The following is a 54457-nucleotide window of genomic DNA, read 5'->3' as shown; positions in this document are numbered from 1 at the left end:
ACGATCGTATCCGTATCAGCGCCCTGCCCGTCCACCAGCTTGCCGTCTTCCTCGATGCGGACGGTGACCCGGGCCTGGGCATCGGTGCCGCCGGTCACGCTCTGCACGGCATACAGCTTTAAATTACCGCCATGCGGGAAAGCCTGGCGGATGGCGTTGAAGGTGGCGTCCACGGCGCCGTCGCCGCCGGACATGCCCTCGACCCGGTCGCCATCCACTTCCAGCACGACCGTGGACATCGGCCGCGTGCCCATGCCGGTCGCGACCGTCATGCCGGCCAGTCGGATGCGCTCATTGGCGCGGCCCACCTCGTCATCGACCAGGGCGGCGATGTCCTCGTCGTAGACGACCTTCTTGCGGTCGGCCAAATCCTTGAAGCGCTTGAAGGCGTCGTTGAGCTGGTTGTCGCCCACCTCGTAGCCCAGGGTCTTCAGGCGGTCGCGGAAGGCGGCGCGGCCGGAATGCTTGCCCAGGATGATGCTGTTGGTCGTCCAGCCCACGCTTTCGGGCGTCATGATCTCGTAGGTCGAGGCATCCTTCAGGACGCCGTCCTGGTGGATGCCCGATTCATGCGCGAAGGCGTTCCGGCCGACGATGGCCTTGTTGGGCTGCACGTCGAAGCCGGTGATGGTGGCCAGCAGCTTCGAGGTCCGCAGGATCTTCTTGGTCTCGATGCCCGTGCGCACGCCCAGCGCGTCATGGCGCGTGCGGATCGCCATCGCGACTTCCTCGAGGCTCGCATTGCCCGCGCGCTCGCCGATGCCGTTGATGGTGCACTCGATCTGCCGGACGCCGGCCTGCACGGCCGCCAGGGTATTCGCGACCGCGAGGCCCAGGTCGTTGTGATTGTGCGCCGAGAAGATGACCTTGTCCGCGTCCGGCACCTTGTTCATCAGCGTCGAGAAGATCAGCGCCATGTCCGCCGGCAGCGAGTAGCCGACCGTGTCCGGGATGTTGATCGTGGTCGCGCCCGCCTTGATGGCGGTGTCCACGCAGCGGCACAGGAAGTCGAGATCCGAGCGCGAGCCGTCCTCGGCCGACCACTCGACATCGGCGGCGTGGTTGCGGGCCAGGCTCACGCTTTCCGTGATGCGCTCCAGCACCTCCTCGCGCGTCATGCGCAGCTTCACGCGCATATGCAGGTCAGAGGTCGCGAGCACGATGTGGATGCGCGGCCGCGCGGCGGGCTTGGTCGCCTCGGCGGAGGAGAGGATGTCGGCGGCATTGGCGCGCGACAGGCTCGCGATGACCGGGCCGTCCTTGGAGAAGCGCTTGGCGATGGACTGCACGCTCTCGAAATCGCCGGGGCTCGCGATGGCGAAGCCGGCCTCGAGCACGTCGGCGCCCAGGTCGTGCAGGGCCTCGGCCATGCGGACCTTCTCGTCGAGGTTCATGGAGAAGCCGGGCGACTGCTCTCCGTCACGCAGCGTCGTGTCGAAGATGATGATCCGGCCGGAATCCAGCTTGCCGAAGGAGGGGTGATTGATGGTCATGGCGATCTCGTTGGTTCGTGTTTCCCGTGTCACTTCCCCGTTGCCGGGGTCCCCTGAGCGTCGCCGGCCGTCATCGGCCCAGGCGTCACACCCAGGGGCGGGAAAGTCGAAGCGGAAGGAGGGCGAGCGAGAGCGCCCGGGCCCGAAGCAGCCCGGCAGACTTCGCAAAAATTGCGGTCCGCATCGCCATGGCGAAAGCTTTAGCCGCGGAAATGGTCCGGATCAAGGGCGAAGCAAAGATGGACGGCGGGTCATCATCGCGGCCAAACTTCCGGAAAACACGGAGGAAACCATGCGCCGCGTTATCCTTGCGCTTTGCGCTCTGCTGCCATGCCTGCCCGCCGCCGCACAGGAATGGCAGCCCGACCGGCCTGTCCGTATCATCCTGCCCTTCCCGCCCGGAGGTGCGACCGACCTCATCGCCCGCGTCCTGGCGGAGCGCGCGAGCCGCGACCTTCCCCATCGCTGGGTGGTCGAGAACCGCTCCGGCGCCAACGGCAATATCGGGATGGCAGCGGCGGCCCAGGCCACGCCGGACGGCTATACGCTAGGCGCCTGCACCATCGGCAACTGCGCCATCAACGGCGCGATCTACGCCCGCATGCCCTACGACATCGAGCGCGACCTCCTGCCCGTCTTCTGGAGCGGGAGCGTGATGAACGCGATGGTCGTGCGTCCCGACCACCCGGCCCGGACCTTCCAGGAATTCGTGGAGTGGGCGAAGCGGCCGGGTAACCAGGTCAGCTACTCTTCCTCGGGCTTCGGCAGCTCCAACCACCTGCTGCCGGAATTCATCAACGGGCGCCTCGGCCTGCACATGGTCCATGTCCCGTTCCGCGGCGGCGCGCCCGGCATGCAGGCCGTGATCGCCGGCAACACGCAGATGATGTTCGAGAACACGCCCACCCTGATCGGCGCCATCCGCGGCGGGCAGCTCCGCGCGCTGGCCGTGAGCGGCTCGACGCGCGATCCGGCGCTGCCGGATGTGCCGACGCTGGGCGAAGCCGGCATGCCGGACGCCGTCATCGAGCCCTGGTTCGGATACATGGCCCCGCGCGGCACGCCGCCGCAGGTGGTGGCCCGCCTCAATGCGCTCTTCAACGCGGCGCTGGCCGACGAGGTGGTTCAGGGACGCCTGCGCGATCTCGGCGCCAGGCCGGAGGGCGGCCCGGCGGAGCGGTTCGCCGCGCACGTCCGCAGCGAGGTCGCGCGCTGGCGTCAGGTGGTGGAGGTCAACCGCATCGAGCGCATCACGGACTGACGCAGGCGACGTCGGAGCGGCGGGCAGGCGCAGCCTCGCCCTCCTCTACCTCCTGGCAGCGCCAGGGGCGGTAGGCATCCCCCTCGTAGCGCCAGCTCGCCTCCAGATGGCTGGCCGCGCCGGTGCGGGCGGTGACGCGGACATTCCGCACGCCCTGCCAGTTCGCGTTCTCCAGCCTCAGATCGTGGCCCGCGCTGCGGAGGATGAGCCGGTAGCGCGGGCCCTCGCGCAGGATCAGGAACTGATCGCAGTTCGGGAGCGCGCAGCCGGCGACGAGATGCCAGGCCAGCAAACCGCGCCCGAGGCGAAGCAGGCGCGGGGGGACCGAGCCGGGGCCCGGCCCCTCCTCGCCCACCATCGCGGCCAGGCGGCGGTGGCGCCAATGGAAGGCGCGCTCCGGGCTCAGGCGGGACGGGCGCGCGCCGCGTTCGGCCAGCATCGCCACGATATCCTCACGGTCCATCTGGGCGGCGATGGCGACGGGCGCGTCGCCTTCAACCGGCGCATCGGGCGACGCGCCCCGGCCGAGCAGGAGGCGCAGGGTTTCGGCCTCCCCTGGCCGGGAGGCCTCCAGTCCTCCGAGGCAGGTGACGAAGGCCGGCATCAGCGCGCCGGGGTTCTCCTCGCCCCCGAGGTCGAGGAGCGCGCTCAAGGCTCCAGGCCGCGCATCGCAGGCGAGGCTCGCGGCCAGCGCGTCAGGCCCCGCGGGCCGCAGGCCGGCGGCGAGGAAGGCGCGGAAGCTCTCGTCCTCCCCCAGCCCGGCCAGGCGATGCCAAAGCCCATCGCCGGCCGCGACACCAAGTGCGGGCTCGAAGGCCGCCGCAGGGCAGCGCCGCAGCAATGCGGCCGTGGTCTCCCGCAGGAGGCCGAGCCAGGGCTGCGCGTCGGGCGGGATGGAGAGCCAGCCGCGCACCACCTGTCCCGGAAGGGCGGCGCAGAGCGGGAGATCCCGCGTCGTTTCCACGATCCGGCGCCAGCGATCGCCGCTCGCGAGCGAGGCGGAGCGCGGCTCGCGATCCTCCAGGACATCCTGCCCCAGCTGGTCGAGAGCGGGCCGGGGCGGCGCAGCGAGATCCAACGCCAGCAGCCGGCCGAACAGAGCCTCATCCCCCTCCGGCGCGCGGCGGATGAGGTCGGGCAGCGCCTCGGGCGCGGGCACCATGCCCGCATCGAGCATCGCCATCGCGAGGGCGGGCGCAACGGCATGGGCAAAGGCCGCGCCACAGGCCGAAGACCCGGCCTCCGCACGCCCGATCAGCGGCAGCATCGCCTCCGCCGCCTCGCGCGCCGGCCCCTCGCCCGCGGCCAGGACCTGGCCGAGCAGGGCGCAGCGTGCCTCCGCCGGCAAGGCCGCGGCCACGCGCAGAAACAGGGAACGCTCCCCTTCAACGGCCGCGAGGCGCGAGGCGAGCGAGCCGCCCTGCCCCGCCGGCGCCTCCGGCCGGTGACCCGCCGCGCGCATGGCACCCACGAAGGCCCAGAGCGTGGCGCGCGCGGGCCCACGGTCGCCGCTGGCGGGGATCGCGGCCAGCGCATCGACGACGGCGAGAACGGCCGGGCTGGCCTCCGGAAGGCTGGGCTGCGCCCCGGCGCGCAGCGCAGCGCTGACCGCGGCAGCGTCATGCCGCGCAATGGCGGCGAGCAGCTCATCGGCCTGCTGCGCCCGTGCGGAACCGAAGAGAAGGAGGGCCAGTGCGACACCCCGGCAGATTGCGGCGACCATCCTTGACCCTTTACCGCGGGACAGGGTTCCCTGGCGCGCCCCGAAGGGTCAAGCGTGACAGGGCTGCTGCCAACCGGCACAAAGGTTGTGACGCCGAATCGAAGGAAGACGCCGTGATAGCCCACCCGTTCAAGTATCTTCTCGGAGCCGGCCTGCTGGCGCTGGCGGCCTGCGCCGATCAGCCCGCCCCGGTCACGGCCCCTCCAGCCCCGCCGCCGGCGGCGGCGCCCGCGCCCGCTGCCCCGGCCATCTCGCGCGGCCAGGCGCTGCCCATTTTCTTCGAACCGTGGTCGGCCAATCTGGACGAGCCCGCTCAGGGCGCCCTGTCCGCTGCCGCCGATCTCGCCAAGCAGCATCCGAACGTGCCGATCCTCGTGACGGGCTATGCGGACCCCGAAGGCCCGCGGGGCGCGAACTATGCGCTCTCGCGGCTGCGCGCCCGCCGCGTCGCCGACTTCCTGATCGAGAAGGGCGTGCCCGCCCGCCGGATCCGCACCATGTATCGCGGCCCGCAGCTGGACGCGGGCGTCGAGAGCCGCCGCGTCATGCTGACGGTGGACCAGCCGCAGCGGCATTCGCGCTGAGCCTGGCCGCTTCGTAACCTTTACCTCCTCCGGGTGTTGGGCGTCTGCTGACGACCCCACCCGGAGGAACCCATGTCCATCAAACCCCTACTCGGCGCCGTTGCCGTCGCGGCCCTGCTGGGCGCGTGCTCTAGCCCGCCGCCGCCGCGGCCCGTGACGCAGGCGCCCGCCGCCCCCATCGTCCCGCCGCCCACCGCGCCCACCGGCGACGGCCGTGTCGCCTCCATCCGCTTCGAGCCGGCCTCCAGCGTACTGACGCCGGCCGCGCGTTCCGAGCTGGGCCCCGTGCTCGACCGGCTGATGGCCAACCCGTCCGAGCCGGTCCGCATCACCAGCTATTCCGACGTCGCGGACATGCCGCTGGCCCGCGAGCGCACCCAGGCCGTGCGCCTGGCATTGACCGAACGCGGCGTCGCCCGCACCCGCATCCGGGTGATGAACGCCCGGATGATGCCGAACGCCGACCCGAACGCGGTCCAGGTGCAGGTGCGCGGCCGCGCGAGCCCGGGATCGGAGGTCCGAGCCTCCACGGCGGCCGCGCCGCGGGGCTGAACGGAAAAGGGCCGTCGGAGCGATCCGGCGGCCCTTTCCTTTTCGCCTGGCGGCGGAGCTCAGTTCTTCGCCTTGTCGACCAGAGCGCCCTTGGTGATCCAGGGCATCATGGCGCGCAGCTTGGCGCCCACTTCCTCGATCGGGTGCTCGGCCAGCCGGCGGCGGGTGGCCTTGAAGCTCGCCTGGTTCACCTTGTTCTCCAGCATCCAGTCGCGGGCGAACTTGCCGCTCTGGATGTCGTCCAGCACGCGCTTCATCTCGGCCTTGGTCTCCGAGGTGATGATGCGCGGGCCCGTGACGTACTCGCCATACTCGGCCGTGTTGGAGATCGAGTAGTTCATGTTGGCGATGCCGCCCTCATAGATGAGGTCGACGATCAGCTTCACCTCGTGCAGGCACTCGAAATACGCCATCTCGGGGGCATAGCCCGCCTCGCACAGCGTCTCGAAGCCGGCCTTGATCAGCTCGACCAAGCCGCCGCAGAGCACGGCCTGCTCGCCGAACAGGTCGGTCTCGCACTCTTCCTTGAAGGTCGTCTCGATGACGCCCGAGCGGCCGCCGCCGATGGCCGAGGCATAGGAGAGCGCGATCTCGAGCGCGTTGCCCGAGGGATTCTGGTGCACGGCCACGAGGCAAGGCACGCCGCCGCCCTTCTGGTACTCGCCGCGCACGGTGTGGCCGGGGCCCTTCGGCGCGATCATGAACACGTCGAGGTCGGCGCGCGGGTCGAGCAGGTTGAAGTGCACGTTCAGGCCGTGCGCGAAGGCGATGGCGGTGCCAGGGCGCAGGTTCGCGTCCAGCTGCTCGCGGTAGAGGTCGCCCTGCAGCTCGTCCGGCGTGAGGACCATGACGAGGTCGGCCCACTTGGCCGCGTCGGCCGGGGTCATGACCTTGAAGCCGGCCGCCTCGGCCTTCTTCCAGGAGCCGCCCGGACGGACGCCGATGACGACATCCTTCACGCCGCTGTCGCGCATGTTCATCGCATGGGCATGGCCCTGGGAGCCGAAGCCGATCACGGCGACCTTCTTCGCCTTGATCAGGTTCACATCGGCATCACGATCGTAATAGACGCGCATCTCTTGGGCGCTCCTCTTTCGCTGTCAGTCCAAAAGGTAGAAGTGGTTCAGGCGGCCATATGCGCGGTTCCCCGCGCGATGGCGACGGCGCCTGTCCGGCTCAGCTCGGCCAGGCCCAGCGGGCGCATGAGCGAGCAGAAGGCGTCGATCTTCTCGGCATTGCCGGTCATCTCGAAAACGAAGCTTTCGGTTGTGGCGTCCACCACGCGGGCCCGGAAGGCATCCGCCAGGCGCAGCGCCTCGACGCGCTTGTCCCCCGTGCCGATCACCTTGATGAGCGCCAGCTCCCGCGTCAGATGCGCGCCGCCGAGCGAAAGGTCGTTCACCCGGTGCACGGGCACCAGCCGGTCGAGCTGAGCCTTGATCTGCTCGATCACCATGTCCGTGCCCGTGGTGACGACGGTGATGCGGGAGAGGCGCTTCTCCTCGTCGACGGGAGCCACGGTCAGGCTCTCGATGTTATAGCCGCGGCCCGAGAAGAGCCCCACCACGCGGGCCAGGATGCCGGCCTCGTTCTCCACCAGCACGGCGATCGTCGCCGTGCGTGTCATCGTCAGATTGTCGGACATCGGCTTAGACCAGCACCTTGCCTTCGTCGGTGACGGACTTGGCGTTGCCTTCCTGGTCCGGCCCCATGATCATCTCGTTATGCGCCGCGCCCGAGGGGATCATCGGGAAGCAGTTCTCGTCCTGGGCCACGCAGATATCGGCGATGACCGGGCCGGGATGCGCGATCATCTCGCGGATCACGTCGTCGAGCTGGTCGGCGTTCTCGGCGCGCATGCCGCGCGCGTGGAAGGCATCGGCCAGCTTCACGAAATCGGGCAGCGCGTCGGAATAGCTCTCGGAGTAGCGGCCGCCGTGAAGCAGCTCCTGCCACTGGCGGACCATGCCCATGTACTGGTTGTTCAGGATGAAGACCTTCACCGGCAGGCGGTACTGCGCCAGCGTCCCCATCTCCTGGATGTTCATCAGGATGGAGGCTTCGCCCGCGATGTCGATGCACAGCGCGTCCGGGTGCGCGATCTGCACGCCCATCGCCGCCGGCAGCCCGTAGCCCATGGTGCCGAGGCCGCCCGATGTCATCCAGCGGTTCGGTTTCTCGAAGCCGAAATACTGGGCGGCCCACATCTGGTGCTGCCCCACCTCGGTCGAGATGAAGGTGTCGCGCCCCGTCTCGCGCGTCAGCTCGTAGAGGCGCCGCACCGCGTGCTGCGGCTTGATGATCGGCCCCTGCTGGACATAGGCGAGGCACTTCTTCGCGCGCCACTCGTCGATCTGGCGCCACCAGGCGAGCTGCGCCTCCTTGGCGACGGGCGCGGGGTCCTGCTTCCAGCACTCGATCAGCGCCGCGATCACCTGGCCGGCATCGCCCACGATCGGCACGTCCACCGCCACGTTCTTGTTGATCGAGGACGGGTCGATATCCGCATGGATCTTCTTCGAGCCGGGGCTGAAGGCGTCGAGCCGGCCCGTGATGCGGTCATCGAAGCGCGCGCCGATATTCAGCATGACGTCGCAGCCATGCATGGCGAGGTTCGCCTCGTAGGTCCCGTGCATGCCGAGCATGCCCAGGAACTGCGGGTCGCTCGCCGGGAAGGCGCCGAGGCCCATCAGCGTATTGGTGCAGGGCATGCCCGTGAGGTGCACGAACTCCGCCAGCAGGCGCGAAGCCTCGGGGCCGGCGTTGATGACGCCGCCGCCGGTGTAGATGATCGGCCGCTCGCTCTGCTTCAGCAGCCGCACCGCCTCGCGGATGCGCGCCGGATCGGGCGAGACCTGCGGGCGATAGCTGCGATGCTCGGCCTTCGGCGCCTCGGTATAGGGCGCGGGCTTGATCAGGATGTCCTTCGGCAGGTCGATCACGACCGGGCCCGGCCGGCCGCTGCGCGCCACGTAGAAGGCGTCGTGCATCACCTTCGCAAGGTCCTCGCTGCGCTTCACCAAGTAGTTGTGCTTGGTGGCAGGGCGCGTGATGCCGGTGGTGTCGGCCTCCTGGAAGGCGTCGTTGCCGATGAGGTGCGTGGGCACCTGGCCGGTGAGGCAGACGATGGGGATGCTGTCCATCAGCGCGTCCACCAGGCCGGTCACCGCATTGGTCGCACCGGGTCCCGAGGTCACGAGCACCACGCCCACCTTGCCGGTGGAGCGCGCATAGCCCTCGGCCGCATGCACCGCGGCCTGCTCGTGCCGGACGAGGATGTGGCGGATCGCGTTCTGCTGGAACAGCGCATCGTAGATCGGAAGGACGGCGCCCCCCGGATAGCCGAAGATAACGTCGACGCCCTGATCCTTCAGCGCGCGGAGGACGACTTCAGCGCCGGAGCGCTGATCGGTCGTGGCGGCGGAGGATGCGGTAGCGGACATGTCTCTTCGCGTCTTTCATGTGATTGGCGAGGGCCATGGCTTACGGGCGGTGCTGCGGCGCGTCAACCGCCTCATGCAGAAATGAGAATAATTCTGGCGCGTTTCTTTCCGAAACTTGCGTCAGCCCCGCGATTCGCGCATTGATCCTATGCAGATGCGCCGTGGGCACCAACTCCTGGTGCCGGAACCAGGTGGCCTGGCGCTTGGTGTAGGCACCGGTGTTCGCGATGGCGCGGCGGCTCGCCTCCTCTTCCGTGATCTCGCCGCGAAGCATGGCAGCCACCTCCGGCACGCCATGGGCGCGCATGGCCGGCAGCGTGGGATCGAGGCCCTGGCGCAGCAGTTCCGCGACCTCCGCCACCGCGCCGCCCGCCATCATCGCCTCCCAGCGCGTGGCGATGGCGGACTTCAGCTCCGCGCGCGGCGGGTCGAGCAGGATGGCGCGGAAGTCGTAGGGCGCAGGCGGCAGGACCGGTGCCTCGCGCTGCCAGGAGGCCAGGCTGCGACCGGTGCCGAGAAGCACCTCATAGGCGCGGGCGATGCGCTGGCTGTCGGAGGGGCGGATGGCGGAATCGTCGGGGTGGAGCGCCGCATGCAGCTTCGCCGGCCCCTCGGCGGCGAGGCGCGCGCGCGCCTCTTCCCGCGCGGCCTCCGGAATCTCGGGAAGCGCCGAGATGCCCTTGGTCAGCGCGCGGAGATACATGCCGGTGCCGCCGCAAAGGATGGGCAGGCGGGACGTCGTCATCGCCTCCAGCGCGGCCTCCCGCCACCAGCCCACATGGCCCGCCACTGCCGCCGGCAACACGCCGTAGAGCGCGTGCGGGGCGCGTGCCTCGTCCTCCGGCGTGGGGCGGGCGGTGATGACGCGGAGCTCGCGATAGCACTGCATGGCATCGGCATTGATGATCGTGCCGCCGAAGCGCTCGGCCAGTGCCAGGGCCAGCGCGGACTTGCCGGAGGTGGTCGGCCCGGCCACGATCAGGGCGGGTTGTGTCACCGCCCGCGCCCCGGCATTTTCCGCCCGCCATGCCGCAGACCCTGACCCTCATCGCCGCTCCCGGAACCCTCTCGGCCGCCGAGCTTTCCGCCGCGCGGGGCGCGCTCTCCGCGCTGGGCGCCGCCTGCGGCACGCCGGACTGGCTCGCCGAGGGCGAGGCCGTGGACCTGCCCTTCATGGACCTCGCGCCCGAGCAGGCGATCGCGGCCGCCCGAGCCGCGCTGGGCGGGACCGTCATCGACCTCATCGCCCAGCCCTCCGAAGGCCGGCGCAAGAAGCTGCTGCTGGCCGACATGGACAGCACCATCGTCACCACCGAGACGCTGGACGAGATGGCCGGCTTCGCCGGCCTCAAGGACCGCATCGCCGCCGTCACCGCCCGCGCGATGAATGGCGAGCTGGATTTCCGCCAGGCGCTGCTGGAGCGCGTGGGCCTGCTGAAGGGCCTGGGGGAAAGCGCGCTGCACGACACCTGGGCCGAGACGGTGCTGACCGAGGGCGCCGCGACGCTGATCGCGACCATGCGCGCGAATGGCGCCCACACCGCGCTGGTCTCGGGCGGCTTCACCTTCTTCACGGCCAAGGTGGCGGAACGCTGCGGCTTTCATGAGCACCACGCCAATACCCTGCTGCTGGAAGACGGCAAGCTCACCGGCGGCGTCGCGGAGCCCATCCTGGACAAGGACGCCAAGCTCGCGACCCTTAAACGCCTCGCGGCGCAGCTCGGCCTGCCGCTGGCGGAGACGGCGACGGTCGGCGATGGCGCCAACGATCTGCCGATGATCCAGGCCGCCGGCCTCGGCATCGCCTTCCACGCCAAGCCGAGCGTGGCGGCCGTGGCCCGCCACCGCATCGACCATGGCGACCTCCGCGCGTTGCTCTTCGCCCAGGGCTACCATGCCACGGAGTTCGTGGGGGTGTAGTGCCGGCGGGGGACTTGGTCCCCCGCACCCCCTACCAAACCCAAAGCAACCGTTCCAAGGGCTCAATGGCCCTTCGCGGGGAGCGCGAGGGGCGGGGCCCCTCGCAGCCGCTTCACCCCGGCGAGCCTCCGCGGGCCGGCGCCAGGCGCAGCGGGACGAAGCGCTGGCCCTGCTGGCTCTCGATCAGGAAGAGCGCGGTGGCCCGCCCCTGGCGGCGCAGGCGCTCGATGCGCTCCGTCACCTCCTGCGGGGTGCCGACGCGCTCCTGCTGGACTTCCAGGATGATGTCGCCGGGGCGGATCTCCCGCTCGGCGCCCGGGGTGTCGGGAGTCACCTCGGTGACCACGACGCCCCGCGCCTCGGCGCGCAGGCGGAACCGCTCCCGCAGCTCGGGCGTGATCGCCATGACCTTGAGGCCGAGACCCGACAGCTCCACCGGCCGGTCGCCCCGCGGCGCCTGGTTCGGCGTGGCGGCGGCCTGTTGCGGTTCGTTGGGCAGCTCGCCGAGGGTGACGGTCAGCGTCTCCTCGCGGCCATCGCGCCAGACGACGACGGGGACCTGCGAACCCACGGCCGTCTCGGCCACGATGCGCGGCAGGGTCCGCATCTCGCGCACTTCCTGGTTGTTGAAGCGCAGCACGACGTCGCCGTTGCGGATGCCGGCGGCGGCGGCGGGCGCGCCCTCCTGGGCCCGGGCCACGAGCGCGCCACGCGCGCCGCCCCGCATGCCCAGGGATTCCGCGATCTCGTCCGTCACCTGCTGGATGTTCACGCCCAGCCAGCCGCGGCGGACGCGGCCACCATCGGCCAGCTGCATCGCGATGCCCCGCGCCAGGCTGGAGGGAATCGAGAAGCCGATGCCGATGGAACCGCCGGTCGGCGAGTAGATGGCGGTGTTGATGCCCACCACCTCGCCCCGCATGTTGAAGAGCGGGCCACCGGAATTGCCGCGGTTGATGGCGGCATCGGTCTGGATGAAGTCGTCGAAGGGTCCCTGGCGGATGTCACGGCCACGCGCCGAGACGATGCCCGCCGTCACCGTTCCGCCGAGGCCGAAGGGATTGCCGATCGCCAGTACCCAGTCGCCCACCAGCAGGTTGTCCGAATCGCCCCAGGGGACGGCCGGCAGCGGTGCCGTGTGCTGGACCCGCAGCACCGCGAGATCTGTGCGCGGATCGGTGCCGAGCAGCGTGGCGCGCAGGGACGTGTTGTCCTGCAGGATGACGCTGATCTCGTCGGCGCCGTCGATCACGTGGTTGTTCGTGATGACGATCCCCGACGCATCGATGATGAAGCCCGAGCCGAGGGACTGCGCGCGGCGGGGGGCCGGGCGGTTCGGCTGTGCCTCGCCCTGGCCCGGGCCGGGCATCCCCGGCGCGCCCGGGGGACGATTACGATTGAAGAAATCGCGGAAGAATTCCTCGAAGGGCGAGCCCGGGGGCACCTGCGGGGTTTCGGGCGCGTCCGGACGGCCAGGGCGCGGCGCGACATTCTGCGTGGTCGAGATGTTCACCACGGCCGGCAGCAGGCGGCGGACCAGCGGCGCGAAGCTCTCGGGCGCGCCAGGCAGCGGCACCGGCAGGGGCGCGGCGGGGGCGGCGGCCGGAGGCGCCGGCGCGGCCGCGGGCGGGGCGGGCTGCTGCGCCATCGCGGGCAGCGCGAAGGCCATCAGAAGGGCAGTGGCGGCAAGGCGCATGTTCACCTCGAAGGAATGAATACGGGTGGCCGTGCGGCCAACCCGATCGCTTTTCATGAAGCTAGGGCCGGCATGCCATGCATGCCAGCCCAATCGCCCGCCTTATTGTGCCGGGGCGGGGCTCGGCGCCGGCGCGGCGGGAGCGGCCGGGGCCGCCTCCCGCGCCGGCATGTCCCGGAAATATCGGAAGAAATCGCTCTCCGGGGTTAGGACCATACGCGACTCGCCGGTCGAGAAAACCTCCCGATAGGCCTGCATGGTGCGCCAGAACTGGAAGAATTCCGGGTCGCGCTGGAAGGCCGCGGCGAAGATGCCGATGGCCTCCTGCTCACCCGTGCCGCGCAGGATGGCGGCATCCGCCTCGGCCTGCGCCAGCAGCACGGTGCGGTCGCGCTCGGCCTGGGCGCGGATGCGGGCCGCGACCTCGGCGCCCTCGGCGCGCGCCTCGCGGGCGACGCGCTCACGCTCGGACTGCATGCGCGAGAGGATGGCCTGCGTGTTCTCCTCCGGCAGGTCGGCGCGGCGGATGCGGACATCCTCGACCTCGATGCCGAAGCGGCGGGCTTCCTCGTTCACCTGGCGGTTGATCTCCCCCATGATCCGGCCGCGCTCGGCGCTCAGCACCGCGATCAGCGTCTCGCTCGCCAGCACGCGCCGCAGCGCCGAAGTGACGATGGAGTTGAGCCGGCCGCGGATGCCCTGCTCCGTGGCGCCCACCGTCTGGAAGAAGAGCAGCGGGTCGGTGATGCGGTAGCGCGTGAAGCTGTCCACGATCAGGCGGCGCTGGTCGCCCAGGATCACCTCCTCGCCCGCCGTGTCGAAATCGAGCAGGCGGCGGTCGAAGGCGATGACGTTCTGGATCAGCGGCACCTTCATGTTCAGGCCCGGGTCCTGGATGACGCGGATCGGCTGGCCGAACTGCGTGATCAGGACCTGCTGGGTCTGATGCACGGTGAAGAAGCTGGACGCGGCGAGGAAGAGGGCGACGACGACCACGGCGCCCAGAATGGCGAGGCGGTTCATCGCTGGCCTCCCGCGCGCGGCTGGGGTGTGGCAGGCGCCGTGGGCAACGGATTACGCGCCGGCGAGGGATTGGCGGCGGGGCGCTGCCCCTCGCCCAGCGGCAGGAAGGGCACGATGCCCTGCAGCCGGTCGTCCACCAGGGTCATGCCGTTGCGCTTCAGGATCTCTTCCATCGTTTCGAGATAGATGCGGCGCACGGTCACGTCGCGCGCCTGGCTGTAGGCGGCGAGCACCGCCGTGAAGCGGCCGGCCTCACCACGGGCGCGGGCGACTTGCGCATCACGGAAGCCGGTCGCCTCCTGCACCATGCGCTGCGCCTCGCCTCGGGCGCGCGGGATGATGTCGTTGCGGAAGCTCTCGGCCTCGTTACGGGCGCGCTCGCGGTCCGCATTGGCGCGCTGCACGTCGCGGAAGGATTCGATGACGGCCGCCGGCGGATCCGACTTCTGCATCTGCACCTGCGTGATCTCCACGCCCGCGCCGTACTGCTCCATGATCGCCTGCGTGCCGCGGCGCACATCCTGCTCGATCTGCGCGCGCGCCTCGGTCAGCGCCTGCTGGATGGGGGTACGGCCGATCACCTCCCGCATCACCGATTCGGCGGCGGACTTCACCGTCTCCTCGGGGTTGCGGGTGTTGAACAGGAAGTCGCCGGCATCGCGAATGCGCCAGAACACCGCGAAGTCGATGTCGATGATGTTCTCGTCGCCCGTCAGCATGAGCGATTCCGCCAGCACGTCGCGGTTGGCAACGACCCGGCCGCCCGGAGCCGTGTCGGCACCGCCCCGGAAGCCCACATCCACGCGGTTGATACGCGTGACGCGGGGCGTGGTCACGCTCTCGACCGGCCAGGGAATCCGATAGTTCAGGCCGGGCGGCGAGGTTCGCTCGAAGGCGCCGAAGCGCATCACGACGCCGAGCTCGTCCGGCTGCACGCGATAGAAGCCGGAGGCGCCCCAGACGCCCGCCAGCACCACCACCGCGAGCGCGAGCCCCTTGCCGCCGATCCCCCCGCCAGGGAGGTAGCGGCGCACGGCATCCTGCGCGTTGCGGATCATTTCCTCGACATCGGGGCCCTGGCCGCGATTGTTGCCGCCGCCGGGCGGGCCAGAAGGCGGGCCGCCCCAGGGTCCGCCCCCACCGGGGGGACGCGGATTGCCCCAGGGGCCGCCGCCATTATTCCAAGCCATGTTCGTCGAGTTCTCCCGTTTCCGGCACGTGCCGGCCAAAGATGAATTTCTGACAACATATGGTGCCGATCGCGATCCGGGGAGGGGTGCGCGACCGCGAGAGCATGTGCATATGTCTGCCCTGCCCGGTCAAGGAAAGGTCAATGTCAATGTCTTCACCCCTCGCGGAAGCCGTTCGCGCCGCCCTTTCGGCGGTCATCGACCCGGCGACGGGCCGTGACGTGGTGAGCGCTGGCATGGTGGATGCCATCTCGGCGCGCGACGGGATGGTGCAGTTCTCCCTGGCCGTCCCGCGCGAGAGCGCCCGCGCCATGGAGCCGGTGCGGGCCGCTTGCGAGAAGGCCGCCGCCGCAGTGCCAGGGGTGATTTCCGCAACGGTCGTCCTGACGGCGCACCGGGACGTTCCGGGCCCGCAACCCGCGGCCGCCCCGGCCCGCGCCAGCCGACCCCCGCCCGGCCAGGGCCAGATGCTGCTGCCGGATGTGCGCAAGATCGTGGCCGTCGCCTCGGGCAAGGGCGGCGTGGGCAAGTCCACGACGGCGGTGAACCTCGCCGTCGCCCTGGCGGAGCAGGGCCTGCGCGTCGGGCTGCTGGACGCAGACATCTACGGCCCGTCCCTGCCCCTCATGCTCGGCGCCCATGAAAAGCCGAGGACCGCCGGCCAGCGGCTGCTGCCCATCGAGAAATGGGGGCTGAAGGCCATGTCCATCGGCTTCCTGGTGGAGCAGGAGACGGCGATGATCTGGCGGGGCCCCATGGTGATGGGCGCGCTGGAGCAGATGATGGGCCAGGTGGAGTGGGGCGAGCTCGACATCCTGGTCGTGGACATGCCGCCCGGCACGGGCGACGCGCAGCTCACCATGTCCCAGCGCGTGGCTCTCGCCGGCGCCGTCATCGTCTCGACGCCGCAGGATGTGGCGCTGCTCGACGCGCGGCGCGGCATCCGCATGTTCGAGAAGGTGAACGTCCCCGTCCTCGGCCTGGTCGAGAACATGTCCTATTTCTGTTGCCCGCAATGCGGTCACCGCAGCGAGATCTTCGGCCATGGCGGCGCCAAGGCGGAGGCCGAGCGCATGGGCACCGAATTCCTGGGCGAGCTGCCGCTGAAGCTTTCAATCCGCGAGATGGCCGATGCGGGCACGCCCGTGGTGACCGCGGCCCCGGAGAGCCATGAGGCCGCTTCCTACCGCCGCATCGCCGCCCGCATCTGGGACAAGGTGAACGCGAGCGCGACGACAGGCCCGCGGATCGTCATCGAATGAGCGGCATCGCCCGGTTGCGGAAGATCTGCCTCGCGCTGCCGGAGGCGGAGGAGCGCGAGACCTGGGAGCGACCGACCTTTCGCGTTCGCGACAAGATCTTCTGCATGGGCTTCCCCGATGAGCCCGCCTGCTGGTTCAAGGCGCCGCGCGGCAGCCAGGAATTGCTGATCGAGGCCGATGGGGCGCGCTTCTTCCGGCCACCCTATCTGGGCCACAAGGGCTGGGTGGGCATGCGCCTGCACGGCAAGCCCGACTGGGCGGAGGTCGAGGCCTTCATTCGCCGCAGCTATTCGCTGATCGCGCCCCGGAAGCTGGCGAGCAGCGCGTCGATTTCAGAGGCGTGAGGCATGGCCGGGCCCGCGCCCGGCTTCGTGCAGGCCAGGGCCCCGGCCGCCGTGGCGCGGCGCATCGCGGCTTCCAGCGGCATGCCACGATCCAGCGATGCGGCCAGCACGCCGCACCAGGCGTCGCCCGCGCCGGTGGTGTCCACCGCCCGCACGCGATGCGCGGGAATATGCAGCGCGCCATCTTCGGTCACGGCCGTGACGCCGCGCTCGCCCTGGGTGACGACGATGCCGATGCCCAGCGCGGCTTGGAGGCTCCCGGCCTCCGGCGGATGACCGAGCCGGGCGCCGATCCAGGCAGCTTCGCTCTCGTTGAGGATGAGCAGGTCCAGCCCCCGCAGCGCCTCGGGCGGCAGAGCGCCGGCCGGGGCGAGGTTGAGCAGCACGCGCGCGCCCGCCGCCCGGCCGCGCGCGATCAGTGCCGCATTCTCATCCGGCCGAACCTCCATCTGCATCAGCAGCGTAGCGCCGGGCGGAATGGCCTCGATCTGCGCGGCGCGCGCCAGGAGGTTGGCGCCGATGGAGACGGCGATCTGGTTCCGCCCCTCCGCGTCCACGCAGACGCAGGCGAGGCCGGTCGCGGCCTCCATCTCTCGCAGGGCGGAGACATCCACGCCCGCCTCGATGGCGGCAGCCCGCAGCAGGGCGCCGTTCGGATCGCGTCCGACGCAGCCGACGAAGCGTACCTCCCCGCCATCGCGCGCGGCGGCGATGGCCTGGTTGAGACCCTTGCCGCCTTGCAGCGCGGGGCCTGCCTCGCCCAGCACGGTCTCGCCGGGGCGCGGCAGGTTCGGCATGCGGAAGACGAAATCCGCGATGGCGGAACCGAAGACGAAGAGAGTCACGGAACCAGCAAGCCCTCTGCCAACGCACGATCGTAGAGCGCGAGGATCATCGGCGCGAAGGGCGCGCCGAGATCGATGGCGGGCTGCATGCGGACCAAGCTGCGCGCCTTGGTCAGCCCGATCTCCTTCCAGGCCGGCGCGCCGCATTCGATCTGCTGCAGGAAGCCCTGCAGCCGGTCGCAGCCCATGGCGAAGCGCGCCTCCGGCGTCTCCTGGGCCTCGAACTCCTCCCAGGATTCGCGCAGGCGCGCACCGGTCTCGGGGGGCAGCAGGCCGAAGATGCGCGCGGCGGCCGCGCGCTCGCGCTCGAGCTGGGTGAGCAGGCCGGCATCGTCGAAGGCGAAGGTGTCGCCAGCCTCGATCTCCACGACGTCATGCACGGCGATCATCGCCAGCACGCGTCCGAGATCCGGGCGCGGCACCACCTCTTCCGCCAGCGTCGTGGCGATGAGCGCGACGTGCCAGGCGTGCTCGGCCGAGTTCTCGCGCCGCTCGCCGGTATGGGCGGCGCGCAGCGTGTGCTTCAGGCGATCCGCGAGGGCAAGAAAGGCGAGGAACGCCTCCTGCCGTTCAGGCGCTGCTTTGGCCTGCTGATTCAGACCTTCGCGCCTTTCGGCGCTTCGGTCATCAGACGGCACGGCCAAGCGTCTCCATCAGCTCCCGCCATTCGCGCTTGGAGAGGCCGCTCGTCTCCTGCGTCACGTTCTCGCCGGCCAGCATGCGCTTCACGATCGAGAGCATCTGCGCCGAGAAGGTCGCAGCACCCATGCGATAGTCGGAGAACGCCTCGAAGCAATGCGGCACCCAGGCCTGGACCGACTTGAGCATCGCCTCGGCATAGACGCGGATCTCGTACTGCGCGTGGCTGTCCGCACGCAGGCTGAGGAAGCCGAGCAGGTTGTGGAGGTCCGTCTTCCAGTACCACTGCGTATAGGTGTTGAGCGTGAGGTTCATCCGCGCGAGCTCCCGCGCCAGGCCCTGGCGGCCGCGCTCGACGGGCTCGCCCTCCTCGTCCTCGTTCAGCATCCAGGCGTAATGGTCGTAGTTGCGCGTCGCATCCTCGCGCAGCATGTCGAGCACGACGGCGGCATCCTCGCCCTGCAGCACGTCGCCGCGGCCCTGGCGGTTCACCGCGGACTGGGCGGCCAACTGCTCGGGCTCGGGGATGTAGAACTCCTTGTCGAGCACGGAATAACGGGCGGAATACTCGTTCACATTGGCCGTGCGATGCCGGATCCACTGGCGCGCCACGAAGATCGGCAGCTTCACGTGGTACTTGATCTCGCACATCTCGAAGGGGGTGGAGTGGCGGTGCCGCATCAGGTAGCGGATCAGCCCGCGATCCTCGCTGACCGCCTTGGTGCCGCGCCCGTAGGAGACACGAGCCGCCTGCACCACCGCGCCGTCGTCGCCCATATAGTCCACGACCCGGACGAAGCCATGGTCCAGCACCGGCAGGGGCTGGTAGAGCATCGCCTCCAGCGCCGGCACCGTGGCGCGCCGGGTCTCGGCGCGGGCGCCCTGGGCTTCCGCGATCTCGCTCTTCTGTGCGCCTGTGAGTGCCATATCTCGTCCCTTCTCGCGGGGATCACTTAGCCCAGCGCGCCGATTCCGTCCCCCTCCCCCCTCGCAAGCCGGCCCCGGCCTCGCTATATGACCCCTGCCGCTTGCGGCTATGGCGATAAACGTTGCGTGGAATAATCGTTACGGACCCGGGGGCAGTGCCCGGCGTCTCCACCACCATCCGGTCCTTTATCGGGGACAGGTTCTGGGGACGAAACAGGCTCGACGTGCGTGGTAAAGACGTAGCTTTTGCCCGGCATTGTACCGCCGTTATCGGGCTAAATCACAAGTGCCAACGATAACGTCCGCGAGGACGTGGCGCTCGCTGCCTAAATAGGTAAGCGCGGTACGGGGGGCACCGGGCAACAGAAGCCCCCCACTCTTCCAAGCCTCACGCCGGGCGCCGCCTCCGGATTGCCGAAGCAATTCGCCGCGCCCATTCGGCGCGGCTTCTCGGTCGACGCACGTTGTTCTGGGAAGTCGGCCTACTCCGCGGCCTTCGCGTATGGCCCGAGTTGCGCGAGCGCGCTGTCGCGCACGCTCAGCCACCAGCCATGCTGCTTCGGCCAGTGATCCGCATGGCCGTTCTCGCCGGTCAGCGCCATGCGCGCATGCAGCGCCCAGTTCGGATTCTCCAACGCCTCGCGCCCGATGGCCACGAGGTCGGCGCGTCCCTCCGCCAGGATCGCCTCCGCCTGATGCGGATCCACGATCAATCCGACCGCCATGGTCCCGATCCCCGTCTCGCGACGGATGCGCTCGGCGAAGGGCACCTGGAAGCCGTAGCTGCGCTTCGGCCCGCGCGCCGCCGTGGCCGAGCCCGCGATGCCGCCGGAGGAGCAATCCACCACGTCGATCCCGGCCTCCTTCAGCGCCTTGGCATAGGCGATGCTCTCCTCCTCCGGCCGGCCGCCCTCGGCGCCATCGACGACGGAGAGCCGCAGGAAGACCGGCTTGTGGGCCGGAAACGCCGCCCGGACGGCACGCGCGACCTCCAGCGGGAAACGCATGCGGCCCGCCGCGTCGCCGCCATAGGCGTCGTTGCGCTGGTTCGCGAGCGGCGAGAGGAACTGATGCAGCAGATAGCCGTGCGCGTTGTGGATCTCGACGATGTCGAAGCCCGCCGCATCGGCCCGCCGCGCCGCATCGGCGAAGGCTTCTCGAATGCGCGCCAGGCCGGCGTCGTCCAGCGCCTGCGGCATCAGGTAGCCCTCGCCCAGCGGCACCGCGCTCGGCGCCACCACCTGCCAGGGCTTGTCGCCGCGCGCGATGTCGGCCTCGTTCAGCGGCCCGTTTCCGTACCAGGGCCGCTGCATGGAGGCCTTGCGCCCCGCATGGCCCAGCTGGATGGCAGGCACCGAGCCCTGGCTGCGGATGAACTCCGCGATGGGCGCCAGCTTCGCCGCATGCGCATCGGACCAGATGCCGAGATCGCCATGCGTGATGCGCCCCTCCGGCGAGACCGCCGTCGCCTCCAGCATCACCGCGCCCGCGCCGCCCACGGCGAAGCGGCCGTACTGTACCATATGCCAGGCGCCCGCCTGCCCATCCTCGGCCGAGTACTGGCACATGGGCGAGATCACGACGCGATTGGGCAGGGTGACGCCGCGCAGCGCCAGCGGTTCCAGCAGATGGGCCATGGTCCGATTTCTCTCCTGATGATTTTGAGCAAGCTTAACAGCAGCTTGAACATGGCTCAAACCGAACGGCCGCGTGGTTCCTTCCCTCGCCGCCCGTCCCGCCATATGTTGCGCCCGCAGGAAGGTGTTGATGAGCGATAAGCCCCCCCAGAGTTTGCTGCCCTATGAGAGCTGGGCCGCGCGCGCGCTGCGTTCCGTCGCGGTGGACGCGCTCGAATATGCCGCACGCGAGGGCCTGCCGGGCGACCACCACTTCTACATCTCCTTCCGCACTGATCATCCGGGGACCACGATCCCCGGCCATCTCAAGGCGCGCTACCCGCAGGAGATGACCATCGTCCTGCAGCACCGCTTCTGGGACCTGCAGGTGGATCGCGCGGCGCAGCGCTTCTCGGTCGGGCTCTCCTTCTCGGGCGTGTCCTCGATCCTCTCGATCCCCTTCGCGGCGCTGACGGCCTTCCAGGATCCCTTCGCCCATTTCGGCCTGCGCTTCGAGCCCGAGCTCGAGATCGACGAGCAGGCCGCGTCCGTGCCGGACGACCATGCCGGCCTGCCGGAACCCGAGGCGGAAGCCACCCCGGGCCAGCCGCAGGTCGTCAGCCTCGACGCCTTCCGCCGCAAGCGCGAGTAGCCGCCGGCCGCCCGGGGTGGCAACGCGCGGCGGCTGGGCTTATCTTCGGCAGCAAGAACTCCCGGAAAATCGCCATGCCCCTCGACGCTAACGCCCCTCCCCGCCCGCAGGGCTACGCCTTCAGCACGATGTTCCCGCTGGGCGAGGACAAGACGCCCTATCGCAAGCTGCCGATCGAGGGCGTGAGCACGGTCGAGATCGACGGCAAGACGGTGCTTCGTATCCAGCCGAAGGTGCTGGAGGAACTGGCCTTCGCCGCCTGCCATGACGTCTCCCACCTGCTGCGCCCTGGCCACCTCGCCCAGCTCCGCAAGATCCTGGACGACCCTGAGGCCAGCGCGAACGACCGCTTCGTCGCGCTCGACCTGCTGAAGAACGCGAATATCGCGGCCGGCGGCGAGCTGCCCATGTGCCAGGACACCGGCACCGCCATCGTCTTCGGCAAGAAGGGCCAGCGCGTCTGGGTCGAAGGGGACGAGGAGGAGGCGCTGAGCTTCGGCGTCGCCCGCACCTATACCGAGACCAACCTCCGCTACAGCCAGATGGCGCCGCTCTCGATGTATGACGAGGTGAACACGGGCAACAACCTGCCCGTCGACTTCACCATCCTCGCCAGCCCGGGCGAGCACCATGCCGACGAGCTGCACCTGATGTTCGTGCTCAAGGGCGGCGGCTCGGCCAACAAGACCTTCCTTTTCCAGCAGACGCGCGCGGTGCTGAACAAGCCCAAGCTGCTCGCCTTCCTGGAAGAGAAGATCAAGACGCTCGGCACCTCTGCCTGTCCGCCCTACCACCTCGCGGTGGTCATCGGCGGCACGAGCGCGGAGACGACGCTGAAGGCCGTGAAGCTCGCCTCCACGCGCTACCTCGACACGCTGCCGACGGCGGGCACCAAGGCCGGTCATGCGATCCGCGACCCGGAGCTGGAGCAGGAGGTCCACAAGCTCACGCAGAACCTCGGCATCGGCGCGCAGTTCGGCGGCAAGTACTTCTGCCATGACGTGCGCGTGGTGCGCCTGCCGCGCCACGGGGCGTCCCTGCCCATCGGCATTGGCGTCTCCTGCTCGGCCGACCGGCAGATCAAGGCGAAGATCACGCCCGAGGGCGTGTTCCTGGAGCAGCTGGAGCACGATCCCGCCCACTACCTGCCCGAGCACACGGACGAGATCCTGGGCGGCGAGGTCGTGAAGATCGACCTCAACCAGCCCATGGACGCCATCCGCGCCACGCTGTCCCAGTACCCCGTGAAGACCCGCGTCTCGCTGACCGGCACCATCGTGGTGGCGCGAGACATCGCCCACGCGAAGCTGCAGGAACGGCTGGACCGTGGCGAAGGCCTCCCCGAGTACCTGAAGAACCATCCCGTCTACTACGCGGGCCCGGCCAAGACCCCCGCCGGCATGGCGACAGGCAGCTTCGGCCCCACCACGGCGGGCCGCATGGACAGCTATGTGGAGGGCTTCCAGAAGGCTGGCGGCTCGCTGGTCATGCTGGCGAAGGGGAACCGCAGCAAGGCCGTGCTGAATGCCTGCAAGACCTATGGCGGCTTCTACCTGGGCTCCGTCGGCGGCCCGGCAGCGCGCCTCGCCCAGGACTGCATCAGGAAGGTCGAGGTGCTGGAATACCCGGAACTCGGCATGGAAGCGGTCTGGCGCATCGAGGTCGAGGACTTCCCGGCCTTCATCGTGATGGATGACAAGGGCAACGACTTCTACGAAGGTCTGGAGTAGCCCTTCGCCAGGATTCGGATGACCCATCCAGACCCGATGCTGCAATGCAACATCTTTCTTGACGAAGGGTTTATGCGTCGCTATCGGGCAAGTACCGGCCGGGCCACACCCCGGCCGGGCGTAAGCGTCTCACGTCAGGCAACGCATCCAACCGGCCTGCTCGCCTGCCAGGATGCACGGCGGCAGGCCCCTGCGATGAGGCCTCCTCATGCGTGTTCCCAAGGTGCCAGCCCGCTTCGGCTGGGTGGTCCTGCCGTTTCTTCTCTCCATTTTCATGACGGCCATCATCTCGGCCGTGTCCACCATCCTCGCGCTCGGCGTCTCGTCCTGGGCGCTGAAGGCCTGGCCCGTGGCCTGGCTCACATCCTGGATGATCGGCTTCCCCACGCTGCTCGTGGTGCTGCCCATCGTGCGGCATCTCGCCGCGCGCCTCGTCTCGCCCCCGACCTGAAGGTGATCCGATGACCCGCCGCCTCATCTCCTCCGGCTCCCGCTTCGAAGAGGAGATCGGCTATTCGCGCGCCGTCGTGGCGGGGGACGACATCTTCGTCTCCGGCACGACCGGCTACGACTACGCCAAGATGACGATCGTGGAGGATGTGGTCGGCCAGGCCGACCAGTGCTTCCGCAACATCGCGGCCGCGCTGGCCGAGGCGGATTCCTCCCTGGACGACGTGGTGCGCGTCACCTTCATCGTGCCCCGGCGCGAGGATTGGGAACCCTGCTGGCCAGTGGTGAAGAAATATCTCGGCAAGGCGCGTCCGGCCTCCACCCTCATCCATGCCGGGCTGCAGTCCGACGCGATGCGGATCGAGATCGAGGTCACGGCACGCCGCCAGAAGGGAGGGAGCTGAGCCATGCGCTTCATCGTCGACCGGCTCGACCACCTCGTGATGACGGTGAAGGACGTCGAGATCTCGGCCGCCTGGTACCAGCGCGTGCTGGGGATGGAGCGGACGGATTTCGGCCCGCACAAGCGCACCGCCCTGCGCTTCGGCGGCCAGAAGATCAACCTCCGACCCGTCGAGGCGACGCAGGCCGAATGGTGGAGCGGACCGGCCACGGCCCCCGGCGGACAGGACCTCTGCTTCATCGTCATCGTCACCGCGCCGCAGGTGATAGAGCACCTGCACAGTTGCGGCGTGACGGTCGAGCAAGGGCCGGTGGCGAAGGAAGGGGCGCTTGGCCCCATTACCTCCGTCTATTGCCGCGATCCCGATGGAAACCTGATCGAGATCGCCAGCTACGGGGAATAGCCGGCAATCCCCGGGGGCAAGAAACTAAGCCGCGACGGGGCCGCCGCACTTCTCAGGCCGGTGCTTGCGCTCGGTCGAAGCCGGGAATTTCGCGAGCTTGTCGGCGGGCCGCACGGGCCGGCGCACCAGTTCGCCCCCGCAATTGGGGCAGAGCCCGCCGGGCAGCTTCGTCGCCGCGCAGTCGGTGCACCAGGTGCATTCGAAGGAGCAGATGAGCGCCTCCCGGCTCTCGGGCGGCAGGTCGCGGCCGCAGCATTCGCAATTCGGGCGCAGGCTCAGCATCGGTTGAATCCCTGGACGTTTCACCGCAGCGTGAAACCTGCGCCACCGGCACGTCAACTTCGCGACCGTCCTTTCAATTCGGCTGCGAGGCCCGATCTTCCCTGGGACAAGACTTGCGACCCATAGAGGCGGGAAGCTTTCCTCGCGCGATGTTAACAGGAGCCGGCATGACCACCCGCACCGAAACCGACAGCCTCGGCACCATCGAAATTCCTGCAGACCGGCTCTGGGGCCCGCAGACGGAACGTGCCCGGCGGCTCTTCGCCATCGGAAGCGAGCGCTTTCCACCCGTCCTGATCCGCGCCATCGGCCAGCAGAAATGGGCCGCCGCGGAGGCCAATGCCCGGCTTGGCGAGCTTCCCCAGCACCTCGCCGACCCCATTCGCCAAGCCGCCAACGAGATCATCGCCGGTCAGCATGACGAGGAGTTCCCGCTGCATATCTGGCAGACGGGCTCCGGCACGCAGACCAATATGAACGCGAACGAGGTCATCTCGAACCGCGCGAACCAGCTGATGGGCCATGCACTCGGCTCGCGCGATCCGGTGCATCCGAACGACCATGTGAATCGCGGGCAGTCCTCCAACGACAGTTTCCCGACGGTCATGCACCTCGCCGCCGCGCAGGCGGTGGAGCAGCGGCTGAAGCCGGCACTGCAAGTCCTGGCCGACAGCCTCGGCGCGCGCGCCACCGAATGGGCGGATGTGGTGAAGATCGGCCGCACGCACCTCATGGACGCGGTGCCGGTGACGCTGGGCGGGGAGTTCGCGACCTATGCGCGGCAGGTGCTGCTCGGCATCGCGCGGCTGGATGCGACCATGCCCCGCCTGCTGCAGCTGCCCCAGGGCGGAACGGCGGCGGGCACGGGCCTCAACCGGCATCCGGATTTCGACGTCGTTTTCTGCGAGGTGGTCGCGACGCGCACCGGCCTCGCCTTCACGCCCAACCCCGACAAGTCGGAAGGCATGGCGGCGCATGACGCGCTGCTGGAGCTTCATGGCGCGATGAACACCATCGCCGCGTCGCTCATGAAGATCGGCAACGACATCCGGCTTCTGGGCAGCGGCCCGCGCGCGGGCATTTCGGAGCTCGTGATCCCGGAAGACGGTCTCTCCAGCAGCATCATGCCGGGCAAGACCAACCCGACGCAGAGCGAGGCGCTGACCATGGTCTGCGCGCAGGTGATGGGCAACCAGACCACCGTGACCATCGGCGCGAGCCACGGCCACCTGGAGCTCAACGTCTTCAAGCCAGTGATCATCCAGGCCGTGCTGCAATCGGCGAACCTGCTCGCCGATGCCTCGGAGAGCTTCGCGCGCAACATGGTGGACAAGCTGGTTCCGAACGCGGCGAAGATCGCCGACAATCTCGCGAAGTCGCTGATGCTCGCGACCGCGCTCAACCCGCATATCGGCTACGACCGCGCGGTGGCGATCGCCAAGCTCGCGCTGCACGAGGACATGACGCTGCGCCAGGCGGCGCTGCGCCTGGGCGCCGTCGGCGCGGAGGATTTCGATGCCTGGGTGAAGCCCGAAGCGATGCTGCGGCCGGGCGGCAGCCTGCCGGGCGGCTGAACATGCGCCACCTGGCCAAGCGCAGCGTGCGCCTCGCGGGGCACGCCACGTCCATCGCGCTGGAGCCGGAATTCTGGGCCGTGATCGAAGGCGAGGCGGCGCGTCGCGGGATCGCCCTCGCGGCGCTCATCGCCGAGCAGGACGAGGCCCGCAGCCCGGCGGGCGAGCCTCTCGCCAGCCGCCTGCGGGTCTTCGCGCTGAGGATCGCGGCAGGAGGCTGAGCCGCAGCCCGAGGCTCGCCTCGGGCTGGGAGCGTGAAACGCGACCGCGCCCGGACCGACAGCCGGACCGGCGCGCCATCACCAGGCGCGAAGCCAAGCGGCCAGAGGCCGCGCCCGGCGTCCGAGCGCGAAAACTAAGTCGGCTGCTCTTCGGTCGCGGGCTCGGCCGCCGCGCGGCGGGGCTGCGGCATGGGCAGCGTCTCCGCCTCGCCGGCCAGCTCGGCCTCGAGATTGGAGAGGTTGCCGTTGTCCACGGTCTCCGCGCCGGCTTCCGGGGAAGCTTCCCCGGCATAGCCCTCGCCCTGCTCGCGGAAGCGGCGCTCCTGCTGGGGCTGGGCCTGCTGCTGCGCCGCGTTCATGGCGCCCAGGATGCGGAAGTAGTGCTCCGCATGCTGGAAGTAGCCTTCCGCCGCCACGCGATCGCCGCCGCCCGTCGCATCGCGGCCGAGCTGCAGGTACTTCTCGAAGAGCTGCTGGGCCGTTCCGCGGAGCCGGACATCCGGCCCGCTCGAATCGAAGACGTGGTTGCGGTTCAGCGGCTGGTTGCCGTTGGAGCTGCCCGAATGCCGGAATTGCCCGCCACCGCCGCCGCCGCCACCGCCGCCATGGCGATGGCCACGGCGCATGCGCTTCATGTTCATTCGTTGTCGTGCTTCTGCTGTCTGATGGGGCGATGCGGCCGACACTGCCGCGCTCGCCTCCGGTTGTTTGGTACGGCCCTCCCTGGTCTCCCCTGAATGGGGTCTCCCCGGGTGGCAGTCCCTGCCTGCCGGCCTGCGGCCTTGCTGACAAAGGAAGAGTAGACGGGATATCCGGCGCCGCCAACCGCTTTCTAAGGCTTCGAGAGGATCAGAACGCGGGAAATCTCGCCCAAATCCGCCCTTTCGCCCCGGACCAGGAGCCCAGCCTCCCGCGCCAGCGCGGAGACGGCGGGCGCCTGTCCTTGCCCCAGCTCCAGGAAAGCGCGCCCCCCTTCGGTCAGCAGGCAGGGGAGCCGGGCCACAATGTCGCGATAGGCGTCCAGTCCGTCCGCCCCTCCATCCAGGGCCGAGTCCGGCTCGTGCCGCGCCACCTCGGGCATCAGCCCTGCGATGACGTCGCTCTCGATATAGGGAGGGTTGGACAGAATTGCATCGAACCTTCCCGAAATCGCGTCGGACCAATGCCCTGCGAGGAACTGGGCGCGATCGCCAAGCCCGTTGCGGGCGGCGTTCCGGCGCGCCAGCGCGACCGCCTCGGGCACCAGGTCGATGCCCACGCCACTCGCCCGGGGCGACTCGGCCAGCGCCGCGAGCAGTAGGCAGCCCGTCCCCGTGCCCAGGTCCAGGATACGCTGGGGGGAGATGTCCTCGGCCAGCAACGCCTCGATCACCGTCTCCGAGTCGGGGCGCGGAACGAGGGTCGCGGGGGAGACCTCCAGTTCCAGCGTCCAGAAGCCCGTGAAGCCGGTGATATGCGCCAGCGGCTCGCGTGCCATGCGCCGTTCCAGCATGGAATGGAAGCGCGTCGCGGCCTCGGGTGGGACTTCGGCGCGCGGGTCGCGCAGCAGGTCCTCGGCGGTGGCGCCCATGGCATGGCCGAGCAGCAGCCGGGCCTCCTGCCGCGCGCCCTCGATGCCCGCCTCGCGCAGCGCCTGCCCGCCCTGGCAGAGCAGGACGCCGATGCTGCTCACCCCTCCTCCGCCAGCCGGCGGGCCTCGTCCTCGCTGACCAGGGCGTCGAAGATCTCGTCCATCTCGCCCATCATGACGCGATCGATCTTGTGCAGCGTCAGGCCGATACGGTGGTCCGTCACCCGGCCCTGGGGGAAGTTGTAGGTGCGGATGCGCTCGCTCCGGTCGCCCGTGCCGACCTGGCCGCGGCGGTCGGCGGCGCGCGCGGAATCCAAGGCCTGGCGCTGCGCGTCGTAGATCTTCGCGCGCAGCATCTTCATCGCCTTGGCGCGGTTCTTGTGCTGGCTCTTCTCCTCCTGCATCGCCACAACGGTCCCGGTCGGGATGTGGGTGATGCGCACCGCGCTGTCCGTCTTGTTGACGTGCTGCCCGCCCGCGCCCTGCGCGCGGTAGGTATCGATGCGGAGGTCCTTGTCCTCGATCCGGATGTCCACCTCCTCCGCCTCGGCCAGCACGGCCACGGTGACGGTGGAGGTGTGGATGCGCCCCTGCGTCTCGGTCGCCGGCACGCGCTGGACGCGGTGCACGCCGCTCTCGAACTTCAGCCGCGCGAAGACGTCCTTGCCCTCGATCTCGGCCGAGGCACCCTTGATGCCGCCCAGCTCGTTCTCGTCGTATTCGAGGATGCTGAAGCGCCAGCCATGACCCTCGGCGTATTTCTGGTAGGCGCGGAACAGCTCCCCGGCGAAGAGGCCGGCCTCGTCGCCACCGGCGGCCGGGCGGATTTCCAGGATGGCGCTGCGTGAATCCGCCTCGTCGCGGGGCAGCAGCATCAGGCGGATCTCACGCTCCAGCCTGGGCAGGCGCTCCTTCGCGTCGAGCAGCTCGGCCTCGGCCAGCTCCTTCATCTCCGGGTCGGCCAGCAGGGTCTCGGCCTCCTCGCGCGCCGTCTCCAGCGCACGGTACTCGCCGACCTTCTCGACCAGCGGCTCCAGCCCCGAGAGTTCCTTGGAGATGGTGCCGATCTCGGCGCCGCCCGCGGTCTCCAGCTGCGCGCGGAGCTCGGCCGCGCGGAGCATGACCCGGTCGAGCGAGGCGGGAAGGCTCATCCGCGCAGCCGCTCCACAAGGGCGGTGAGCGCCACCTCCTCCTGCGTGCCGGCGTCGAGGTCACGCAGCTGGGCCACGCCCTTCGCCGCCTCGGCCTCGCCGATGATGAGGGCGGCGCGCGCGTTCTGCTTGTTCGCGCGCTCCATGCGGCGCTTGAGATTGCCGCGATACCCCATCTCGGCCGCGATGCCCGCGGCGCGCAGCGACTGCAGCACATCGACCGCCACCCGCTCCTCGGCCTCCGAGACGGGGATTACGGTAACCAGCCGATGCGCGGCGGGCGTCAGGCCCGCGACCTCCATCAGCATGGCCAGCCGCTCGATGCCTGCCGCCCAGCCGACGGACGGCGTGGCCGGGCCGCCCATCTCCTGCACCAGGCCGTCATAGCGGCCGCCGCCCATGACCGTGCCCTGCGCGCCGAGGCGGTCGGTCACGAATTCGAAGGCCGTGTGGCTGTAGTAGTCGAGGCCGCGGACGATGCGCGGGTTCTCGCGATAGGGCACCTTGAAGCCATCGAGGTGCCGCCGGAGCGCATCCCAATGGGCGCGCGCGCCCTCGGTCAGGAAGGCCTCGATGGTCGGCGCGCCGGCGACCAGCTTGCGGTCGCCCTCGTCCTTGCTGTCGATGATGCGCAGCGGGTTCTTCTCGAGCCGGCGCTTGCTGTCCTCGCTCAGCGCCTCGCGATGCGCGGAGAAATAGGCGATCAGCTCGGCGCGGTAGGCCTCGCGGCTTTCCGTGTCGCCCAGCGTATTCACCTCCAGGATCGCGCCCTCGTCGAGGCCGAGCTCCTTCAGGATGTGGTAGCCGCAGGCGATCACCTCGGCGTCGGCCAGGGGCTCCGCGGCGCCCAGGATCTCGAGGTCGATCTGGTGGAACTGGCGGTAACGCCCGGCCTGGGGCCGCTCGTAGCGGAACATCGGCCCGGCGGCGAAGACCTTGCGCGGCAGGTTCGACTGGGTGAGCCCGTTGGTGACCAGCGCGCGGCAGAGGCCGGCCGTGTATTCCGGGCGCAGCGTCACGCTGTCCCCGCCCCGGTCCTCGAAGGTGTACATCTCCTTGGAGACGACGTCCGAGGTCTCGCCCAGGCCACGCGCGAAGACGCGGGTGTCCTCGAAAATGGGGGTGGCCCATTCCTCGAAGCCGTAGAGCGCGGAGATGCGCCGCGCCGTCTTGATGACGCGGTGATGCCGGCGGAACTCGTCGCCGATGAGGTCACGCGTGCCGCGCGGGGGCTGGAATTTGAGGCTGGACATGGCCTGCGGGGGTAGCCCCGGCGCGGGCCGGCGGCAAGGGGCGAAGCCGCGCCGCAGAAGATCGTTCCCATGTTGGGCGGCGCCGCGCTAGCCTCCGCCGCCCTCCCGAGGAGACGTGCGATGACGATGTCGCCTGGAACCCTCTTTCGCTTCTGGTTCGAGGAAGTGTGGAACAAGCGGGCCGCCGACCTGATTCCCGCCTACTTCGCCGAGGATGGCGTCGCCTATGCGCTCGATGCCGCGGGCGGGGACGCCCATGGGCCGGAGGCCTTCCGGGCTTTCTTCGAGACCTTCCACGACAATTTCTCCGACGTGGAATTCACCGTGCACGACGTGCTGGAGAACGGTGACTGGGCAGCCGGCCGCTGGACCTGCCGCCTGACCCACAGCGGCGACGGCTTCGGCGCACCCGCGACGGGCGAGACGCTGACCGTCAGCGGCATGACGATGATGCGGGCCGCCGACGGAAAGATCCTCGAAGGCTGGAACGAGTGGGACCGGCTGAAGCTGGCCACGACCTGCCGCATGGTGGGCGCGGTGGCTTAATTCTTTACCCCGCGCCGGGCGCAGGTTCTGGGCGCGCTCGCGCCCCGAGGCGAGGCCTCGGCCCGCGAACTGAAGCGAGCTACTCCGCCGCCTGCTTCGCCATCTGCTCGGCCGCCTTCTGGGCGTCCGCCTCGGCCTGGAGCAGCGCGGCGCGCGCCTCCACGAGGCCGACCAGATGGTCCACCATCGCGTCGGTGTCCGTCTGGTGGTCCTGCTTGCCGGCCGAATAGACCATGTGCCGGCCCGCGCCGCCGCCGGTCAGGCCGATATCGGTCATCAGCGCCTCGCCCGGGCCGTTCACCACGCAGCCGATGATCGAGAGGCTGATGGGTTGCACCACATGGGCCAGCCGCTCCTCCAGCCTCTCCACCGTGCGGATCACGTCGAAGCCCTGCCGCGCGCAGGAGGGACAGGAGATGATTTTCACGCCCCGGTGCCGCAGGTGCAGCGACTTCAGGATGTCCCAGCCGACCGAGACCTCCTCCTCCGGCTCCGCGCTCAGGGAGACGCGCATCGTGTCGCCGATGCCGGCCCAGAGCAGGTTGCCCAGGCCGATGGCGGACTTCACGGTACCCGTGCGCTTGCCGCCCGCCTCGGTGATGCCGATGTGCAGCGGGTGGTCGCAGGCATCGGCCAGCTGCTGGTAGGCCGCGACGGCGAGGAAGACGTCGGACGCCTTCACGCTGATCTTGAACTCGTGGAAGTCGTTCTGGAGGAGGTGGTCGGCGTGCCAGAGCGCGCTTTCGACCAGCGCCTCCGGGTTGGGCTCGCCATATTTCTCCAGCAGGTGCTTCTCCAGGCTGCCGGCGTTCACGCCGATGCGGATGGAGCAGCCGTGGTCCTTGGCGGCCTTGACGACTTCCTTCACGCGATCCGCCGAGCCGATATTGCCCGGGTTGATGCGCAGGCAGGCCGCGCCCGCCTTCGCCGCCTCGATGGCGCGGCGATAGTGGAAGTGGATGTCGGCCACGATCGGCACGTTCACTTCGCGCACGATCTCGGCCAGCGCCTTGGTGCTGTCCTCGTCGGGGCAACTCACGCGCACGATGTCTACGCCCGCGACCTCGGCCTTGCGGATCTGGGCGATGGTCGCCTCCGCATCCGAGGTCAGGGTGTTCGTCATCGTCTGGACGGAGATCGGCGCGTCGCCGCCGACCAGCACCTTGCCGACCCGGATCTGCCGCGACTTTCGGCGTTCGATGTGCTGGTAGGGCCGGTAGCTGCTCATGCAAATCCTCGCGGAGCGGGTCTTGCCCGCAATATAGGCCGGGGCGGCGCGATGCCAAAGGGCGGGGTCGCCCCTGGCCGCGCAGCTATTGCCGCGGCGTGGGGGTGTTCGCGCGGGCCGGGGCCGGCGGTGTCGCGGCAGGCGCCGCGGGAGCCGGGGTTGTGGTGGCTGCCGGGGCCGGAGCCGGGGCAGGCCGCGCCACGGGGGCGGCGGCGGGAGCCCCAGGCGCCGGGGTACCGGCCGCGGCAGGCGGCGCGCGCAGATGGCTCACGCTGAGCGGGACATCGCGCCGCACGCCGGACAGGGCGCCGAAGACGGGCGAGACATTGCCCTCGACCAACACATCCATCGCCTGGGCATTGCCGGTGGAAAGGATCAGCCCTTCGCGATTGGGAACGGAGAAGGTCTCACCGGCGCGCATGGTGCGGGCCAGGATATTCGAGTTGGCGCGCGTATCGCGGACCTGGGTCCAGACATCGGCCTTGGCGCGCAGCGTGATGCGCGACTGGTCGGGCGGAATATTGGCGGGAGCCGGGGCTGCGGGCTGCGCGACGGGTGCCGGGGGCGGAACCTGCACCGGCACGGGCGTGGGCACCGGCAGGGGCGGCATCCCGCTCGCGGGCGCGGGCGTGGCCGGGGTACCCGGCGCGGCGCCGGCCGGCGCAGGCGGCACGCTCGCAGCCGGGGCAGGCGCGGCGGGGGTGGTGGGGCCGGTGGCGCTGGGGCGCAGCGCCTCGCCGCTGCGGGCCGCCGGCTCGAGCCGGGAGGGAACAGCCGGGACCGCATCCACGCTGCGATTGCTGGACCCTGTCCAATTGTACCAGGCGACATAGGCGCCGATGGCGACCACCGCACCCACCAGCACCACGACGCCAGCCGGGAAGCCGCGCTCGGGAACTGGCTCGGGGAAGACGAGGTCGGCCTTGCGCGCCTGGCCGGAGACGGCGTCGCGCAGGCGGCGAACCATGTCGTCGGGGTCGAAGCCGAGATAGCCCGAGTAGTTGCGAACGAATCCAATCGCATAGGCCGGCGATGGGAGATCCTTCAGCCGCCCTTCCTCGAGCGCGACCAGATAGACCCGCCGGATACGGAGCTGGGCGGCGACATCCTCGATGGAGAGGCCGAGGGACAGGCGCGCGTCGCGCAGTTCCTCGCCGAGCCGTGCGGCATCCACAGCTGGGGCCTCCTGGGGGCGGAAGCGTTTCATGTCGTCGAACACGGACCCATCGTTAGACCTTCCCGAGGCGCGGAAAAAGCCCCTGCGTCGCGTCCGACCGAATCTTCATGCGAGGCCGCGGCGGGCCGCCAGGGCAGAGGCCGCCTGCCCGATCAGCTCGGCCACGATCTCGGCCGCAGGCTGCTCGCGCGTCACCATGCCGACGCTCTGGCCCGCCATGAGGGAGCCGTTCTCGACATCGCCTTCGATGACGGCCCGGCGCAGCGCCCCGGCCCAGAAATGCTCGATGTCGAGCTGCGCCTCTTCCTTCGCCAGCTCGCCGGCCTGGAAGCGCTTCAGCACGGCGGCCTGGTGCTCCATGAAGCGCTTGGTGCCCTCGTTCTGCAGGGCGCGGACCGGGATGACCGGAAAGCGCTCGTCGATCTGCACGGTGGGCAGCGCGTCGCGGGCGGCGCCGCGGATGAAGGCCTTCTTGAAGTTCGGATGGGCGATGCTCTCCGTCGCGCAGACGAAGCGCGTGCCGAGCTGCACGCCCGCCGCCCCCATCTCCAGGTAGGAGAGGATGGCCTCGCCGCGCCCGATGCCGCCCGCCACGAAGACCGGCACCTCCGTGATATGGGGCAGGATCTCCTGCGCCAGGACGTTGAGGCTGACGGGGCCGATATGCCCGCCCGCCTCGCTGCCCTCGATCACCAGCGCATCGGCGCCGGAGCGGATCAGCTTCTTGGCCAGCGCCAGCGCGGGCGCGAAGCACACGATCTTGGCCCCGCCCTCCTTGGCGCGCTTGATCGCCGAGCCGGGCGGGATGCCGCCGGCGAAGACGATGTGACTGACGCCGTGGGAGAGGCAGGTGTCCACCAGCTCCTCCAGCCGCGGATGCATGGTGATCAGGTTCACGCCGAAGGGCTTCTGCGTGAGCGCCTTGGTCGCCGCGATCTCCTGGTCCAGCCGGTCGGGCTCCATCGCGCCGCAGGCGATGACGCCGAAGGCGCCAGCATTGGAGAGGGCGGCGACGAGGTTTCGCTCGCTCACCCAGGACATGGCGCCGCCCAGCAGCGCGTAGCGCGTGCCGAAGAAGGCCGCGCCCCGCGCCATCAGCCGGTCGATTTCGGCATAGGCGGCGGCGGGCGCGAGGGGCTGGGCAGCCTGGTCCATTATTCGGCGTCCAGGCCGTAGGCCGTGTGCAGGGCGCGCACCGCGAGCTCGGTGTAGTCGGCCGCGACGAGCACGCTCACCTTGATCTCGCTGGTCGAGATGACCTGGATGTTGATGCCCTTCTCGGACAGCGCCTTGAACATGGTGGCCGCGACGCCCGCATGGGTCCGCATGCCGATGCCGACCACGCTGATCTTCGTCACGTCCGGGTCGGCGACGAGCAGGCCGTAGTTCAGCTCGGCCTTCGCCTTCTCCAGGATGTCGCGCGCGCGCGGCAGGTCCGCCCGGCCGACCGTGAAGGTCATGTCCGTGTTGCCGTCCTCGCCGATGTTCTGGACGATCATGTCCACGTTCACATTGGCCTCGGAGAGCGGCCCAAAGATGCGGGCGGCGATGCCCGGCCGGTCGGGCACCTTGCGAAGGGTCACCTTCGCCTCGTCCCGCGAGTAAGCGATGCCGGAAACGATCGGCTTCTCCATGATCTCGTCCTCATCCACGACCAGGGAGCCTGGCTTGTCTTCGAAGCTGGAAAGAACCTGCACCCGCACGCGCGCCTTCATGGCGAGCTCGACGGAGCGGGTCTGCAGAACCTTGGCGCCCACGGAAGCGAGTTCCAGCATCTCCTCGTAGGAAATGCGCTCGAGCTTGCGGGCCTTGGGCACGATGCGCGGATCGGTCGTGTAGACGCCGTCCACGTCGGTATAGATGTCGCAGCGGTCCGCGTTCAGCGCGGCGGCCAGCGCCACGGCCGAGAGGTCCGAGCCGCCGCGGCCGAGCGTCGTCACGCGGTTGCGCGTGGGCTCCAGCCCCTGGAAGCCGGCCACGACGGGAACCTGGCCCTGCTCCATGCGCTTGATGAGCTCGGCGCCCCGGATCTCCTCGACGCGCGCCTTGCCATGCGCGTTGTCGGTGATGATGGGAATCTGCCAGCCCTGCCAGGAACGCGCCTCGACGCCGATGGCCTGCAGCGCGATGGCCAGCAGGCCGATCGTCACCTGCTCGCCCGTCGCGACGACCACGTCGTACTCCCGCGCGTCATGCAGCGGCGAGAGATCCTGGCACCATTTGACCAGCTGGTTCGTCGTCCCCGACATGGCGGAAACCACGACGGCCACCTGGTTGCCGGCATCGACCTCGCGCTTCACGCGCGCGGCCACGTTGCGGATCCGGTCAAGGTCGGCGACGGAGGTGCCGCCGAACTTCATCACAATGCGGGACATGACTGTTCCTGACCCGGCAGGCGGGCCTTGCAGTGGGAGTGGGGGCGGGTCAGATACCGGGCATGACGCAGATGGGCAACATGGCCGGGGGCGGCGGCGGCTCCGCGGACGGCGCGGAGGTCGCGAAATTCGATGCGCTGGCCTCGGATTGGTGGAATCCCCGGGGGCCGATGGCACCGCTGCATGCCATGAATCCCGTCCGGATGGGCTGGATTGCCGAGCGCCTGGGAAATCTGCAGGGCCTGCGCATCCTGGATGTCGGCTGCGGCGCGGGCCTCGCTTCCGAATGGCTGGCCCGGGAAGGCGCCGTGGTGACCGGGCTCGACGCGGCCGGTGCCGCGCTGGAGGCCGCCCGTGCCCATGCCGCGGCTTCGGGCCTGTCCATCGACTACCGCGAGGGCATGCCGGAGGACCTCGCCGGGGGCGGCTACGACGCGGTCATCGTGCTCGAGGTCATCGAGCATGTCCCTCCCTCCCAGCGGGCGGCCTTCTGCGCCTCGCTGGCGCGGCTCGCGAAGCCCGGTGGGCTGGTCGCGCTCTCCACGCTGAACCGCACGCGGCGTTCCTGGCTCTTCGCCATCCTGGGCGCCGAGCATCTGCTGCGCTGGCTGCCGCGCGGCACCCATGACTGGAAGCAGTTCCTGCTGCCGTCCGAACTCGGCGCGCTGCTGCGTGGCGCGGGGTTGGCCGTCACCGACACGGCGGGGATGCTGCCCGGCCTCGGCGGCGGCTTCCGCATCGGTCGAGACATGGCGGTCAACTATCTGATGGCGGCCCGCAAACCGGGCTGAGCGCTCCGATTATTGCATGCCGGATGTGACAATTTGTCAAAGTTGCTGACGCAAAGCGTCCTGTATTGAAGGCGGAACGTCCTGGCAGCATGCCGGAATGGTTCGGGAACGCGCTTTGCCAGACATCGTCTCGACCCGCGGCCTCCCGCCCGAGAACCAGTTCGATGCCTGGCAGGGGTGGTTCGAGGGCATCTTCGACGTTTGTGACCTCGACGGAGGCGAGCCGCCGAGCTTCGAGGCCGAAACGCGGCACTGGACGCTTTCGGGCCTCTCGGTCGGCCAGGTCTTTGCCCCTGCCCTTCGCGCCACGCGCAGCGCCGAGCTCGTCCGGCGCAATCCGATCGATCACTGGGTCTTGGGGCTGGGTCGCAAGGACACCTTGATCGCCACCGCCTCGGCCAACCGCATCATCCGCGCCGGCACGCCCTTCGTGACTTCCCTCGGCCATTTCGTGGCCAGCGAGCGCGAGGCGGACGAGCGCCTGCACATCTACCTGCCGCGCGATAATTTCGGGCAGCTCAGCGGGCTCGACGGCCGCAGCGGGCTCGTGATGGATCGGCCGCTCGGCCTCCTTTTCGCGACCTTCCTGCGTGGCCTGGTTCGGCATCTCGCGCGAATGCCGCAGGGGGAGCGCGTGCCGGCCAGCGACGCCCTGCGGGCCATGGTCTCGGCTTGCATCGTGCCCACCGCGGATCGCATCGCGGAAGCGGCCGACCATCTCGACGCCACGCGGCTCGAGCGCGTCCGCGGCGTGATCCGGCGGCACCTGACCTCCCCGGAGTTGAACGTCGCGATGATATGCCGGGAGCTCGGCCTCTCCCGCAGCCAGCTCTATCGCCTGCTGAACGGGGAAGGCGGCGTGGGCCACTATATCCGTCGCCAGCGCCTGGAAGCCTGCTACGCGGCGTTGGCGAACCCCGAGGGCACGACGCCGATCGGCCAGATCGCGAGCGCGTACGGCTTCGAGGACCCTTCCGTCTTCAGCCGCGTGTTCCGCCGCGAATTCGGCTTCAGCCCCAGCGATGTGCGGGCGGCCGCGCAATCAGGCGCGGTCGTCGCGGCGGAAGCGCGCGTGGACCGGTCCGGCTACTTCGGGAGCACGCTGAGCGAGCAGCTTCGGGCTGCTGAGCGCACCGACTCGTCGGGGCCGCTGGCCTGAGCATGCAGGGGGTGGGGGTGGCGGACCCGGCGCGATTCGAACGCACGACCTCTGCCTTCGGAGGGCAGCGCTCTATCCAGCTGAGCTACGGGTCCAGTCCGGCGCCTCAGTAGCGCATGATGCCGCGCCGGGGAAGCCCGCTTCACGGCATCATCTTCCGCCGCCTAATCTTCCTGGCGGAGCGGCCGATAGACGCCGCCCGACAGGGAAGGAAGACCGATGCGACTCCTGCTCGCCGGCGCCATGGCGCTGGCCTTCGCGTTGCCGGCCCGGGCCCAGGCGCCCATCACCCTCGTGGTCAACTTCGTGGCCGGCGGCCCCTCGGATCTCATGGGCCGGCTCCTGGCGCCGGAGCTCTCGGCCGCGCTCGGCAGCCAGGTGGTCATCAAGAACAGCGCGGGCGCGGCCGGCGGCATCGGCGCGGCCGAGGTGGCGCGCGCCCGGCCGGATGGGCAGACGCTGCTGCTCTCGCCCATCGGCGCCATGGCGATCCAGCCGCATTTCCGGTCCGACCTGCCCTACCGTCCCGGCGATTTCGCACCGATCTGCCAGGTCGCCGACACGCCGGTCGTCGTGATGTCCGCGCCCGACAGCCCGATCCGCGACCTCCCCATCCTGCTCAGCCGGGCGCGGGAGGCACGCGGCGCCTTCAACTTCGGCTCCACCGGCCCGGGCTCCCTGCCCCATATCGCGACCGTGGCCCTGGCCCGCGCGGCGGGGGTCGAGATGACGCACATCCCCTTCCGCGGAAACGCCGAGGCCGTGACGGCGCTGCTGCGCGGCGACGTCTCGATCTTCGCCGATCAGCCCGGGACGCTGCGCGGCAACAACCTCCAGGCCGTGGCGATCCTCTCCGAGCAGCGCGTCGCCGAATTCCCCCACACGCCGACGCTGCGCGAGCAAGGCCTCGACATCGTCTATTCCATCTGGTCCGGCATCTTCGCCCCGGCGGGAACGCCGCCGGAATTCCTCGCCCGCGTGGAGGCGGCCTGTCGCCGCGCGCTCCAATCGCCCGCCGTGATCGCGGGCTTCGAGCGGCTGGCCACGCCCATCGTCTTTCGCGGCCAGCGCGACTTCGCCGCCTTCTGGGCGTCGGAACTCGAGAAGTTCCAGGGCGTGGTCCGCGCGGCCGGCCTCCGCCCGGGGGACTGACGGCTTGCCCGGCGCGGGAAGGGCAAGCAGTCTCCCGCCGCAGCCAGGAGGAGCGATCGCATGACGGACGACACCCCGCGACCCGTGGACGGGCTCGTGACGCCGCGCTTCGCCGCGCCCGCAACCTTCATGCGCCTGCCGCTGCGCGACTCGGCCGAGGAGATCGACATCGCCCTCCTCGGCATTCCCTTCGATGGCGCGGTCACCAACCGCCCCGGCACACGGCACGGGCCCCGCGCGCTGCGCGACGCTTCCTGCCTGATGCGGCGCGTCCATCCGGTGAGCCTTATCGAGCCCTACCGGCTCTGCCGCATCGCCGATCTCGGCGATGCGGAGACCAATCCGGTGGATGTCATGGCCACGCTCAAGCTCGTGGAGGAGCGCGCGGCGAAGATCCGCTCGACCGGTGCCTGGGTCTTCGGCGTGGGCGGCGACCATCTGATGTCCCTGCCCCTGCTGCGCGCCCTGAAACGGGCGGCGCCGTCCACGCCGCCGCTCGGCATGGTGCATTTCGACGCGCATTCCGACACGACCGACACCTATTTCGGCGGCACGCGCTACACCCACGGCACGCCCTTCCGGCGCGCCATCGAGGAAGGGCTGCTCGATCCCCGGCGCGTCGTGCAGATCGGCATCCGCGGCTCGCTCTACGAGCGCGACGACATGGCCTATGCCGAGTCCGTCGGCATCCGCATCATCCGGATCGAGGAATGCGAGGAGCTGGGCCCGGACGGCATTGCGGCCGAGGCGCGGCGGGTAACGGCGGGCGGGCCCACCTATCTCACCTTCGACATCGACAGCCTCGACCCCGCCTTCGCGCCCGGCACCGGCACGCCGGAGGTGGGCGGCCTCACCCCGCGGGAGGCCATGCGCATCCTGCGGGGATTGCGGGGGATTCCGCTGGTCGGGGCTGATCTCGTCGAGGTCTCGCCCCCCTTCGACCCGGGCGGCAACACCGCCATGGTGGGAGCGACGATGATGTTCGAAATCCTCTGCCTTCTGGCCGAGGCCCGCGCGGCCTATTGAATTTCTCCATCCGACCCGCGAGATTGCCGCAGTGCAGAGCCGCACCCGACGCCCCCAGTTCTTCTATACGACGACCCCGCTCCCCTGCCCGTACCTGCCGGGCCGGACGGAACGGAAGATCGTGACCGAGCTCACGGGCGCGGATTCCGAGACCCTGCACGACAAGCTCTCGCGTGCCGGGTTCCGGCGCAGCCACAACATCGCCTATTCGCCGGTCTGTCCGGGCTGCCGGGCCTGCATCCCTATCCGGGTCCGCGCCGCCGATTTCGAGCCGAACCGCACGCAGCGGAAGATCCTGGCCCGCAACGCGGACCTGGAGGTCCGCGCCACCCCGGCCCGCGCGACGGCCGAGCAGTTCGCGCTGTTCCAGCACTACCAGCAGACCCGCCATCCCGGCGGCGACATGGCGGCGATGGGCTTCTACGACTACCGCGCCATGGTCGAGGACACGCCGATCACCACGGGCCTCGTCGAGTTCCGCGACGCCGGCGGCAAGCTGCTGGGCGGCTGCCTGGCGGACTGGCTCTCGGACGGGCATTCGGCCGTCTACAGCTTCTTCGCGCCCGAGGAGGATCGCCGCAGCCTCGGCACCTTCGCGGTCATGTGGCTGCTGCAGGAGGCGAAGCGCGTAGACCTGCCCTATGTCTACCTGGGCTACTGGGTCCCGGAGAGCCGGAAGATGTCCTACAAGGCCGGCTTCCGGCCCGCCGAGGTGCTGATCCACGGCAATTGGCGCGCCCTCGGCGAAGAGGTTCCCCTGACCGGCGAGGCCGTGATCGCGGGCTGAGGCCCGCGACGGGACTCTAGCGCCGCCCGCCGCCCGGCCGCTGCCGGATCAGGTCATAGACCAGCGAGCAATCGCCGCCGCGGCCGGGGTGGCTGCCCGTGAAGCGCCGCGCATTGTTCGGCCCCTCGAAGATCTGCCCCTCGCCCGGCCCGAAGGTGCCGATGCGCGGCAGGCTGACGGCGGCGTTGGGCCCGATCGTCGCCTCCAGCGGCGGGTCCCCCGGCAGCCCCGGGATGGTCATGGTGGCGCCATGGACCTCCGCCGCGAGAAGCTGCCGGCCGGAGCGCCCCGTCCGCCGGCACTCCTGCACCCGATGCCCCACATAGACGCCATCATGCGGGCCGGTGCGCTGGGCGAAAGCCGTATCGGGAAGCAGCGCGGAGAGCGCCAGGAGGGTCAGGCTCAAAACTCGCATCACTCAGTTCCCGAAACGATTGGCACGCGGAAATCCGTTGGGCGGCAGCTTGCCGGCGCCGGCCCGGTTCCCGCGCCAAGCCGTCAGATCCATCTCGGTCCGCGTGCGCTCGCCGAGCTGCCAGGTCAGCCCCTCAGCCATCGCGAAGACCTTGGCGTCCGCGAGGCCCCCATCCTTGTAGGATTGCAGTTGCACACCGCGCCCGCGCGACATCACGGGCAGCTGTTCCAGCGGGAAGACGAGCAGCTTTCGGTTGTCGCCCAGCACGGCCACCGCATCGCCCTCGCCCGGCACGCAGAGCGCGGCGCGCGCCGCGCCCTCGAGCGACATGATCTGCTTTCCGGTGCGCTTCTCGGCCACCAGCTCCGCACCCTCGACCAGGAAGCCCTTCCCGTCCGTCGCGGCGACCAGGTACTTCGCGCCCTCGGTCGGCAGGAAGAGCGCCAGCACGCTGTCCTCGTTGGGCAGGTCCACGATCAGGCGCAGCGGCTGGCCGTCGCCGCGGCCGCGCGGCAGCGTCTCGGCGCGCAGCGTGTAGGCCTTGCCGTTGCTGGCGAAGACCACGACGCGGTCGGTGCTCTGCACATGCAGGCGGAAGGCGAGCGCGTCGCCTTCCTTGAAGCGCAGCTCCGCATCCTCGGCGAGGTGGCCCTTGAAGGCGCGGATCCAGCCCTTCTCGGAGAGCACGACCGTCAGCGGCTCGCGCTCGATGAAGGCGCTCTCGTCCACCACCACGGCGGGGATCGCGGTGCCATGGGCCGTGCGGCGGTCGCCCAGCGCGCCCGAGCCGAACTTCTTCCGCGTCTCCTCGATCTCCTTGCCGATCGCCGTCCACTGCTTGGCCGTGCTGGCGAGGAGGCCCTGGAGCGACTTCTGCTCCTTGGTGAGCTTCTCGTGCTCCTTGCGGATCTCCATTTCCTCGAGCTTGCGCAGCGCGCGCAGGCGCATGTTGAGGATGGCTTCCGCCTGCACCTCGGTCAGCTCGAAGCGCTTCATCAATTTAGGTTTAGGCTCATCCTCGGTGCGGATGATGCGGATCACCTCGTCGAGGTTGAGATAGGCGATGAGATAGCCGCCCAGCACCTCCAGCCGCCGCGCGATGGCGGCGAGGCGATGGTTGGTGCGGCGGATCAGCACCTCGTGCCGGTGGTCCAGCCAGCAGCGCAGCGCCTCGCGCAGGCCCATGACGCGCGGCGTGCGCGTCGCGTCCAGCACGTTCAAGTTGAGACTGAAGCGGCTCTCCAGCTGCGTCGCGCGGAACAGCGTCTCCATCAGCACCGCGGGCTCGACGCTCCGGTTGCGCGGCTCCAGCACCAGGCGGATGGTCTCGGCGCTCTCGTCGCGCACATCGGCGAGCAGCGGGAGCTTCTTCTCCTCCAGCAGCAGCGCGATCTGCTCGATGAGGCGCGACTTCGCGACCTGGTAGGGAATCTCCGTGACGATGATGGTCCAGGCGCCGCCCTTGTTGCGCTCAACTTCCCACTTCGCGCGGATGCGGAAGCCGCCGCGGCCGGTCTCGTAGGCCTCGGCGATGGTCTCGGCGCTGTCCACCAGCACGCCGCCCGTCGGGAAATCGGGGCCGGGGACATGCTTCAGCAGGTCGGCGGTCGTGGCCTTGGGGTTCTGGATCAGTTCCAGCGCGGCGGCGCAGAGCTCTCCCGCATTGTGCGGCGGGATGTTCGTCGCCATGCCGACGGCGATGCCGCTCGCGCCATTGGCCAGCAGGTTCGGGAAGGCGGCCGGCAGGACCACCGGCTCCTTGTCCTCGCCGTCATAGGTCGCGCGGAAATCGACCGCGTCCTCGTCGATTCCCGAGAGCAGCGCCTGCGCGACCTCGGTCAGCCGCGCCTCGGTGTAGCGCATGGCGGCCGCGTTATCGCCGTCGATATTGCCGAAGTTTCCCTGGCCCTCGACCAGCGTGTAGCGGGCCGCGAATTCCTGCGCCTGGCGGACCAGCGCCTCGTAGATCGAGCTGTCGCCATGCGGATGGTACTTGCCCATCACGTCGCCGACGATGCGGGCGCACTTCTTGAAGCCCGAGGCCGGGTCCAGCTTGAGCTGGTGCATGGCCCAGAGCAACCGCCGGTGCACCGGCTTCAGCCCGTCCCGCACATCGGGCAGCGACCGCGCCATGATGGTGGACATGGCATAGGCCAGGTAGCGCTCGCTCAGCGCCTCGCCGAGGCGGGTCTCGCGGACCTCGCCGGCATCCTTGGGGACCAGATCGTCAGGCATTCTCACTCGGTTCTGTCATGGTCGTCAGCCGGTCCTGCAGCATCACCCGCGCCGGGGGAAGCGGGCGGTGCTGGAGGCCGAAGGCATCCCGGGAGAGGAAAAAGCCCGTCAGGCGGAGTCCCGCAAGCCATTCCTTGGCATCTGACGGCTTCGTATCATTCCGGAGAAATTCCGGCAGGGCGAGAAGCCGGTCCGCATAGGGCTCCCCGGCCGCCCGGCTGACCGCCCGGCCCGACCTGGGCGAGACCCAGACCAGCTCCTCCGTGGCGCCGGTGGCCGCGCAGCTCGACAGGTCCAGCCCGTAGCCGAGCTCGGCCAGCAGGGCGGTTTCCCATTGGGCCAGAAGCGGCAGGGCATGGTCCGCCCCCCGCGCCAGCGCCGCGATGACGCGGACCAGCCCATGGAAGCAGCTGGCGTGGGCCTCGCGCTCCGGCAAAGCACCCTCGGCCACCGCGCAGGCGGCCGTCAGCACCGAAAGCGCCAGAGGATCCTCCATGGCGTGGGCCGCGGCCGCATGGACCATCTCGCCCGAGATGCTGCCGAGCTGTTCGGACAGCCGCCCTACCCAGCGCGCCTCGATCAGATTGCCGGGCTGCCACAGCGCGGCCTGCGCGCGGGAGGCGCCGCCCTTGGCCAGGCCAGCGTGGCGGCCGTGCTCCTCGGTCATCACGGTCACAACCAGGGCGCCCTCGCCATGCGGGCGGGTCGCCAGCACGATCGCGGGCGCGGCCCATTCCAGGCTCATGGGCGGCGCCACCGGGCGTAGAGCGTCATGCCCAATGCCACGAGGAAGGACAGGCCGGTCGCCGGGACGCCCGCGAGGAAGAAGGTCAGGTCGCTGTACCAGGGGCAGCGGCCGTGGAAGTTGCAGCTGGGCGCGAAGCCCAGGCCGAGTCCGGTCAGCACGCCGAGGAGGATCGTGACGATCCAGGCCTTGCGCCAAGCGGCCACCCGGTCAGCCCTCGTCCTCCAGGCCGAGCGCCCGGATGCGTCCGCGCTCCTCGTCCCAGCCCGGCCGCTCCTTCACGTTCAGGAAGAGGTGAATGGGCCGCTCCAGCAGCGCCGTCAGCTCCTCGCGGGCGCGGCGGCCGATCTCCTTGATCTTCTGGCCCTTGTCGCCGATCAGGATGGCCTTCTGCGAGGCGCGCGCGATGTAGATGGTGCAGTCCACGCGGGCGCTGCCGTCTGGCCGCTCCGTCCAGCTCTCGGTCTCGACCGAGGCGTGGTGCGGCACCTCCTCATGGGTCTGGCGCAGGATCTGCTCGCGCACCACCTCGGCCGCCAGCATGCGGTTGGGCAGGTCCGACAGCTCGTCCTCGGGGAACATCCAGGGGCCGGGCGGCATCGCCTCGGCCAGCTTCTCGCGCAGCCGGTCGAGCCCTTTCTCCTTCTCGGCCGAGATCATGAAGGTCTCGTTGAAGGGCAGCAGCTTGTGCAGCTCCGCCGCCAGCGGCAGCAGCTGCTCGCGCGGGATGAGATCCACCTTGTTGAGCGCGAGCCAGAGGGTGCGCTTCTGCTCGGCCAGCTTCTCGATGATGGAGCGCAGGCCCTCGGTGATCCCGGCCTTCGCATCCACCACCAGCAGCGCGAAATCGGCGTCCTTCGCGCCCCCCCAGGCCGCCGAGACCATGGCACGGTCCAGCCGGCGGCGCGGCGCGAAGATGCCGGGCGTATCCACCAGCACGATCTGCGCCTCGCCCTCGATCAGCACGGCGCGCACGCGGAAGCGCGTGGTCTGCGGCTTGGGCGAGACGATGGTGACCTTGGTGCCCGCCATGGCGTTCACCAGGGTGGACTTGCCCGCATTCGGCGCACCCAGGATGGCGACGAAGCCGCAGCGCTGCCGCTCCGGCGCAATGGGCGTTTCGTTCATGGCGTCACTCCCGCGAGCCAGGCTTCGGCTGCCGCCTGCTCTGCCGCTCGCTTGTTCTCGCCCATGCCCTGCGCCGCGCGCCCCGCCGCCGTGACGGTGACGACGAAGACAGGCGCATGCGAGGGGCCCTTGGCCGAGACATGTTGATATTCGGGCAGGCCGAGGCCGCGCCCCAGCGTCCATTCCTGCAGCCGGTTCTTCGGGCTGACCGGCGGCTTGGCATCGGCCTCGATGGCCGCCGCCCATTCCTTCCGCACCACGCGCTTCGCGGGCTCCAGCCCGGCCTCGACGTAGAGCGCGCCCAGCACCGCCTCCAGCGCATCGGCCAGCACCGTCGCCCGCGCGCGCAGTCCCGTCCGCCCCTCGGAAGCCGGTACGCGCAGCGCCTCGGCGAAGCCCATCGCCTCGGCGATCGGGGCGATTACGTCCTGCGAGCAGAGGCTGGCCAGCCGCTTGCCGAGATCGCCCTCACGCTCCTGCGGAAAGCGCTCGGCGAGCCATTCGGCCATGCAGAGGCCGAGCACCCGGTCGCCCAGGAACTCCAGCCGCTCGTTGGAATCCAGCATGCGGCGGCGCGGATCGGCCGCCGATCGGTGGGTCAGCGCCTGCGCCAGCAGCGCAGGGTCGCGGAAGCGGTAGCCGAGGCGCTCCTGCAGCGCCTCGCTCATCGAACCACGGTGAAGAGCCGCGTCCAGCGGATGGCGAAGGGCCAGCCCCACACCTCCCACCAGCGGGCGCTTCCGTCGACCGAGAAGAAGATGAACTCGGCGCGGCCCACCAGGTTCTCCACCGGCACGAAGCCCACCGCGCTCGGCACCCGGCTGTCCAGGCTGTTGTCGCGGTTGTCGCCCATGGCGAAGACATGCCCGTCAGGCACGCGGAATTCCGGCGTGTTGTCGAGCGGCCCGTCATCCGACTGCTCGATGATGAGGTGCGAGCGGCCGCTTGGCAGGAATTCCCGCAGCAGCTGCACCGTCATGCGCGGCCCGTCGCCCTCGGCCACGAAGGGCCCCAGGCGCTCCAGCCGGACCGGCTGGCCGTTGATGTGCAGGATTCCGCGGCGCACCTGGATGATGTCGCCCGGCAGGCCGATGATGCGCTTGATGTAGTCCTGGCTCGTATCGCGCGGCAGCTTGAAGACGGCGACGTCCCCCCGCTGCGGCATGGCGCCCCAAATCCGGCCCGAGAAGAGATTCGGGCTGAAGGGCATCGAATGCCGCGAATAGCCATAGGAATACTTGGAGACGAAGAGATAGTCGCCCACCAGCAGCGTCGGGATCATGGAGCCCGAGGGGATGTTGAACGGCTCGAAGGCGACGGTGCGGATGCCGATGGCGATCAGGGCCGCATACACGACCGTCTTGACGCTTTCGAGCCAACCGCCGCCAGACTTCTTCTTGGCCGCAAGGGTGGTGGTTTTAGCCATTGAGGGTGACCGCGCGATGAAGGACCGGGATTGAGCCTAGCCCCCGGCCGGAGTCAAGGAAGGGGCCGATTCGTCCGGGACCGCCGAGATGATGACGATGGCGCTGGCGTAAGGATACTCGTCGGTCATGGTCAGTGCGATCTCGGCGCGGTGGCCGGGCGGCGTCATGGCCGCGAGGCGCGCGGCGGCCCCTCCGGTCAGCCGCAGCGTGGGTTGCCCCGAGGGCAGGTTCACCACGCCCAGATCCTGCATGAAGACCCCGGCGCGGAAACCGGTGCCCAGCGCCTTGCTCGCCGCCTCCTTGGCCGCGAAGCGCTTGGCATAGGTGCCCGCGCGCAGCCGCTCGGTCCGGCGCTCGGCCTTGGCCCGCTCGGCGGGGGTGAAGACGCGCTGCAGGAAGCGCTCGCCATGACGCTCCAGCACCGCCTCGATCCGGCGGATGTCGCAAACGTCATTCCCGATGCCCAGGATCATATTGTGCCCCCAGACGCCGGGCGGCCGGGTTCCGGCGGGGCGCGCTCGTCTTTCATCGGTTGGTCTGGCTCAGTTCTTGGCGCGATCGACGCGGATGACGCCCTCGCAGGCACGCAGCGTGCCCATGAGCTCGGCGAGGTGGCGGGTATCGCGGACCTCGACGTCGAGGTTGAGGTCGCATTCCTCGTCCTCGCGCCGGCCCAGGCGGAGGTTGGTCAGCACCGCCTTCTGCTTGCTGATGGCATTGGCCACCGAGGAGAGCAGCTGCGGCCCGTTCACCGCCTGCACCGTGAGCCGCACCACATGGGTGGCCGGACCCAGCGCCCCCTGCTCCCAGTCGACGTCCAGGAACCGCTCGGGCGTCGCCGAGAAGTTCTCCAGCATATGGCAGTCCTGGGTGTGGATGGTCACGCCCTTGCCCGTGGTCACGATGCCGACGATCCGGTCGCCCGGGATGGGGTGGCAGCACTGGGCGAAGTGAAGCTGCATCCCCGCCACCACGCCCGTGATGGGCGCGGCCGGCACCGCCGTCTGCTTGGCCGAGCCTGAGCGGCCCAGCCGCGCGCGGCCGGAAACCAGCGCCGTCGGCTCCACCGGGCGCTGCGGCCCGCGCAACTCGGGGAAGGCCGCGTGCACCACGTCGCGCGCCGAGATGCTGCCGCTCGCGACCTGGTGGTACATTTCCTCCACGCCGGACTGGCGCAGCGCCTTCACCGCGGGTTCCAACAGCTTTTCCTGGAACTCCAGGCCGTTCATGCGGAAGGCCTTCACGATGGCCGTCCGGCCCTCGTCGCGCTGCTTCTGCTTCTCCTCGGCCTGGGCGAAGCGGCGGATGCGGGCCTGCGCCTTGCCCGACTTCACGAATTTCAGCCAGGCGGGATTGGGTTGCCCGCCCTTGGCCGTGATGATCTCGACCTGGTCGCCGTTCTCGAGCTTGTCGTGCAGCCGCACGATGCGCCCGTTCACCTTGGCGCCGACGCAGGCGTCGCCGACCTGGCTGTGGACGTGATAGGCGAAGTCCACCGGCGTCGCGTCGCGCGGCAGCTCGATCAGGTCGCCCTTGGGGGTGAAGCAGAAGACCAGCTCGCGATGGAGTTCGAGCTTCGTGCTCTCCAGCGCCTCGTTGGCCTCGTCCTCGGTCTCGAGGATGTCCACCAGCGCCCGCACCCAGGGGAAGCTGCGGGCGGGCTGCGCCGCCTGCGGACCCTGCTTGTAGATCCAGTGCGCCGCGAAGCCGTATTCGGCGATGTGGTGCATCTCGCGCGTGCGGATCTGCACCTCGATCTTGGCCTCGTCCCGCCGGCCCGGCAGCAGCACGCCCGTGTGCAGCGACTGGTAGCCGTTGGTCTTGGGGGTGGAGATGTAGTCCTTGAAGCGGCCGGCGATGACCTTGTAGGCGTCGTGAATCGCACCGAGCGCCAGATAGCAATGCGCCCGCTCCGGCACGATGATGCGGAAGGCCATCACGTCCGAGAGGCCCTCGAAGGCGACGTTCTTCGCCTGCATCTTGCGCCAGATCGAATAAGGGGACTTCGCCCTGCCCTGCACTTCCTCATAGGGCACGCCGTTGACGTCCAGCGTGTCCCGCAGCTCCTGCTCGATCTCGGGGATGATGTCCTCGGAGCGGCCGCGCAGATAGGTCAGGCGTTGCGCGATGGTGGCCCAGGCATCCGGCTTCAGCTCGCGGAAGGCGAGCGTCTCCAGCTCCGTCTTGAGCTGCTCCATGCCGATGCGCTCGGCGAGCGGCGCGTAGATGTCGAGCGTCTCGCGCGCCGTGCGGTTGCGGCTCTCCGGCTTGGTGACGAAGGCGATGGTCCGCATGTTGTGCAGGCGGTCGGCCAGCTTCACCAGCAGGACGCGCAGGTCCTCGCTGACGGCGAGCAGCAGCTTGCGGAGATTCTCGGCCTGCTTCGTGCGCTCGCTCTGCACCTCGATGCGCGAGAGCTTGGTGACGCCATCCACCAGCCGCGCGATCTCGGCGCCGAAGCGGCGCTCGATTTCCGGCAGCTTGTGGTCGGTATCCTCCACCACATCGTGGAGAAGGGCGGTCGCGATGGTCTCGGTGTCCAGCCGGTAGCCGGCCAGGATCTCGGCCACGGCGACGGGGTGGATGATGTAGGGTTCGCCGTTCTGGCGGGCCTGCTTCGCATGCGCCTCGGCGGCGAAGCGCCCGGCGCGGAGCAGGAGGTCCGCGTCAAGACGCGGATCGGCCTCGCTGATGCGGGAACAGAATTCGAGGACGGCGTCGAGGCCGGGCGGCGGCGCCATGCCCGCCGCCAGGCCTTCGGGCGCGCGCGCTACCGCCGGTTCGTCCGGGGTGGCGCGCGGTTTCAAGCGGCGGCCCTCAGTCCGACTGGCCGCCCAGCTCGGCGGCGAGCTGCGCCTCGAGGTCGTCGGCGGAGAATTCCTCGGCGCCCATATCGGCCGGAAGCTCCTCGTTGACGTCCATGACGCCGAAGATGTTCTCGTTCGTGTCGATGAGGTCCATCACCTCGTCCTCGACGGGCTCCGGCTCCGGGGCGCGGCTGAGGGACTTGATGAGGTCCTGCTCCAGGGCGGGCAGCTCGACGGTCTGCTCGGCGATCTCGCGCAGGGCCACGACGGGGTTCTTGTCGTTGTCGCGGTCCAGGGTCAGCGTCTCGCCCCGGCTGATGTTGCGGGCGCGCTGGGCGGCGAGCAGAACCAGCTCGAAGCGGTTCGGAACCTGGAGGATGCAGTCTTCGACGGTGACGCGCGCCATGAGGTACCTCGGGCAATAGGGGGACGGGCGCAGATGGCGCTGCGCCGCGGCGAACCTTCCAGATAAGCGTTTGCGCGCGACTCCGCAACCCGCCTCACGGGCCGAGCGGCGCGAGCTCCTGCCGGGGCAGGGCCGCGATCAGCGCGGCCACCCCCTCTCCGGTGACGGGATGATGCCAGCCGGGCGCGACCTCCGCCAGAGGGTGCAGGACGAAGCCCCTCTCCGCCATGCGGGGGTGCGGCAGGATGGGCGAAGGCCCGGCCCGGACCATGCCTCCCATATCGAGAAGGTCGAGGTCGAGCGTGCGCGGCGCGTTGGGATAGGGCCGCGCGCGGTGATGGGTGGCCTCGATGGCGTGCAGGGCGGCCAGCAGGCCCTCCGGCTCCGCGCTTCCCTCCAGCCGGGCCACCCCGTTCACATACCAGGGCGAGGCCGGGTCCGGCGGGATGGGCGCGCTGCCCCACCAGCGGGAGAGCGCGACCAGGCGCAGCCCCGGCAGCGCGGCCAGCGCCACGGCCGCGGCCCGGCACGTGTCGCGCGGGGCGGCACCATCCGGCCCCGGCAGGTTGGCCCCGATGCCGACGAGGATCAAAGCCCCTTCCCCGCCATCAGCGCCTGGGTCGAGGCGAAGGAAGGCAGCCGGCCCGCGAAGCTGCAGGTGCCGAGCTTCTGCATCTCGCCCGCCGCCTCCAGGATGCCGCCCAGCGCGGCCCGCGGCATGGCGGAGCCGAGGCTCGCGCGCCGCACGCCCGCCGCCGCCAGCTCGCCCATGGAAAAGGCGCCCGTGCCCCCGGTCAGCACCGTCACGGGCACCGGCATGGCGGCGCAGAGCTCGGCCACGTCCTCGATCCGCGTCAGGCCCGGCGCGTAGACGGCATCGGCGCCCGCCCCCGCATAGGCGCGCAGACGCGCGATGACCCCGGGCAGGTCCAGGCACCCGCGCTGCAGCCCCTCGCAGCGGGCCGTGACGTGGAAGCCGTGCGGCGTGGCCCGGGCGGCCGCGACCGCCGCGCGCACGCGATCGACCGCCTCCGGCTCGGGATAGAGGGGCGGGTCCATGCGGCCGGCGCTGTCCTCGATGGAGCCGCCCGAAAGTCCGATATCGGCCGCCAGGCGCACGGTCTCAGCCACATCCTCGAACCCGTTCTCCAGGTCGGCGAAGACCGGCAGGTGGGTCGCGGCCAGGATCGCGCGGGCATTGGCCAGCGTCTCCTCCAGGCTGACGCCGCCCAGCCCGTCCGGCCGGCCGAAGCTGTAGGCGAGCCCGGCGCTGGTCGTCTCCAGGGCGGGGAAGCCCATGGCCGTCAGCAGCCTCGCCACGCCGGCATCCCAGGCGCTGGGCAGCAGCACGCAGCCGGGTTGGGAGAGAAGGATCCTGGCGGCCTGGGCGCGCTCGGCTGGGTCGGTCATGGCTCCCGCATTACGCCAGATTGACCCGCCGCGCATCGCCGCCCAATTTGGCCGGACAAGCAAGAATGTCCGGGAGAAACGTATGCTTCGCCGCCACCTGGCGCTGGGAATGGCCGCCATGCCGGCCCTCGCGCACGCCCAGGCCGGGTTTCCGCAGAGGCCCCTGACCTTCCTCGTGCCCTTCTCCGCCGGCTCGGGCACCGACATCCTGGCGCGGCTCGTCGGCCCCTCCACGGCCCAGGCGCTAGGCCAGACCGCGATCATCGACAATCGTGGCGGCGCGGGCGGGACGATCGCGGTCGGCATGGCGCTGCGGGCGCGGCCGGACGGGCACACGCTGGTCGTTTCCGGCACCAGCACCGTGCCCATCAACCGCGCGCTCTACACCAACCTCGGCTACGACCCGCATCGCGAGCTGGCGCCGGTGGCCGTCAGCGTGACGGCGCCCAACGCGCTGGTGGTGAACGCAAACGGCCCTATCCGCGACCTGGAGGCGCTGATCGCCGCCCTCCGCCGGCGCGACCGGCCCACCCGCTACTGGTCCACCGGCAACGGGACCTCGCAGCATCTCTCCGGCGTGCAGCTGCTGCGCGAGGTGGGCGGAGAGGCGCAGCACATCCCCTATCGCGGCCCCTCGGAGGCGCTGGCCGGGCTGCTCGCGGGCGACACGGAATGGGGCTTCTCCGCCCTGCCCGCCGTCGTGCCGCTGGCGCGCGACGGCCGGCTGAAGATCCTGGCCGCCACGGGGATGCAGCCGGTCTCGGGCTTCCCCGACGTGCCGAACCTGGCGCGCATCGGCTTGGCGAGCTTCGCGGAGACCGATGTCTTCGTGGGCCTGTCCGTCCAGCGCGCTGTCCCGCCCGAGATCCTGGCCAGGCTGCGCCAGGCCTATCGCGAGGGCGCGGCGCAGCCCGGCATGGCGGAGCGGATCGCCGCCACCGGCTTCACGCCCGCCCCGCCCATGAGCGATGCGGAGCTGGAGGCCTTCACCGACCGCCAGGTGGCCTTCTGGGCCGATCTAGTTCGGGCCTCCGGCGCCAGGATCGACTAGGGCGACGCGCCTTCGGCGGCGGGTACCGTCACGGCCACGCGCCCGCCCTCCATCATCGCGTTGCAGGCCCTGACCAGCGGGGCGCAGGCCGAAGGGCTCGTGATCCGGCTGAAGGCCATGCGGGTCACGCGTCCTTCCTGAAGCTCGAAGGTCGCGCGGCAATCATGGCCGCCCTCGATGTTGAGGCCGACGCCCGCGAAGGAAATGCTGCCCGTTCCCGAGGGCGCGGAGCGCTCGTAGGACCAGTATTCCCTGCCGTCCGAACCGGTCGCCTTGCGGTCCGGCAGGCCGGCACAGAGCCTGAGGTCGTCCGCGACCAGCCCGGGCAGGTTCTGCTCGGCCCTGCTCACCGCGAAGCCGTCGGCGACGGTGCAGCCGCCCAGGAGCCCGCAACCGAGCAGCACGACAACCGGATGCATGCAGCGCAGCGCGTCAGCCGCGCGCCGCGAGCGCCGCCTCGATGGCGCTGGTCACCTCGGGCGCCTCGGGATCGGTGCGGGTGGAGAAGCCCTGCACCTGGGCGCCGTTCCGGCTCACGAGGTACTTGTGGAAGTTCCAGCCCACCGGCCCCGCCTCGCGCGCCGCCCAGGCGAAGAATGGGTGCGCCTCCTGGCCCTTCACATGGTTCAGCGCCGTCATCGGGAAGGTGATGCCGAACATGCCGTCGCAGAACTCGCGGATCTTCTCGGCGTCCGTGCTTTCCTGGTTGAAGTCGTTCGACGGCACGCCGATCACCGTCAGCCCCTGGGCCTCGTAGCGGTCATGGACGCGCTGGAGCGCCGCGTATTGCGGCGTGAAGCCGCAGAAGCTGGCCGTATTGGCCACCAGCAGCACCCGCCCCCGGAAGCGCGAGAGCGGCATCGCGGCGCCTTCCAGCGACTGGAAGGTAAAGCCGAAGGCATTGGCGGCGGGCGGGTTCGGCTGCGCCATGGCGGCGGGGCTCACGGCCATGCCCAGCAGCAGCGTGCGGCGGTCAACCATATCGCTCCTCCAGCCAGGGGTCGGCGTTGTTGTGATAGCCCCGCACCTCCCAGAAACCCGGCTGGTCGTCGGCACGGAGCTCGATGCGCGTGACCCATTTCGCGCTTTTCCAGAAGTAGTAGCGGGGAATGACGATGCGCGCGGGGCCGCCATGCACGCGCTCCAGCGGCGCATTGTTCCAGCTGTGCGCGACCAGCACGTCCTCGGCCGCGAAGACCTCCAGCGGCACGTTGGTCGTGTAGCCGTCATAGGAATGGAAGACGACGAAGCGCGCCTCGGGCTTCGGCCGCGCCAGCATCAGCAGGTCGCGCGAGGAGACGCCGTGCCAGATGTTGTCGTAGCGCGACCAGGCGGTGACGCAGTGGATGTCGTTCTTCCACTCCTGCTGCGGCAGGGCGTTGAAGGCTTCCCAGTCCAGCGCGAGCCGCTCCTCCACCAGCCCCTCGACGCGGAGCCGCCAGCGGTCGAGCTTCACGTCCGGCTGCACGCCCAGGTCGAGCACCGGAAAGTCGCGCACCAGTCGCTGGCCGGGGGGCAGGCGCTCCTCCTGCGGAGTGCTGCGCTCTCCGGTGAGGAGGCGGCCCTCGCGGGCCCACTTCTCCTTGCTCTGGATCAGCTTCTCCTTGATCGAGCCGGAGAAGGTCACGTCGTCGCTGGAATCGTCCATCTGCATGGATCCCGAGGCTTGAGAGTATAAGGAGGATAGGACGAGTTGCGTCCTTGCGAAGAGGTTATCTTCCGGCGAGGAATCGCGAGACGACCGGGCCCCAGGCCTCGCTGCCGCCCTGGCCGAAGAAGAGCCCGTGACCGTCACGCCCATAAGGGCCGAGCGGCTGGAAATCCACCTGCCCGCCCGCCGTGCGATAGGCGTCCGACATGCGGATCGCGAGCGGCCGGTCGAAGAACGTGTCGTTGGCCGAATAGATCCAGAGCGTCGGCACGCGCGCGGTGCGCCCATACTCCCCGGCAGCGGCTGCCAGGTTCTCCGGACGGCAGACCTGGTTTGGCAAGCCGCCCTGCCAGCCGCCGCGCCCGCCCGCGAAGTTCACGATGGCGCCGACCTCCGGCGGGTTGAGGCTGGAAAGCGCGATGACGCCCCACCCACCGGCCGATTGCCCGACCACCAGCGCGGGAGCGCGCGCCACGTCGGGCCGCGCCTGCAACGCGCGGGTGGCGGCCAGGATGTCCCGCGCGGCCTCGAGCCCCGCGGGCCCGTAATTGCCGCGCGAGCAGCCGCCGAATTCCTCCGCCCAGGGCCCGCCCGTCGCGCCATAGCCCCGGCGCATCGGCATGGCCGCGACATAGCCGCGCGAGGTGAACCAGCGCACCGCCTCGTTGGAGCAGGAGGCCGGGCGCATCATCGGCCGGTCCGCCGCATCGGCGGGCGAGCCGTGGTTGATGACG

The 54457-nt window shown here is 70.0% G+C and carries 58 protein-coding genes, 1 tRNA gene and 1 other RNA gene (2 of these 60 only partly in view); 21 read left to right on the top strand and 39 right to left on the bottom strand.

The genetic code is table 11. The annotated features are described in order from the left end of the window. On the bottom strand, positions 1 to 1493 hold the 5' portion of the coding sequence (locus WJM96_RS07290) for a 2-isopropylmalate synthase (protein WP_424811771.1). The gene continues 91 nt to the left of window position 1, outside the view; only the first 1493 of its 1584 coding nucleotides appear in the window; it begins with the start codon at positions 1491 to 1493; its stop codon lies off the left edge, out of view. A 292-nt stretch (positions 1494 to 1785) separates the two neighbouring features. Here WJM96_RS07290 and WJM96_RS07285 point away from each other — a divergent pair, with 292 nt between their 5' ends. Then, on the top strand, positions 1786 to 2754 hold the full coding sequence (locus tag WJM96_RS07285; RefSeq protein ID WP_424811770.1) for a Bug family tripartite tricarboxylate transporter substrate binding protein: 969 nt from the start codon (positions 1786 to 1788) through the stop codon (positions 2752 to 2754). Here the strand turns inward: WJM96_RS07285 and WJM96_RS07280 are convergent. Beyond that, a complete protein-coding gene (locus WJM96_RS07280) occupies positions 2744 to 4477 on the bottom strand; it encodes a hypothetical protein (protein ID WP_424811769.1) in 1734 nt (577 codons plus the stop codon). The genes WJM96_RS07285 and WJM96_RS07280 overlap by 11 nt on opposite strands. Before the next feature lie 113 nt (positions 4478 to 4590). On the opposite strand from WJM96_RS07280, the gene WJM96_RS07275 reads away from it, so the two are divergent. Then, positions 4591 to 5061: an OmpA family protein gene (locus WJM96_RS07275; RefSeq protein WP_424811768.1), complete on the top strand. Its 471-nt coding sequence runs from the start codon at positions 4591 to 4593 to the stop codon at positions 5059 to 5061. Positions 5062 to 5133: 72 nt separating this feature from the next. Next, complete coding sequence (locus WJM96_RS07270; RefSeq protein WP_424811767.1) at positions 5134 to 5613, top strand: OmpA family protein; 480 nt, start codon at positions 5134 to 5136, stop codon at positions 5611 to 5613. Positions 5614 to 5672: 59 nt separating this feature from the next. Here WJM96_RS07270 and ilvC read toward each other — a convergent pair whose 3' ends face one another. From ilvC to miaA, 4 genes are read right to left on the bottom strand one after another with little or no spacing between them, the layout of a single operon-like run. Next, positions 5673 to 6689: a ketol-acid reductoisomerase gene (gene ilvC / locus WJM96_RS07265; RefSeq protein WP_424811766.1), complete on the bottom strand. Its 1017-nt coding sequence runs from the start codon at positions 6687 to 6689 to the stop codon at positions 5673 to 5675. Between the two features lie 47 nt (positions 6690 to 6736). Further along, positions 6737 to 7258 (bottom strand): acetolactate synthase small subunit, encoded by a 522-nt coding sequence (ilvN, locus tag WJM96_RS07260; protein WP_424811765.1) that lies wholly within the window; start codon positions 7256 to 7258, stop codon positions 6737 to 6739. A 4-nt stretch (positions 7259 to 7262) separates the two neighbouring features. Further along, complete coding sequence (locus WJM96_RS07255; protein WP_424811764.1) at positions 7263 to 9056, bottom strand: acetolactate synthase 3 large subunit; 1794 nt, start codon at positions 9054 to 9056, stop codon at positions 7263 to 7265. Positions 9057 to 9096: 40 nt separating this feature from the next. Continuing rightward, positions 9097 to 10053, bottom strand: coding sequence for a tRNA (adenosine(37)-N6)-dimethylallyltransferase MiaA (miaA, locus tag WJM96_RS07250; protein WP_424811763.1), 957 nt, complete (start codon positions 10051 to 10053; stop codon positions 9097 to 9099). 29 nt (positions 10054 to 10082) lie between these two features. Between miaA and serB the strand changes: the two genes are divergently transcribed. Then, entirely contained in the window at positions 10083 to 10976 is an 894-nt protein-coding gene (gene serB / locus WJM96_RS07245; protein WP_424811762.1) for a phosphoserine phosphatase SerB, read from the top strand. A gap of 112 nt (positions 10977 to 11088) precedes the next feature. Here the strand turns inward: serB and WJM96_RS07240 are convergent, their stop codons facing one another. The 3 genes from WJM96_RS07240 to hflK all read right to left on the bottom strand — a co-directional run bounded on the left by WJM96_RS07240 (position 11089) and on the right by hflK (position 14885). Further along, positions 11089 to 12672 (bottom strand): DegQ family serine endoprotease, encoded by a 1584-nt coding sequence (locus WJM96_RS07240; protein WP_424811836.1) that lies wholly within the window; start codon positions 12670 to 12672, stop codon positions 11089 to 11091. A 102-nt stretch (positions 12673 to 12774) separates the two neighbouring features. Beyond that, complete coding sequence (hflC, locus tag WJM96_RS07235; RefSeq protein WP_424811761.1) at positions 12775 to 13695, bottom strand: protease modulator HflC; 921 nt, start codon at positions 13693 to 13695, stop codon at positions 12775 to 12777. Beyond that, positions 13692 to 14885, bottom strand: coding sequence for an FtsH protease activity modulator HflK (gene hflK, locus WJM96_RS07230; protein ID WP_424811760.1), 1194 nt, complete (start codon positions 14883 to 14885; stop codon positions 13692 to 13694). Before hflK ends, hflC begins: the two co-directional genes overlap by 4 nt. 149 nt (positions 14886 to 15034) lie before the next feature. On the opposite strand from hflK, the gene apbC reads away from it, so the two are divergent. Next, complete coding sequence (gene apbC, locus WJM96_RS07225; RefSeq protein ID WP_424811759.1) at positions 15035 to 16147, top strand: iron-sulfur cluster carrier protein ApbC; 1113 nt, start codon at positions 15035 to 15037, stop codon at positions 16145 to 16147. Next, entirely contained in the window at positions 16144 to 16491 is a 348-nt protein-coding gene (locus WJM96_RS07220) for an MmcQ/YjbR family DNA-binding protein (RefSeq protein ID WP_424811758.1), read from the top strand. The genes apbC and WJM96_RS07220 overlap by 4 nt, the downstream gene beginning before the upstream one ends. On the opposite strand, the gene WJM96_RS07215 is transcribed toward WJM96_RS07220, so the two are convergent. From WJM96_RS07215 to thyX, 3 genes are read right to left on the bottom strand one after another with little or no spacing between them, the layout of a single operon-like run. Further along, complete coding sequence (locus WJM96_RS07215) at positions 16434 to 17336, bottom strand: ribokinase (protein WP_424811757.1); 903 nt, start codon at positions 17334 to 17336, stop codon at positions 16434 to 16436. The genes WJM96_RS07220 and WJM96_RS07215 overlap by 58 nt on opposite strands. Next, entirely contained in the window at positions 17333 to 17974 is a 642-nt protein-coding gene (locus tag WJM96_RS07210) for an HD domain-containing protein (protein WP_424811756.1), read from the bottom strand. The genes WJM96_RS07215 and WJM96_RS07210 overlap by 4 nt, the downstream gene beginning before the upstream one ends. Further along, positions 17964 to 18902, bottom strand: coding sequence for an FAD-dependent thymidylate synthase (gene thyX, locus WJM96_RS07205; protein ID WP_424811755.1), 939 nt, complete (start codon positions 18900 to 18902; stop codon positions 17964 to 17966). Before thyX ends, WJM96_RS07210 begins: the two co-directional genes overlap by 11 nt. Before the next feature lie 57 nt (positions 18903 to 18959). Between thyX and ssrA the strand changes: the two genes are divergently transcribed. Continuing rightward, positions 18960 to 19280, top strand: a transfer-messenger RNA (tmRNA) gene (gene ssrA, locus WJM96_RS07200). A gap of 104 nt (positions 19281 to 19384) precedes the next feature. On the opposite strand, the gene WJM96_RS07195 is transcribed toward ssrA, so the two are convergent. Next, complete coding sequence (locus WJM96_RS07195) at positions 19385 to 20539, bottom strand: NADH:flavin oxidoreductase/NADH oxidase (RefSeq protein WP_424811754.1); 1155 nt, start codon at positions 20537 to 20539, stop codon at positions 19385 to 19387. A gap of 130 nt (positions 20540 to 20669) precedes the next feature. Between WJM96_RS07195 and WJM96_RS07190 the strand changes: the two genes are divergently transcribed. The 5 genes from WJM96_RS07190 to WJM96_RS07170 all read left to right on the top strand — a co-directional run bounded on the left by WJM96_RS07190 (position 20670) and on the right by WJM96_RS07170 (position 24156). Next, positions 20670 to 21170, top strand: coding sequence for an SspB family protein (locus WJM96_RS07190; protein WP_424811753.1), 501 nt, complete (start codon positions 20670 to 20672; stop codon positions 21168 to 21170). Positions 21171 to 21244: 74 nt separating this feature from the next. Further along, positions 21245 to 22900 (top strand): fumarate hydratase, encoded by a 1656-nt coding sequence (locus WJM96_RS07185; RefSeq protein ID WP_424811752.1) that lies wholly within the window; start codon positions 21245 to 21247, stop codon positions 22898 to 22900. 208 nt (positions 22901 to 23108) lie between these two features. Continuing rightward, a complete protein-coding gene (locus WJM96_RS07180; protein ID WP_424811751.1) occupies positions 23109 to 23351 on the top strand; it encodes a DUF2798 domain-containing protein in 243 nt (80 codons plus the stop codon). A 10-nt stretch (positions 23352 to 23361) separates the two neighbouring features. Then, complete coding sequence (locus WJM96_RS07175) at positions 23362 to 23754, top strand: RidA family protein (RefSeq protein ID WP_424811750.1); 393 nt, start codon at positions 23362 to 23364, stop codon at positions 23752 to 23754. A 3-nt stretch (positions 23755 to 23757) separates the two neighbouring features. After that, positions 23758 to 24156 (top strand): VOC family protein, encoded by a 399-nt coding sequence (locus tag WJM96_RS07170; protein WP_424811749.1) that lies wholly within the window; start codon positions 23758 to 23760, stop codon positions 24154 to 24156. 24 nt (positions 24157 to 24180) lie between these two features. Here the strand turns inward: WJM96_RS07170 and WJM96_RS07165 are convergent, their stop codons facing one another. Then, positions 24181 to 24438, bottom strand: coding sequence for a DUF1272 domain-containing protein (locus WJM96_RS07165; RefSeq protein ID WP_424811748.1), 258 nt, complete (start codon positions 24436 to 24438; stop codon positions 24181 to 24183). Between the two features lie 167 nt (positions 24439 to 24605). Between WJM96_RS07165 and WJM96_RS07160 the strand changes: the two genes are divergently transcribed. Both WJM96_RS07160 and WJM96_RS07155 read left to right on the top strand, forming a co-directional pair. Beyond that, positions 24606 to 26012, top strand: a complete 1407-nt coding sequence (locus WJM96_RS07160; protein ID WP_424811747.1) for a class II fumarate hydratase — start codon at positions 24606 to 24608, stop codon at positions 26010 to 26012. 2 nt (positions 26013 to 26014) lie between these two features. Continuing rightward, on the top strand, positions 26015 to 26233 hold the full coding sequence (locus WJM96_RS07155; protein WP_424811746.1) for a ribbon-helix-helix domain-containing protein: 219 nt from the start codon (positions 26015 to 26017) through the stop codon (positions 26231 to 26233). A 134-nt stretch (positions 26234 to 26367) separates the two neighbouring features. Here the strand turns inward: WJM96_RS07155 and WJM96_RS07150 are convergent, their stop codons facing one another. From WJM96_RS07150 to hisS, 4 genes are all read right to left on the bottom strand, one after another. After that, positions 26368 to 26874 carry a DUF4167 domain-containing protein gene (locus WJM96_RS07150; RefSeq protein ID WP_424811745.1) on the bottom strand — a complete coding sequence of 169 codons (507 nt, stop codon included), beginning with the start codon at positions 26872 to 26874 and terminating at the stop codon, positions 26368 to 26370. 191 nt (positions 26875 to 27065) lie between these two features. Then, positions 27066 to 27905 carry a peptide chain release factor N(5)-glutamine methyltransferase gene (gene prmC, locus WJM96_RS07145; protein WP_424811744.1) on the bottom strand — a complete coding sequence of 280 codons (840 nt, stop codon included), beginning with the start codon at positions 27903 to 27905 and terminating at the stop codon, positions 27066 to 27068. Continuing rightward, on the bottom strand, positions 27902 to 28954 hold the full coding sequence (gene prfA / locus WJM96_RS07140) for a peptide chain release factor 1 (RefSeq protein ID WP_424811743.1): 1053 nt from the start codon (positions 28952 to 28954) through the stop codon (positions 27902 to 27904). Before prfA ends, prmC begins: the two co-directional genes overlap by 4 nt. Further along, complete coding sequence (gene hisS, locus WJM96_RS07135) at positions 28951 to 30207, bottom strand: histidine--tRNA ligase (protein WP_424811742.1); 1257 nt, start codon at positions 30205 to 30207, stop codon at positions 28951 to 28953. Before hisS ends, prfA begins: the two co-directional genes overlap by 4 nt. A 120-nt stretch (positions 30208 to 30327) precedes the next feature. On the opposite strand from hisS, the gene WJM96_RS07130 reads away from it, so the two are divergent. Continuing rightward, complete coding sequence (locus tag WJM96_RS07130) at positions 30328 to 30753, top strand: ester cyclase (protein ID WP_424811741.1); 426 nt, start codon at positions 30328 to 30330, stop codon at positions 30751 to 30753. A 79-nt stretch (positions 30754 to 30832) separates the two neighbouring features. On the opposite strand, the gene ispG is transcribed toward WJM96_RS07130, so the two are convergent. The 4 genes from ispG to WJM96_RS07110 form a co-directional block, all read right to left on the bottom strand. After that, entirely contained in the window at positions 30833 to 31981 is a 1149-nt protein-coding gene (gene ispG / locus WJM96_RS07125) for a flavodoxin-dependent (E)-4-hydroxy-3-methylbut-2-enyl-diphosphate synthase (protein WP_424811740.1), read from the bottom strand. Between the two features lie 85 nt (positions 31982 to 32066). Beyond that, the gene (locus WJM96_RS07120; RefSeq protein ID WP_424811739.1) at positions 32067 to 33200 is read right to left on the bottom strand and encodes a helix-turn-helix domain-containing protein; all 1134 of its coding nucleotides are present in this window, start codon (positions 33198 to 33200) and stop codon (positions 32067 to 32069) included. 63 nt (positions 33201 to 33263) lie between these two features. Then, a complete protein-coding gene (locus WJM96_RS07115) occupies positions 33264 to 34313 on the bottom strand; it encodes an NAD(P)H-dependent flavin oxidoreductase (protein ID WP_424811738.1) in 1050 nt (349 codons plus the stop codon). Further along, a complete protein-coding gene (locus WJM96_RS07110; RefSeq protein WP_424811737.1) occupies positions 34313 to 35533 on the bottom strand; it encodes an aspartate kinase in 1221 nt (406 codons plus the stop codon). The genes WJM96_RS07115 and WJM96_RS07110 overlap by 1 nt, the downstream gene beginning before the upstream one ends. Positions 35534 to 35595: 62 nt before the next feature. Here WJM96_RS07110 and ubiG point away from each other — a divergent pair, with 62 nt between their 5' ends. Together ubiG and WJM96_RS07100 are read left to right on the top strand one after the other, a co-directional pair. Further along, positions 35596 to 36324, top strand: a complete 729-nt coding sequence (ubiG, locus tag WJM96_RS07105) for a bifunctional 2-polyprenyl-6-hydroxyphenol methylase/3-demethylubiquinol 3-O-methyltransferase UbiG (protein WP_424811736.1) — start codon at positions 35596 to 35598, stop codon at positions 36322 to 36324. Positions 36325 to 36421: 97 nt separating this feature from the next. Next, on the top strand, positions 36422 to 37483 hold the full coding sequence (locus WJM96_RS07100; RefSeq protein WP_424811735.1) for a helix-turn-helix domain-containing protein: 1062 nt from the start codon (positions 36422 to 36424) through the stop codon (positions 37481 to 37483). 18 nt (positions 37484 to 37501) lie between these two features. Here WJM96_RS07100 and WJM96_RS07095 read toward each other — a convergent pair. Then, positions 37502 to 37578 (bottom strand) — tRNA-Arg (locus WJM96_RS07095). 124 nt (positions 37579 to 37702) lie between these two features. Here WJM96_RS07095 and WJM96_RS07090 point away from each other — a divergent pair. From WJM96_RS07090 to WJM96_RS07080, 3 genes are read left to right on the top strand one after another with little or no spacing between them, the layout of a single operon-like run. After that, the gene (locus tag WJM96_RS07090; RefSeq protein WP_424811734.1) at positions 37703 to 38635 is read left to right on the top strand and encodes a Bug family tripartite tricarboxylate transporter substrate binding protein; all 933 of its coding nucleotides are present in this window, start codon (positions 37703 to 37705) and stop codon (positions 38633 to 38635) included. A gap of 60 nt (positions 38636 to 38695) precedes the next feature. Beyond that, on the top strand, positions 38696 to 39661 hold the full coding sequence (gene speB, locus WJM96_RS07085; RefSeq protein ID WP_424811733.1) for an agmatinase: 966 nt from the start codon (positions 38696 to 38698) through the stop codon (positions 39659 to 39661). A 31-nt stretch (positions 39662 to 39692) separates the two neighbouring features. Beyond that, complete coding sequence (locus tag WJM96_RS07080) at positions 39693 to 40448, top strand: arginyltransferase (protein WP_424811732.1); 756 nt, start codon at positions 39693 to 39695, stop codon at positions 40446 to 40448. 16 nt (positions 40449 to 40464) lie between these two features. On the opposite strand, the gene WJM96_RS07075 is transcribed toward WJM96_RS07080, so the two are convergent. The 12 genes from WJM96_RS07075 to WJM96_RS07020 form a co-directional block, all read right to left on the bottom strand. Continuing rightward, positions 40465 to 40863 carry a hypothetical protein gene (locus WJM96_RS07075; RefSeq protein WP_424811731.1) on the bottom strand — a complete coding sequence of 133 codons (399 nt, stop codon included), beginning with the start codon at positions 40861 to 40863 and terminating at the stop codon, positions 40465 to 40467. 3 nt (positions 40864 to 40866) lie between these two features. After that, the gene (gene parC / locus WJM96_RS07070) at positions 40867 to 43098 is read right to left on the bottom strand and encodes a DNA topoisomerase IV subunit A (protein WP_424811730.1); all 2232 of its coding nucleotides are present in this window, start codon (positions 43096 to 43098) and stop codon (positions 40867 to 40869) included. After that, positions 43091 to 43837, bottom strand: a complete 747-nt coding sequence (recO, locus tag WJM96_RS07065) for a DNA repair protein RecO (protein WP_424811835.1) — start codon at positions 43835 to 43837, stop codon at positions 43091 to 43093. The genes parC and recO overlap by 8 nt, the downstream gene beginning before the upstream one ends. A 2-nt stretch (positions 43838 to 43839) precedes the next feature. After that, a complete protein-coding gene (locus WJM96_RS07060) occupies positions 43840 to 44049 on the bottom strand; it encodes a hypothetical protein (RefSeq protein WP_424811729.1) in 210 nt (69 codons plus the stop codon). Between the two features lie 4 nt (positions 44050 to 44053). Then, positions 44054 to 44971: a GTPase Era gene (gene era / locus WJM96_RS07055; RefSeq protein ID WP_424811728.1), complete on the bottom strand. Its 918-nt coding sequence runs from the start codon at positions 44969 to 44971 to the stop codon at positions 44054 to 44056. Continuing rightward, on the bottom strand, positions 44968 to 45639 hold the full coding sequence (gene rnc, locus WJM96_RS07050; RefSeq protein WP_424811727.1) for a ribonuclease III: 672 nt from the start codon (positions 45637 to 45639) through the stop codon (positions 44968 to 44970). Before rnc ends, era begins: the two co-directional genes overlap by 4 nt. Then, a complete protein-coding gene (lepB, locus tag WJM96_RS07045) occupies positions 45636 to 46397 on the bottom strand; it encodes a signal peptidase I (protein WP_424811726.1) in 762 nt (253 codons plus the stop codon). Before lepB ends, rnc begins: the two co-directional genes overlap by 4 nt. Positions 46398 to 46433: 36 nt before the next feature. After that, positions 46434 to 46871, bottom strand: a complete 438-nt coding sequence (gene acpS / locus WJM96_RS07040) for a holo-ACP synthase (protein ID WP_424811725.1) — start codon at positions 46869 to 46871, stop codon at positions 46434 to 46436. 69 nt (positions 46872 to 46940) lie between these two features. Then, the gene (locus WJM96_RS07035) at positions 46941 to 49139 is read right to left on the bottom strand and encodes a RelA/SpoT family protein (protein WP_424811834.1); all 2199 of its coding nucleotides are present in this window, start codon (positions 49137 to 49139) and stop codon (positions 46941 to 46943) included. 76 nt (positions 49140 to 49215) lie between these two features. After that, complete coding sequence (rpoZ, locus tag WJM96_RS07030) at positions 49216 to 49611, bottom strand: DNA-directed RNA polymerase subunit omega (RefSeq protein ID WP_424811724.1); 396 nt, start codon at positions 49609 to 49611, stop codon at positions 49216 to 49218. A gap of 94 nt (positions 49612 to 49705) precedes the next feature. After that, positions 49706 to 50203 carry a 2-amino-4-hydroxy-6-hydroxymethyldihydropteridine diphosphokinase gene (folK, locus tag WJM96_RS07025; RefSeq protein WP_424811723.1) on the bottom strand — a complete coding sequence of 166 codons (498 nt, stop codon included), beginning with the start codon at positions 50201 to 50203 and terminating at the stop codon, positions 49706 to 49708. After that, entirely contained in the window at positions 50200 to 51021 is an 822-nt protein-coding gene (locus tag WJM96_RS07020; RefSeq protein ID WP_424811722.1) for an isocitrate lyase/PEP mutase family protein, read from the bottom strand. The genes folK and WJM96_RS07020 overlap by 4 nt, the downstream gene beginning before the upstream one ends. An 82-nt stretch (positions 51022 to 51103) precedes the next feature. Here WJM96_RS07020 and WJM96_RS07015 point away from each other — a divergent pair, with 82 nt between their 5' ends. Continuing rightward, complete coding sequence (locus tag WJM96_RS07015) at positions 51104 to 52072, top strand: Bug family tripartite tricarboxylate transporter substrate binding protein (RefSeq protein WP_424811721.1); 969 nt, start codon at positions 51104 to 51106, stop codon at positions 52070 to 52072. On the opposite strand, the gene WJM96_RS07010 is transcribed toward WJM96_RS07015, so the two are convergent. From WJM96_RS07010 to WJM96_RS06995, 4 genes are all read right to left on the bottom strand, one after another. After that, positions 52069 to 52491, bottom strand: a complete 423-nt coding sequence (locus WJM96_RS07010; RefSeq protein WP_424811720.1) for a hypothetical protein — start codon at positions 52489 to 52491, stop codon at positions 52069 to 52071. The two genes, WJM96_RS07015 and WJM96_RS07010, sit on opposite strands and share 4 nt — an antisense overlap. Before the next feature lie 13 nt (positions 52492 to 52504). Then, positions 52505 to 53053 carry a glutathione peroxidase gene (locus tag WJM96_RS07005; RefSeq protein ID WP_424811719.1) on the bottom strand — a complete coding sequence of 183 codons (549 nt, stop codon included), beginning with the start codon at positions 53051 to 53053 and terminating at the stop codon, positions 52505 to 52507. Next, entirely contained in the window at positions 53046 to 53720 is a 675-nt protein-coding gene (locus tag WJM96_RS07000) for a sulfite oxidase-like oxidoreductase (RefSeq protein ID WP_424811718.1), read from the bottom strand. The genes WJM96_RS07005 and WJM96_RS07000 overlap by 8 nt, the downstream gene beginning before the upstream one ends. Positions 53721 to 53784: 64 nt before the next feature. Next, positions 53785 to 54457: the 3' portion of an alpha/beta hydrolase family protein gene (locus tag WJM96_RS06995; protein WP_424811717.1), read on the bottom strand. 167 nt of this gene lie beyond the right edge of the window; 673 of the gene's 840 nt are visible here — the last part of the coding sequence; its start codon lies beyond the right edge, outside the window; the stop codon is at positions 53785 to 53787.

It is taken from the genome of Roseococcus sp. YIM B11640 (assembly GCF_049727625.1).
Lineage (GTDB): Bacteria > Pseudomonadota > Alphaproteobacteria > Acetobacterales > Acetobacteraceae > Roseococcus.
The sequence above is the reverse complement of the archived record's forward strand: the minus strand, read 5'-3'. Positions and strand labels throughout refer to the sequence as shown.

Coding starts and splice junctions, on each gene's coding strand:
- WJM96_RS07285 (WP_424811770.1), top strand. CDS start 1,786: ATGCGCCGCGTTATCCTTGCGCTTTGCGCTCTGCTGCCATGCCTGCCC.
- WJM96_RS07280 (WP_424811769.1), bottom strand. CDS start 4,477: ATGGTCGCCGCAATCTGCCGGGGTGTCGCACTGGCCCTCCTTCTCTTC.
- WJM96_RS07270 (WP_424811767.1), top strand. CDS start 5,134: ATGTCCATCAAACCCCTACTCGGCGCCGTTGCCGTCGCGGCCCTGCTG.
- ilvC (WP_424811766.1), bottom strand. CDS start 6,689: ATGCGCGTCTATTACGATCGTGATGCCGATGTGAACCTGATCAAGGCG.
- ilvN (WP_424811765.1), bottom strand. CDS start 7,258: ATGTCCGACAATCTGACGATGACACGCACGGCGACGATCGCCGTGCTG.
- WJM96_RS07255 (WP_424811764.1), bottom strand. CDS start 9,056: ATGTCCGCTACCGCATCCTCCGCCGCCACGACCGATCAGCGCTCCGGC.
- serB (WP_424811762.1), top strand. CDS start 10,083: ATGCCGCAGACCCTGACCCTCATCGCCGCTCCCGGAACCCTCTCGGCC.
- WJM96_RS07240 (WP_424811836.1), bottom strand. CDS start 12,672: ATGCGCCTTGCCGCCACTGCCCTTCTGATGGCCTTCGCGCTGCCCGCG.
- hflC (WP_424811761.1), bottom strand. CDS start 13,695: ATGAACCGCCTCGCCATTCTGGGCGCCGTGGTCGTCGTCGCCCTCTTC.
- hflK (WP_424811760.1), bottom strand. CDS start 14,885: ATGGCTTGGAATAATGGCGGCGGCCCCTGGGGCAATCCGCGTCCCCCC.
- apbC (WP_424811759.1), top strand. CDS start 15,035: ATGTCTTCACCCCTCGCGGAAGCCGTTCGCGCCGCCCTTTCGGCGGTC.
- WJM96_RS07220 (WP_424811758.1), top strand. CDS start 16,144: ATGAGCGGCATCGCCCGGTTGCGGAAGATCTGCCTCGCGCTGCCGGAG.
- thyX (WP_424811755.1), bottom strand. CDS start 18,902: ATGGCACTCACAGGCGCACAGAAGAGCGAGATCGCGGAAGCCCAGGGC.
- WJM96_RS07195 (WP_424811754.1), bottom strand. CDS start 20,539: ATGGCCCATCTGCTGGAACCGCTGGCGCTGCGCGGCGTCACCCTGCCC.
- WJM96_RS07190 (WP_424811753.1), top strand. CDS start 20,670: ATGAGCGATAAGCCCCCCCAGAGTTTGCTGCCCTATGAGAGCTGGGCC.
- WJM96_RS07185 (WP_424811752.1), top strand. CDS start 21,245: ATGCCCCTCGACGCTAACGCCCCTCCCCGCCCGCAGGGCTACGCCTTC.
- WJM96_RS07180 (WP_424811751.1), top strand. CDS start 23,109: ATGCGTGTTCCCAAGGTGCCAGCCCGCTTCGGCTGGGTGGTCCTGCCG.
- WJM96_RS07175 (WP_424811750.1), top strand. CDS start 23,362: ATGACCCGCCGCCTCATCTCCTCCGGCTCCCGCTTCGAAGAGGAGATC.
- WJM96_RS07170 (WP_424811749.1), top strand. CDS start 23,758: ATGCGCTTCATCGTCGACCGGCTCGACCACCTCGTGATGACGGTGAAG.
- WJM96_RS07165 (WP_424811748.1), bottom strand. CDS start 24,438: ATGCTGAGCCTGCGCCCGAATTGCGAATGCTGCGGCCGCGACCTGCCG.
- WJM96_RS07160 (WP_424811747.1), top strand. CDS start 24,606: ATGACCACCCGCACCGAAACCGACAGCCTCGGCACCATCGAAATTCCT.
- WJM96_RS07155 (WP_424811746.1), top strand. CDS start 26,015: ATGCGCCACCTGGCCAAGCGCAGCGTGCGCCTCGCGGGGCACGCCACG.
- WJM96_RS07150 (WP_424811745.1), bottom strand. CDS start 26,874: ATGAACATGAAGCGCATGCGCCGTGGCCATCGCCATGGCGGCGGTGGC.
- prfA (WP_424811743.1), bottom strand. CDS start 28,954: ATGAGCCTTCCCGCCTCGCTCGACCGGGTCATGCTCCGCGCGGCCGAG.
- hisS (WP_424811742.1), bottom strand. CDS start 30,207: ATGTCCAGCCTCAAATTCCAGCCCCCGCGCGGCACGCGTGACCTCATC.
- WJM96_RS07130 (WP_424811741.1), top strand. CDS start 30,328: ATGACGATGTCGCCTGGAACCCTCTTTCGCTTCTGGTTCGAGGAAGTG.
- ispG (WP_424811740.1), bottom strand. CDS start 31,981: ATGAGCAGCTACCGGCCCTACCAGCACATCGAACGCCGAAAGTCGCGG.
- WJM96_RS07115 (WP_424811738.1), bottom strand. CDS start 34,313: ATGGACCAGGCTGCCCAGCCCCTCGCGCCCGCCGCCGCCTATGCCGAA.
- WJM96_RS07110 (WP_424811737.1), bottom strand. CDS start 35,533: ATGTCCCGCATTGTGATGAAGTTCGGCGGCACCTCCGTCGCCGACCTT.
- ubiG (WP_424811736.1), top strand. CDS start 35,596: ATGACGCAGATGGGCAACATGGCCGGGGGCGGCGGCGGCTCCGCGGAC.
- WJM96_RS07100 (WP_424811735.1), top strand. CDS start 36,422: ATGGTTCGGGAACGCGCTTTGCCAGACATCGTCTCGACCCGCGGCCTC.
- WJM96_RS07090 (WP_424811734.1), top strand. CDS start 37,703: ATGCGACTCCTGCTCGCCGGCGCCATGGCGCTGGCCTTCGCGTTGCCG.
- speB (WP_424811733.1), top strand. CDS start 38,696: ATGACGGACGACACCCCGCGACCCGTGGACGGGCTCGTGACGCCGCGC.
- WJM96_RS07075 (WP_424811731.1), bottom strand. CDS start 40,863: ATGCGAGTTTTGAGCCTGACCCTCCTGGCGCTCTCCGCGCTGCTTCCC.
- parC (WP_424811730.1), bottom strand. CDS start 43,098: ATGCCTGACGATCTGGTCCCCAAGGATGCCGGCGAGGTCCGCGAGACC.
- era (WP_424811728.1), bottom strand. CDS start 44,971: ATGAACGAAACGCCCATTGCGCCGGAGCGGCAGCGCTGCGGCTTCGTC.
- rnc (WP_424811727.1), bottom strand. CDS start 45,639: ATGAGCGAGGCGCTGCAGGAGCGCCTCGGCTACCGCTTCCGCGACCCT.
- lepB (WP_424811726.1), bottom strand. CDS start 46,397: ATGGCTAAAACCACCACCCTTGCGGCCAAGAAGAAGTCTGGCGGCGGT.
- acpS (WP_424811725.1), bottom strand. CDS start 46,871: ATGATCCTGGGCATCGGGAATGACGTTTGCGACATCCGCCGGATCGAG.
- WJM96_RS07035 (WP_424811834.1), bottom strand. CDS start 49,139: ATGGCGCCGCCGCCCGGCCTCGACGCCGTCCTCGAATTCTGTTCCCGC.
- rpoZ (WP_424811724.1), bottom strand. CDS start 49,611: ATGGCGCGCGTCACCGTCGAAGACTGCATCCTCCAGGTTCCGAACCGC.
- WJM96_RS07020 (WP_424811722.1), bottom strand. CDS start 51,021: ATGACCGACCCAGCCGAGCGCGCCCAGGCCGCCAGGATCCTTCTCTCC.
- WJM96_RS07015 (WP_424811721.1), top strand. CDS start 51,104: ATGCTTCGCCGCCACCTGGCGCTGGGAATGGCCGCCATGCCGGCCCTC.
- WJM96_RS07010 (WP_424811720.1), bottom strand. CDS start 52,491: ATGCATCCGGTTGTCGTGCTGCTCGGTTGCGGGCTCCTGGGCGGCTGC.
- WJM96_RS07005 (WP_424811719.1), bottom strand. CDS start 53,053: ATGGTTGACCGCCGCACGCTGCTGCTGGGCATGGCCGTGAGCCCCGCC.
- WJM96_RS07000 (WP_424811718.1), bottom strand. CDS start 53,720: ATGGACGATTCCAGCGACGACGTGACCTTCTCCGGCTCGATCAAGGAG.